We start from the raw sequence: 57,671 nt of genomic DNA on the forward strand, positions 1-57,671 counted from the left end.
ACAGAAGTTGGCCACTGTGGCCTAGCTCTACTTATGGCCCCTGTTAAAAATGGGGGGATTACCATTCCGACAAAGGAGCCATCCTCTTTATTCAGAACCGCGTAGCTATTCCATTCGGACCCAGCACCGTTGAGTTTTCCTATGCGTGCATCAAACTGCTCGGAGATCTGCTCTTCAGGCGGCACATCGAAACACCAATGCACTACCTCTGGATCACTCACAAGGGCCACAAAGTCGCTTCTATGAACCTCCGCCAGTGGAGTTAGACACAATCTTCTGGTTTCCATATTTCACCACTGCGGGTTTGGCACATGATGCCGCACTTACCCGCTCGTCGAATTCATTTCCTGAGTATGCGTTCTCTCTACAATCGCATCGATAGCACGATCATCTAGCCGGGCGTGTCGTACCTCTTCGAATATTTGAGCTCCTGAGCGCTCGTAGAAGCTCCTTCCCCGATCATTGTCTGTGGACACAATCCAGTCTATACGCCCACAGCCTGTCTCTTGAGCAAGGACACACAACTCAGAGAGAAGCGCCTCTCCCACACTGTTTCCCCGGAACTGGGGATAGACAAACAGGTCGTCGAGCCAAATCCCGGGCTTAGCGATGAACGTGGAGTAAATACTGTAGTACGTTGCGATTCCCACAGCCTCGCCCTGAACCATAGCCAGAAGTGCAGGAGCCTTAGGTTGCAGGGAGAAGAACGCTTCTTCGATGTCAGATTCCGTAGATTGAAGTGAACTCAAACACCCGTCAAATTCTGCCTTTCCTCGAACGAGGTCCAGCATCGCAGCGGCGTATTCTGCGTTTTAATTTGCATAACTTTCACGGACACTATGACGCTGCCTTGTTTTGTTACAAGGTTTTCCGTTTCTTTGCTAGAATTTTTAGTGCGCTAGAGTCCCGGTTGACGATTCGGTCGAGCGTTTGAATTAACTGACTGCGCGATACCGACACCCACTTATTTTGACCCATGGCGCCAATCATAGACATCATGCTTGCCGTGGCAATAACGATGGTATATTCATGCTCCACGTTAAAAGCCTCTAGTAGTATTAATACTGCTAGCGCAATTGAAGATAGTGCCATCAGGGCATCAACCGCAAATCGATCACGCTTTGCTTTTATCAGATTGTCAACATCCTTCTCTTCAATCATTGGTATTCTTCCTTCTATGGTTCGTTACACACATGGCGCCGCAACCCGACGGATCGCATCTTCGGGCTGAGAAAAACTCATTGCAATCGACCAGAAGGTCGCAGTACTAAGATCCCAGAACATCACCCAATATTTCCAGATATAGGATTTATTACCCTTCTGTCTAATCTCAGCCCATTTTTTCATGTATATCTCCTAAAGGGCTCATTCGTACGTCCCTTGGGAAGCGTGGTGTAAAGAAGCCTGTCCCGCGCGGCGCCCTGTTGGCGATTGCTACGATTTTTCGGGATTAAGCTTTGAGGTAAGAACATGGTCCTCCCAAACGCCGTTGATCTTGAGGTACTTCCTCGCGAGCCCCTCTTCGAAAAATCCCATGCGCCTCAAAAGGTTAGCAGATCTTGTGTTACGGGGCATGTAGTTGGCCATGACCCGGTTGAGCCCGAGCTCTTGGAATGCATGGCTATTGGCGGCAGCGCATACTCTTTTCATCATTCCGTAACCTTCGTGATCCTTCGATACCCCATATCCCATAAAACAGCCCTGTAGTGGGCCGTAAACGATGTTGGTCAAAGAGCAGTGAGCGACAACCTTTTCTTCAATCAGTCCAAGAAAATGAGCGGCTGTTTCATCTATATGCTGCTTCTCATAGTCAGACAATCTTTGCTTCAGTGACTCCAGGCTATAGTACCCAGTCTCTCGAGTGGGCTCCCATGGAATAAAATGCTCCCGATTTATAGAGTAGTATTCCGCAAGCTGTGCGGCATCCTCTTGTTTTGCTAAACGTATTTCCATAACTTAGCCCACTGCGTTGGTCACGCCCCGCATTGTTGGGTGCCGGTCTCGGGTTGCCTGGGAATATAGGGACGAATATTCTCTATCGCCCTTGAAACATACTCATCCTTCTCGCCAATAGGGGCGACATAACGCAATGCGGCGTCAGCGGCTTCTAAACTCGCCAACCTTGTTATGACCCAGGCAGCGAGATACTGCGACGCCAAGCAGCCCCCTGCCGTAGCGATGTTTCCCGAAGCGGAAAAGGGTTGATTTAACACGTCAACTCCAGCTTCCTGTACCCAGGGTTGAGTTGTGAGGTCAGTGCAGGCTGGTACTCCATCCAGAAGCCCAAGTTTGGCCAGGATAAACGTGCCCGAACACTGCGCGCCAATGAGCTGACGATCAGGATCAAAGTTCAGAGCGGACATGATGTGAGTGTCTTTGACAATCTCACGCGTGTTGACGCCGCTCCCAACAACGACTGCATCGGCGAAAGGTAAGTCCGCAAGGCTCGACTGGCCCTGTACAGTAACTCCGTTCATTGAAGTGACTGAAGTCTCTGGACAGCAGAGGGTAACGCGCCAGTCGGCCAGCTTTACTCGGTTTAGCACGGAAAGCGCCAATAACGAATCGACCTCGTTGAAGCCTTGAAAGGTGAGTATGGCAATGTGCAATTTTTTGACCTCAGATGTTCTAAATAGCAGTTTGCGCCGCTTATACAGGTCCTGGCTTTAATCAGGGTGCTGTGTTGGTCGCCGGTTTGACCCACGGTTTATGCCGAATGGGTGCGTCCCCAAGACGACAATACGAATAAACGCGTATACCATTGCAACGAAAAGGATGTGCGAGAAATCGAACCTGTAGGAGTCTTCCAGCCAAACGCTGCCCATTTCAACGGCAAAAAGCACCCAAAAAGGCAACGAAACGATAAGGATGAGTACCCTGATATTGGGTTTGACTTTGTCTGGCCGCTCCATGTTCATTAGCACCTAGTTGTAGAGTTCAGTAGACGATAAGGCCCGATTATCGGGGCCGTTATGACTTGTGTTCCAGCACTGCCTTGCGGTGTAGTGCCACGGCGAATGGTCTAAGCATCAGGCTCAGACCACACCGCATACTCATTGCCGGTTGGATCGGAGAAGTGGAACCGGCGGCCTCCCGGGAATGAGAAAATATCCTGAACGACCCTGCCTCCCGCTGATTTTACCGCTTCAACTGTCGCCTCCAGGTCTGAGCTGTAGAGCACCACCAGCACACTTCCGTTGTCGGTTGAAGCGACCTTGTCGGATTTGAAAAACCCGCCATCCAGCCCTGCGTTTACTATGGCGACATACTCGGGCCCATAGTCGACGAACGACCACCCGAAGGCGGCACTGAAAAATGCCTTGGTCGCTTCGATATCCCGGGAGGGTATTTCGACGTAATTGATCTTTCCTGTTTCTTTCATGGGAGTCCTCATGGCAACTCAAATTTCAGATTCCCCTCGGCACCGTCGGGACTGGGCATGGAGGGGCAGAGCCACATGGCTTCGTAGGTGACCACCAGCTCGCCGTCCGCTTGAGAGTTCACCTCGGCATTGAAAGTCTCGTCGCCCTTATCGGGGCACCGGTACCGCTCCAGTTGTTCGATGATTCTGGCGTTTATTTCCTCCGCTTTGCGGGGGTGCGCCTCGCTTTTGAATACCGGGTACCGATGATCGATTTCCCAGTGACCCAGGGGCGAGTCGCTGTCTGTGATGCGCTCCTGGTGCTCTTTATAGCGGTGGGTCAGGGTGTCGCTGGATGCCTCCTGGTCCGCCTGGCAGGACAGAGTCAGGCCGCAGGCGAGCGACAGCAGGGCGACTTTGATGGGCTCAGGTGTCGGCAAAACGTTGGTAAGCCTCTTCAAGTTTCTGGTCGTATTGGTTGCGGGCATAGCCGGGGCCATTGTAGTGGCGGGCAAAGGCTTCCCAGTCCTTGTTTTGTAGATAGCTTACCAGCTCTTTGCTTTTGATGAATGCGGCCAGGGCGAGCAATTGCCTGGCTTCCGATTCTCGCATGGCGTCGACAAAGTCTTCGACGGTATCGTAGCCCGCGTCCTTGTGATTGAACCCCATGATCTGGAAGGCGCCCCAGGAAGTTGACTTCATGGCGGCCGATTCATCCAGTGCGGCGGCTTCCCGGTAGCGCTCGTATTCTTCGACTCCGCCCTTGTAGTGCTTTTGGGTCCAGCGACGGTAGGACAGGGTGGGGTGTGACTGATCGTACTGCCCACCCGTGAAGCGTGAGAACCAGTGGCCTTCGAACAGGATCTTGGGTTCGTCATTGTCGAGAAACCCCTCGCCCCGGCTCTCCACCGTGGCGACGGACTTGAGTGTGGCGACATCAACGTCCAGTAGCTTCGCGGCCCGGGCATAGTCCGCATCGGTGATGCCCTGGGCAGGGCCGAATGTCTCAAAGTTCTGAAGCTCGGCCAGGGTTTTGCCGTTCGGGTCCACGCGGCCGTCGGGGTGGACGAAGCCGAGCGCCCGGCGTTGGAACTCCTCAATCGCACCGATGGTGGCCGGGCCGATGAGACCGTCCACGGCAAGCGGCGCCAGGGGTGTCAGGCGGTAGAGGTTGTGGTTCAACAGCGTCTGCACTGTGCGGACATCGTCTGGATGGTTTTTGCCGCCAGCGCCCACCGCGTGGGTGATGGTCAACGCCATGGGTCAGCTCCTTGAGGGTTTCCGTTCACCGCAATAGCGTTTATTTTTAGCATTTGGCGGGCGACATTGCAAAAGTCCGACGCCCGCGGGCCGGAAGTCTGGGTGATTTTTGGCGTCAGGACTTGTGCTGGAACGGAATTGTGTGCGATACAGTCGTTAACAATGATGTGAATGTGAATCGTTGACCAGCCGACGTTGAGGAGCTCCAAGTGAAAGCCTTTTTTCATCCCAGCCAGGACAAGCATGCCCCGCAATCCTATCTGACCCGCGGTCAGATGCGGGCCCCCCAGGAACTGCCCACCCGGACCCCGGAGCTGATCAAAGGTCTCGAAGCGCTGGGCGTCAAACCCGAGCAGGCCCGTGACCACGGGATGGACATGATCGGCCGGGTGCACGATCTGGGCTACCTGCGTTTTCTCGAATCGGCCCACCGGCGCTGGCCGGAGGATTGGGGCGAAGAGGTGATGTCCAATATTTTTGTGCGCTCGCCCAACGCCCTAAAGGGCATTCTGGCCGAATCCGCCCGCTACCAGGCCGACGGCAGCTGCCCCATCGGCCCCCATACCTGGGAGGCCGCCTACTGGTCCGCCCAGAGCGCCCTGTCAGCGGCGGACGAGCTGCTGGCCGGGGAGCAGCTGGCCTACGCCCTCTGCCGGCCACCGGGCCACCACGCCCGGGTTGATGCGGCGGGTGGCTTCTGCTACCTGAACAACGCTGCCATTGCCGCCGAAGCCTTGCGCACCAAATACGAGCGGGTCGCGATCCTGGACCCGGATATGCACCACGGCCAGGGCATACAGGAAATATTCTACGAGCGGGATGATGTGCTCTACATCTCCATTCACGGCGACCCCACCAACTTCTACCCGGTCGTGAGTGGCTATGAAGATGAGCGCGGTGATGGGCCCGGTTACGGCTACAACATCAATATGCCCATGCCCCACGGCTCGCCCGAGTCCGTGTTTTTTGAAAAGCTGGCGGACGCGGCCGACGCCATCCGACTGTTCGAGCCCGATGTGCTGATTCTCACCCTGGGCTTCGATGTCTACCACGAAGACCCGCAGGCCAAGGTCTCGGTCAGTACCGAGGGCTTCACGCACATGGGCGAAGGCATCAAGGCTATGGGGCTGCCGACCCTGGTTGTGCAGGAAGGGGGTTACCACCTGGAGTCATTGGCCACCAATGCCCGCCACTTTTTTGATGGCTTGCGCTGATACTGTTTTGATTGTTTGCGCTGATGCTCTTTTGATGGCTTTCGAATGATGAACTGTTCGGTACTTTGTTGCCGATGATTGATGAACAGGAGCGTCTTGATGGAGCTGTCGGCATTTGCCAGGTCTTTTCTTTTCAATGCAAAGAAACCCAGGTTTCGGGATTATCCGACCCTGGAGGAAAGTACGAAGGGACTGCCCGGGTTGGAAGCCAACCTGGAGCGGATAGGTGAGCACCAGAGGCGCTTGTGGGCCAATCAATCCAAAGCCGTTTTGTTGGTTATCCACGGGCCCGATACCAGCGGCAAAGACAGCCTGATTCGTACCCTGGCCACCTTTACCGACCCTGCCGGCTTCCACGCCTGGTCTTTCGGCCGGCCCAAAGGTGCGGAAACCCGGCATGACTTTCTCTGGCGGGTAGCGCCATTGTTACCGGGCTTTGGTGAAATGGTGGCGTTCAACCGAAGCCACCATGAAGCAGTCATCGCCGAAAGGGTTTGGCCAATACACGAGTATGAGAGCTACAACTGGGAGAACCGTTATAAGTCCATCCGACACTTTGAGAGCCACCTGGTCGAGGAGGGTACCCATCTGATCAAGGTATGGCTGAATCTGTCTGAGGATGAGCATCGTCAGCGCCTGATCAAACGCCTCGACAAACCCCGGAAGCGTTGGAAATTCGACAGATCTGATATAGACGGCTGGGAGAAAAGACACCAATACGAAGCCTTTGCCGAGCAGGCCCTGCTTGCCACCCACACCGAGGAAGCCCCCTGGTTTGTCGTGCCTGCGGATAACAAGCCCGCAACCAGACGCATAGTGTCGGCTCTGTTGGCCGAACAACTTCAAAGGCTGGCGCCGGACTACCCAAAAGAGGATGAAGAGGTGCTCGACGAATACCGCCGTCTGCTCGCCAGGAGTGGCGTGGAGTGACACCTTCTGTTTTATGTTTTCTCCGTTTTTATAGGCTACTTTCCTCACCAAGCAGCCACCGGGGCCAGGTCTTGACCTATGAATTCAAGTTTACAGACTTGACCCCGATCTCGCGGCAAGCCGCACCATGTTTCCACGCATCCTGATCTACTGCGGCATCATCAATCCGGCGCTTTTATGGAGTCTCATAGCCCCTGGCTGCGGAGGTACTCGTCATATGAGCCATGAAAATCGACCAGCCCGTCGGGTTTCATATCGATGATCCGGGTCGCCAGGGAGGAGACAAACTCCCGGTCGTGGCTGACGAAGATCAGGGTGCCGGGGTAGTTTTCCAGCGCCAGGTTGAGAGCCTCGATCGACTCCATGTCCAGGTGGTTCGTGGGCTCGTCCATCAGCAGCACATTGGGGTTGATCAGGCTCAGCTTGCCGAACAGCATGCGACCCCGCTCGCCCCCGGAGATGACCCGCACCGACTTTCTCACATCGTCGTTGGAAAACAGCATCCGGCCCAGGGCGCCGCGCACCAGCTGTTCATCGCCGGTGGTCCACTGCTGCATCCACTCGAACAGAGTCGCCTCATAGGCAAAGTCGTCGCTGTGGTCCTGGGCCACATAGCCCACCTCGGCCTGCTCGGCCCACTTGATGGTGCCCTGGTCGGGCTTCACATCCCCGTAGAGGCAGCGCAGCAGGGTGGTTTTACCCGCGCCATTGGGACCGATGATGGCAATGCGCTCACCCGCCTCCACATGCAGGCTCAACTCCTCGAACAATGGCTTGTCGAACGCCTTGCCCGTTTTTTCCAGTACCACCGCCTGGCGGTGCAGCTTCTTGTTCTGGGAGAAGCGGATGAATGGGCTCACCCGGCTGGAGGGCTGAACCTCTTCGAGTTTGATCTTGTCCAGTTGCTTGGCCCGTGAGGTGGCCTGCTTGGCTTTGGAGGCGTTGGCGGAGAAGCGGCTGACGAAGGCCTGCAGGTCGGCAATCTGGGTCTTTTTCTTGGCGTTCTCGTTATGCAGCCGTTCGCGCGCCGCCGTGGAGGCGGTCATATAGTCATCGTAGTTGCCCGGGTAGAGGCGCAACTCACCATAATCCAGGTCCGCCATGTGGGTGCAGACGCTGTTGAGAAAGTGCCGGTCGTGAGAAATGATGATGATGGTACTGTTGCGCTGGGTCAGGACCCCTTCCAGCCAGCGGATGGTGTTGATGTCCAGGTTGTTGGTAGGCTCATCCAGCAGCAATACGTCCGGGTCGGAAAACAGCGCCTGGGCCAGCAGTACCCGCAGCTTCCAGCCCGGGGCGATGGCGCTCATGGGGCCGGTGTGCTGCTCTTCCGGAATTTCCAGCCCCAGCAGCAGTTCGCCCGCCCGGGCCTCGGCGGTGTAGCCGTCCATTTCTGCGAACTGCACCTCCAGCTCGGCCACCTTCATGCCGTCGTCTTCACTCATTTCCGGCAGACTGTAAATGCGGTCGCGCTCGGCTTTGACCCTCCACAGCTCGGTGTGGCCCATGATTACCGTGTCCAGCACGCTGTACTCCTCAAAGGCAAACTGGTCCTGGCGCAGCATGCCCATCCGGACGTTGGGCTCCAGCATCACCTGTCCGCCCGAGGGTTCCAGATCGCCCCCCAGTATCTTCATGAAGGTGGATTTGCCGCAACCATTGGCCCCGATCAGGCCGTAGCGGTTGCCGTTGTTGAACTTGGCGGAAACGTTTTCAAACAGGGGCTTGGCCCCAAATTGCATGGTGATATTGGCGGTTGAGATCACAAATAGGGTCCAGCTGGGAAGTGGGCGCCGAGCCTGGGCGCGAAGGGAGCGCATTCTACCGGATATCCGCCCGCGCGCCTATGCCGCCGCGAAGCCCACAATGTGAAGTGATATGCAAAAAAATGCTCAGTTTGGGCGCTATGCTCTCGTTCTGTTATGATTTTTGTGCAATTTCATTTAGAGTATAAGCAGTGTCGGGTTCCTGGTTGTGCTAGCTGCAGTCGCCGACATATGTAATTTTTCATCCTTATGGAAGGAGTTTGACTATGATCGTGAAGAAACTAGCATCAATGAGTGGTATTGCCGTTCTGAGCCTGGGTCTGCTGGCTGGCTGTGCCACCAACAGCAGTGAAGTTGAGCAAGCGCAGACCGATGCCGAGCGCGCACTGCAGGTGGCTGAAGAAGCGAAGCAGATCGCCCAAGAAGCGTCTCGCAAAGCCGACAGCGCTCAGTCCAGTGCCGATTCGGCCAACCAGTGCTGCCAGGACAACAGGCAGAAGCTGGATCGTGCCATGGAGCGCATGCAAGAGAAGTAATCGCGCTCTGCATCCCCTCCGGCTCTCATTCCGGAGGGGATGCTGGTTTCCTGGAAATCACGTAGGGCATACCATCCGCCCGCTTGGCGACCTCGGTCACCCACTCCCAATCGACTGTTCCCTCCAGTTCGTCCCGGCGTTCCGTCAGTACATCGCTTATCCGCCGAATCAGCTCCCGTTCCCGATCAAACGCAGTTTCCTCTTCGCCGCCGTAGACACTCGGATGGACCTCCGCCATCAATGAGCCCCCGACCAGCGCCACCTTGATCGGTTGATCCACAATGACCACGGGCGTCTGCAGCGGAACCTGTTCCACCAGAGACTCGATATTTTCGGGGTAAAGCCGCACACACCCCTGGCTCACCCGCATTCCGATGCCGTCGGGGCGGTTGGTGCCGTGAATCAGATAGCCGGGAATGTCCAGCATCATGGCGTACTCGCCCAGCGGGTTGTCCGGCCCGGGCGGTATCGTGCGGGGGAGTTCTTTGCCCCGGGAGGCGTAGTCCGCCCGCACGTTCTCTGTCGGATACCAGGCCGGGTTGTGCATTTTCATGGTAATCCGGCTCTGGCCCGTAGGGGTCTGACGGTCGGCCCGGCCAATGCCCACGGGGTAGGTGGTGACCTGCGGCTCGCCGGTTTCGGGGGCGGTGTGAAAATAGTACAGGCGCATCTCGCCCCGGTTGAGCACGATGCCATCGCGCGGGGCATCGGGCAGCAGGAAGGAGGAGGGAATGGTGACCGGATTGCCCACACCGGGCAGCCAGATATCCAGATGGGGGTTGGCGCGGCGTATTTCCTCATAACCCACGCCCTGCGCGCGGGCGATATCCATCAGGGTGTCTTCTTCCCCGACTTCGACGATCCGCACCTCTCCCACCCATTGAGTGTCCGGGGTTGGCAGTGGGAGTGTCTCGGCGCTGAGACCGGAGGAGGCCAGCAGCCATAGCAGCGGGACTGTGGCGAGAGAGGCGAGTTTCAGGGAATACAAGGTTTCACGGCTCCGGATGACGGGACTACGGCGACATCATAACCAGCACGGCCCACTATTTCGAGTAAATACGCGTTTACTATCCATTTTTGCCATGTGATTTGCCAAAGCTATCACAGCCATTGTTATTGCAAACTTCTATAAGAGGGCGTTGTCTCATAGTATATGCGGCGTTGCTTATCACAAACCCTTCTTAACAGATCAGGAGCAGTTAATGTCTCGTTATATAGAATCCGAGTTGAAACCCTTTGAAGCCAAGGCCTACCACAACGGTGAATTCATCGATGTGAACGATCACAACGTGAAAGGCAAGTGGGCGGTGTTCTTCTTCTATCCCGCTGACTTCACCTTCGTGTGTCCCACCGAGCTGGGCGACCTGGCCGACAACTATGCCGAGTTCCAGAAGCTGGGCGTGGAGATCTACTCGGTGTCCACCGACACCCACTTTACTCACAAAGCCTGGCACGACTCGTCCGAGACCATCGGCAAGCTGCAGTTCCCGATGATCGCTGACCCCACGGGCAAGATCAGCCGCAACTTCAATGTCATGATCGAAGAAGACGGCGTCGCCGACCGCGGCACCTTTGTGATCAACCCGGAAGGCCGTATCCAGATCGTGGAAATCACCGCCGGCAGCATTGGCCGTGACGCCAGCGAACTGCTGCGCAAAATCAAGGCGGCCCAGTACATTGCCGCGCACCCCGGCGAAGTCTGCCCGGCCAAGTGGAAAGAAGGTGAAGAGACTCTGTCTCCCTCGCTGGATCTGGTGGGCAAGATCTAAGTTTCATGATGGTGTGCATCATTTCAGCCCGCCTTCGGGCGGGCCTTTTTTTACTTAAACGGTTAATACACAGGACACACTGATGTTGGATGCCAACCTCAAAAAGCAGCTGGACACCTACTTGCAGAATATCGTCAAGCCGATCGAGATTCGTGTGTCCGGTAATGACAGTGACAAGTCAAACGAATTGCAGAGTCTGGCCGAAGAAATTGCCGGGCTCTCGGACAGGATTGAACTCAGGTCCGGCGCCGGTGCGCGTCAGCCGGCCATGGCAATTGCCCCCACTGGCGAAGAGCCGCGGGTGAGCTTTGCCGGTATTCCCATGGGGCACGAGTTCACCTCGCTGGTTTTGGCCCTGTTGCAGGCTGGAGGGCATCCCTCCAAAGCCGATCCGGAGTTGCTGGAGCAGGTGCGTCAGCTTGAGGGAACCTTTCATTTTGAAACCTACATTTCCCTCTCCTGCCAGAACTGCCCGGACGTGGTGCAGGCGCTCAACCTGATGGCCCGCCTCAATCCCAACATCACCCACGAGATGATTGATGGTGCCCTGTTTCAGGAGGAAGTGGACGCGCGCCAGGTCATGGCTGTGCCGGCCGTCTACATGAACGGTGAGCACTTCGGTCAGGGCCGGATGAGTCTCCAGGAAATTGTGAACAAGCTCGATACGGGCGCAGCCGAGCGCAAAGCCGCGGCGTTGAGCGAGCGGGAGCCCTACGATGTACTGATTGTCGGTGGCGGCCCGGCGGGCGCGGCGGCCGCCATCTATGCCGCGCGCAAAGGCGTGCGCACCGGCATGGTGGCCGAGCGTTTTGGTGGCCAGGTGATGGACACCTTGGGAATCGAGAACTTCATCTCGGTACCCTACACTGAAGGCCCGAAGCTGTCGGCCGGTCTGGAACAGCACGTGAAAGAGTACGGGGTGGACATCATCACCGAGCAGCGGGTCGCGACTCTGCAGCGCAAGCGGATGATCGACCTGGAACTGCAAAGTGGCGCAACCCTGTCGAGCAAATCGGTGATTCTGGCCACCGGGGCCCGCTGGCGCGAGCTGGGTGTGCCGGGTGAGGACACCTATCGCACCAAGGGTGTGGCCTACTGCCCCCACTGCGACGGCCCCTTCTTCAAGGGCAAGGATGTTGCCGTGGTGGGCGGCGGTAACTCGGGTATCGAAGCGGCCATTGATCTGGCCGGTATCGTCCGGCACGTCACTGTGCTGGAGTTTGCCGATACCCTCAAAGCGGACGAGGTGCTGCAGCGCAAGGCCCAGTCGATGGACAACATCGACATCATTGCCAGTGCGCAGACCACGGAAATTCTGGGTGATGGCACCAAGGCCAATGGCCTGAAGTATACCGACCGCGCCAGTGGTGAGAGCAGACAGCTGGATGTGGCGGGCATTTTCATCCAGATTGGCCTGATTCCCAACACCGAATGGTTGCAGGGCAGTGATCTGGCGATGAACCGTTTTGGAGAAATCGAGATCGACGCACGCGGTGCCACCTCCATGCCGGGCGTATTCGCCGCGGGCGATGCCACCACTGTGCCCTACAAACAGATCGTGATTTCCATGGGCGCTGGGGCCACGGCGGCACTGAGTGCTTTCGATCACCTGATACGCAGCTCCATGTCGCTGGAGCCCGAGGAGGTCAAGGCGGACAGTGAGTCAGTGATGGAGGCCGAACCTGCGTAAGCGCTTTCGCAAGCAACGGTACCGGAAAACGGGGCAGCCTTATTGAGGTTGCCCCGTTTTTTTAGAGGGCGACGTCCACCCAGACCAGGCGGTGGTCGGAACTGCTCTCGCGGTCTTCCACCAGGTAGGCCAGCGGATGGTCCTTCGGGGGCCAGAAGATACCGCTGTCCAGAATAGTCAGGTTGCTTGAGGGCAGAACGTAGTCGGCGCGCTGGCCCCAGCTGGCGGTATGCGACGGTGCATGGCGATTGTCCGGGCGCTGCTTCGCACCTCCCAGACTCTTGGGCTCGACCGGGGTGACACGGGGATGCTGCAACAGGGCGTTGATCGCCTCCGGTCGACTGTTGCCCTCCACCGGTGAGGCGTTCAGGTCGCCGACCACGACGAATCGGGCCGAAGAGTCGAGACCGCCCCTGATCCCCCGGTCGTCGTAAAGGTAGTCAGCCTCGCCAGCAATGTAATCCACCCAGAGGCGGATTTCGTCGTGATTGCGCCGACCGTTGCGATCCTCGGGACCATCAAACACCGGTGGCGTGGGGTGGCTGGCGAGCAGGTGCAGCGTCTGTTTGCCCACCTCGATCGGCAGATCCCAGTGTGATTTGGACGATAGCCGGAACAGGCTCCAGACCTCGGGCGAGTAGTAGGGCGTGCCATCGGGCTCGGTGGGGATAAGCGCGGCGGGCATGTCCCGCCACTTGAACATTTGAAAGGTGCGAGCCCGCGGGATATTGATGGGGTAGCGGCTCAGCACCACCATGGCGTACTGGCCGGGAAAGTGACCATAGCCGTAAGTATCATCGGGGTGGCTGATGGTGCCATCGCCATCCACATCGACCGGCATCAGTTCGCCAGTGTTCACCGGCGCCAAGTAGACGTGGGGGTAATGAATGGTTTTCTGCCCGGACTGCGAGCGTCCCAGGTACTGTTGTTGAAACTGATCAATGCCCTGGCGCTGCGGCTGGATATAATCGAACTCGTTCAGCAACAGAATATCCGGCCGGACGCGCTGAATTATCTCTGCAATATTGCGAATCTGGGGGTGGTCACCGCTGGCGAGATGGCGCTTCAGTATGTCAGGACTCAGCGATAGTTCACTATCGGTATAGTTCTGCGCTTCCATGCTGACATTGAAGCTCGCGATGCGCAGACGCGGTGGCGGATCCCGCTCCGGTGTTGAGTCCCTGTCAGACATGGTACAGGCCATTCCCAGAAATACCGCTGCACCAAAAGGCGTCAGCCGGCGGATTAAGCACAAAAAGGTGGCAACCATGGTTTCCACTGTGGGCCATCTAAAAATCAGATAGTAGCGCTTTTCAATGCCGCTGTCATGGCCTCTCACCAGATGTCACAGAGTCGTCACATGGGCGTCATCCCGTTTTAGCATTTCCTCCCTATAGTCATTGCCCAGACACGTGTGCATCCCCGGGCTCATCACCGACCAAGGGGCTGTTCACGGCAATTCTGGTAATCAGGGGAATGATGCATGAAAAACGTTTTTACTCCAGGGGCCATCGGCCTGGCGATCGCGCTGGCCTCCGGCCTGGCGGCACCCACACTGGCCCAGGAAACCAGCTCGGCCATTCAGGGGATGGTCACCAACGCCAGCGGCAATCCGGTGGGCGATGCCACGATTGTGGTTACGCACCAGCCGACCAACAGCCGCGACCAGCTCACCACCAACGATGCCGGCCGATTCTCGGCGCGAGGCCTGCGGGTGGGCGGGCCCTACACGGTCACCATCACCTCCGACGAGGGGCAGCGCACGATCGAAGATGTGTACCTTTCGCTGGGCGATGACCAGTCTCTCAATGTTGTCCTTCGCTCTACCGCGACGGAAGACATTCTGGTCATGGGAAACATTCAGGAGCAGGATTTCGCCGCTGTGGGGCCGAGTTCCACTTTCGGTCTCGGGGATCTGCGCAACGCGCCGGCGATCAACCGCGATATCAAAGATGTGGTCAGGATTGACCCGCGCATCTATGTTGACGAGGGCTTCGCCGACTCTGTTCAGTGTGCCGGCGCGAACCCGCGATTCAACAGCCTGACGGTCGATGGCGTCCGGCTGAATGATAATTTTGGCCTAAATAGCAACGGTTACCCCACCGAGCGTATGCCTTTTTCCTACGACGCGATCGAGCAGGTGTCGGTCGAGCTGGCTCCCTTTGATGTGCAGTACGGCGGTTTCAGTGCCTGTAACATCAACGCGGTGACCAAGTCGGGCGAGAACGAGGTGAGCGGTTCCTTCTTCTTTGACTATACCGACGATTCAATGGGTGGCGACTCGCTTGAGGGCGATGATATCTCGATTGCCCCCTTTGACGAGCAGCGTTACGGCTTCTCCGCGGGTGCCCCGATCATCAAAGATAAACTGTTTATCTTTGCCGCCTATGAAAAGCTCGAGGGCGTCAGCACCTTTGATCGCGGACCGGCTGATTCCAGCGTAGCTACCCCGGTGGAGGGTGTATCCCAGGCGCAAGTCGATGAGATCGACCGCATTGCCCGCGAACTCTACGACTATGATCCGGGCGGTTTGCCTTCCAGCCTGCCGGTGGAGGATGAAAAGCTGTTGGTGAAGCTCGACTGGAATATCAACGAGGATCACCGGGCGGCTCTCACCTACAACTACAACGACGGCTTCAGTATCGCGCAATCCGATGGCGACTCCGACGAGCTGGAGTTTTCCAATCATTACTATGAGCGTGGGGCGGAGCTCAATAGTTACGTCGGTCAGCTTTACTCGGACTGGACCGATCGCCTGTCGACCGAAGTGAAACTCGGTTACCAGGAGCTCGACAACCGTCAGGAACCTCTGGGTGGCGTCGACTTCGGTGAAGTTCAGATCAGCACCGAAAATGATCCCAACAACGATGGCACTCCCTCACGCGCGACCGTCTACCTGGGGGCGGACGATTCCCGTCATGCCAACAAGCTCACCTATGAATCTCTGAACCTGAAGTTGGCGGCCACTTATGCGCTGGACAACCAGACCTTTCTGTTTGGCTACGAACGGGAAGAGTTTGACGTGTTCAACATGTTCATCCAGGAGTCTGAGGGTGAGTATCGCTTTGGTTCAATCGAGGACTTCGAAGCGGGCACACCCAATAGAATCACTTACGAAAATGCGTCCGGCACCAACGTCAAGTCTGATGCCGCCGCCGAGTTCGGGTATACCATCAACACCTGGTATCTGCAGGATGAGTTCTATGTGGGGGCGGCCGATGTCAAGGTGGTGGCCGGTCTTCGCTATGATCTTTACGAGAGTGACGATCTGCCCGCCTGGAACCGGGATATTCTCAACACCTACGGACTGGACAATCAACAGAACCTGGATGGTAAAGACCTGTTGCAGCCGCGCCTCGGTTTCAACTGGGACGTTAATTCCCGGATGGAAGTGCACGGCGGTGTCGGCCTTTACTCGGGCGGTAACCCCAACGTGTGGATTTCCAACAACTACTCCAATGACGGTGTGACCCAGGTCGAGGTTCAGGATCGCTCGGGCGAGTCGGTGTTCGATATGGACTACACCGGTGAAGGACGTCCTATTTACGATATTCCCCAGGATCTCTTCGACTCCGTGGCGGCCGGTGAAGGCAGCGCCGGGGGCGTCAACCTGCTGGATCCAGACTTTGAAATTCCGTCGGCCTGGAAGTATGCGATCGGCGGCAGCTACGATTTCGGCAACGACCTTCTGGTGTCGACCGACCTGCTGTACAGCAAAAATCAGGACTCCGCCATCGTTTCAGACATTTCACGCGTGCAGACCGATACCGCCGTTGATGGTCGTCCGATCTACGGCAGCGTCGATGGCCGCAGCCAGGACTTCATGCTCACCAACGTCAAAGGGGATGCCGGTGAGTCTCTTACTTTCTCTCTGGGCTTGAGTAAAACCTTTGACTTCGGTCTGGAGACCGCCTTTGGTTACGCCTACACCGACTCGGAAGACGTCAACCCCATGACCAGTTCGGTGGCGTACTCCAACTACACCAACCTGGCGACCGCCGACCCGGAAAACCCCGGTCCGGCTACCTCGAACTACAACATTCCCCACCGTTTCACCGCGAAGCTAGCCTATGAAAGCAACTTCTTTGGAGACTACGCAACCCGGGTCACGCTCTTCGGTTCCGCTAACGAAGGTCGTCCCTACAGCTACACGTTCAATAATGGTTTCCTGTTTGGCGACTCCACCGGGTGGGTTGAGCGGCATCTGCTCTATGTGCCCACCGGGGTTGATGACGCAAATGTCGTATTTGGTGATGAGTTCGATACCGATGCCTTCTTTGCTTTTGTAGATTCGGAAGGACTGAAGCGGGGCGAAATCAGCCAGCGTAACGACTTCAACAGTGACTGGTGGGCCAAGTTTGACCTAAAGCTGGAGCAGGAACTGCCGGGTTTCATGAGCAACCATCGCTCTTCGCTTTACATGGTGGTGGAGAACCTGGGTAACCTGCTCAACGACGAGTGGGGCGTGCAGTACGAGACCAGCTTCCCGCGCATGCAGACCGCCGTGGATGTCAGCATGGATGATCGGGGTCGCTATGTGTACGAGTCCTTCCGCGATCCCTCCGGTCCCACTCGTGTGGGCGGGCCCTCGCTGTGGGAGCTGCGTATAGGCTTCCGCTACGACTTCTGACCCGGGTTCGGCGTCAGGTCCGGTGAGCTTGTAGTGTTTGCCTGATTGCTAGTACACTTTGGAGCATGAAGAAAAGCTCCCTGATCCTTTTTTTAATGCTGGTGGCCGTCGCGAACCTCGTCTTCGCGGCGGACTGGCATGAACTGGTGACGGGAGACGAGGCGGCGTTGGAGCATTTGAGCAGCTCTGACGGTAACGTCGCTGCCGACCACCAAGATCATGATCATCCGCCCGGGGGCAGCTGCGTTCACAGCCACAGCTGCCATGCCCACGCCCATGTTTTTTTCGTTGAAACCGGTGGTTATGGCCTTCGCCTGCCCACCGGTCACCGCTGGCAGGCGGAACAACTGCCGTTACCCCCTCAGCATTTCATGGCACCTGATGTGCCCCCTCCCATCGCCTGATTTCACTTCCTGGAGAACAACTGTCGATCGCTTTTGCCCGGAGCCTTGCCCGGTGCGGATCGGCAAATTTCTACCACTGAAATATCAGGCAGGTAACACATGTTTCACTCTCTATTCACCCGTCCGTCCGGGCGGCATGGGGTATTGGGGCTCTGGGCTTTTCTGCTGGCCATGGCCGCCGCGCCCGCCGGAGCGGGTTCAGCCCCCCTATCGCTGAACGAAGCGTTGGCCCACACACTGGAACGCCATCCCGAGCTGGCGCAGTTTCCCTACCGTCGGCGCGCCGCAGAGGCCCGTGAGCTCCAGGCGGGTTTGATCCCCAATCCGGAACTGGCCGTTGAAGTGGAAAACATCGGCGGCAGCGGCCGCTTTGCCGGTACGGACTCGGCCGAAGCCTCGCTGGTGCTGAGCCAACTGATTGAGTTGGGCGGTAAGCGTGGACGGCGCGAACAGGTCGCCCGCTACCGCACCGATCTGGTGGACAGCGACTACCGGCAAGTCCGCTGGCAGGTGCTCGCGGAAACCGTACGCCGCTTTCTCAGCGTGGCCGAAGCCCAGCAAAACATCCAACTGGCGGAGCTGTCGCTGGAACTGTCGCGGGAAAGCCGCGAGACCATCCGGCAGCGTGTCCAGGCGGGAACGACAAGTGACGCCTCACTTCAACGCTCGGCCATTGCGGTCACACGGGCCGAGCTCGCCGTAGACTCGGCCCGGCAGCAACTGGCGTCCGCGCGCGTGGCGCTGGCCGCTCAGTGGGGAGAGAGCGAACCGGATTTTGAACGGGTCCGCGCCGAGCTCTATCAGCTCGTGGCTTTGCCGGAGTTCAACCGGGTTCGCCGTCACCTGGAAAATGCACCGGAACTGTCTCGCTATATCACCGAACGACGACTTCGCGAAGCGGAATTGCAACTGGCTCGAGCTCGGGGTCGGCAGGACGTTCGAGTCGGGTTGGGCGTCAAGCAGGTACAGGAAACTGACGACCACGCCTTTACCCTGAGCCTGTCCATGCCGCTCGGCGTCAGCGATCGCAACCAGGGCGAAGTCCGAGCCCGTCGGGCCGAATTCGAGCAACTGGCGCTGGAAGAGAAAGCCTCCCGGGTAAATTTAATGGCCCGAATCCAGGGGCTTTACCAGGAGATGGAAGTGTTTCGCGGCACCGCGCTTCGTTTGCGAGGTGAGGCACTGCCTTCGGCGCGCGCCGCGCTTGACAGTATTCGCAGGGGTTATCGGGAGGGCTTGTATACCTATCTTGATCTGGTGGATGCACGGAGGGAGCGTCTGGCGGTAGAGCGTGATGCCCTCAAGGCGGCCGTCAATTTCCACCAAACCCTGGTAACTCTGGAACAACTGACTGGCACGGGCCTGACAGGACAGTGGACTTTGACCCCCGATGGAATTGAGGGGGCCACCGAACCCTACGAACCGTCTGAACCAGAGCCCCGCCCCTACAATGAACAAGCAGGTGAATCATGAAGCCGTTATCGAATGTCCGGATTTTAATGATCAGTATGATGCTCGCCCTATCCGGCATAAGCATCAACCTACAAGCACAGGACGCCGAGCACCGAGCGCACGAGGAAGAAGCCCATGGCGGACATAACGCACATGACGAGCACGAAACGCAGAGCGCCTCTGTTGATGCCGAAACGTTAAAGGCGTTGGGTGGAGAAATCAGAATCGCCGGTCCCGGTACAGTCCGCCAGACGGTCTCCCTGCCCGGTGAAGTTCGCCTGAACAAGGAAACGGTTGCCCAGGTCAGCCCTCGCTACCCGGCCCAGGTTGTCGATGTCAGTGCCCGAATCGGTGATTCCGTGGACGCTGGCGATACCTTGGCCGTCGGTGAAAGCTCCCAAACGCTACAGCGATTCCCTCTAAAATCGCTCATACGTGGCACGGTCATCGACCGGTCCGCAACGCTGGGCGAGCAGATCCAACCTACAGACGCCGCTTTCGTCGTGGCGGACCTGTCAACGCTTTGGGTTGATATTGCGCTCTACCCACGGCAGATCGGGCACGTGCAGAAGGGGCAGCCGGTTCGAATCACCACAGCGTTCGGTCCCGACCCCGTCAATGCCAGGATCGACTACCTGGATCCCGTGGTCAGCGAGCAGGTGCGCACTGGCCTGGCCCGAATTTTTCTCGACAACGCTTCGGGCGAATGGAAGCCCGGAATGTTCATCGAGGCCGAGGTGACGCTGTCCGAGTCTCAAGGGGACGTGGTGGTTCCACTGACCGCCGTGATTGAGTATGAGGTTCGTCAGGTGGTCTTTGTGCGCGAGGAAGAGAGCTGGCATCCCCGGCCGGTCACCCTGGGTGCAAAGGACCGGGATCAGGTCATCATCCAGTCCGGACTCGAGGCGGGTGAACAATACGTCGCTAAAGGCGGTTTCACACTGAAAGCGGAGTTGCTCAAGCGCGGCTTCGAATCGGGCCACAACCACTAACAGTCGGAGGTTTTTATGCAAGCGATTATTCGAGCCGCGTTGCAAAACCGGCTGCTGGTGGTGATCGCACTGGCCACCGTGATTGGCGGCTATGCCGCCTATCGGAGCCTGCCGGTGGATGCCTACCCGGACATTTCACCCTCGCTGGTACAAGTATTTGTTGAAACCGAGGGGTTGGCCCCCGAGGAGGTTGAAAAATATGTGACCTACCCGCTGGAAAGCGCCATGAACGGTTTGCCGAAGCTGGACCACGTCCGGTCGGTGTCCAATTTCGGTCTGTCGGTAGTCAACATTTATTTCGAGGACGGCACCGACATCTATTTTGCGCGGCAACTGGTCAGTGAGCGCCTGCAGCAGGCGCGGGAGGCGATTCCCGACGGGTTTGGCGAGCCGGTCATGGGCCCGATTACTACCGGGCTTGGGCAGATTCTGTTCTACGTGTTGGAAGACACCAGCGGCGAGTATAGCCGCACCGAAATGCGTGAAATCCAGGACTGGATCGTCAAGTTCAACCTGCAGACGGTCAAGGGCGTGACCGAAGTGCTGTCCATCGGCGGCAACGTCAAACAGTTCCAGGTGCGCATTGATCCCAAGGCGCTGTTGCGCTATGACATTTCCCTGCCGCAGGTCAAACGTCGGATCGAGGCGAACAACGCCAACGCGGGTGCCCAGTTTATCATCCAGAACGACGAGCAATACATCGTTCGCTCCGTCGGTCTGGCAGAAAATCTGGATGACTTGCGCAACATCGTGGTCAAAAGTGTCGATGGTGTTCCGGTCTACCTGCATCAGCTCGGTGACCTGACTATTGGCGGTGAAATTCGTCGGGGGCTGACCACCAAGGATGGCAAAGGCGAAGCCGTGGTCGGCATGGTGCTCAAGCTGATTGGCGCCAACACCTCCAACGTGATCAGTGCCGTGAAGGACGAGCTGGCAACCATTAACGCCAATTTGCCGGAAGGCATTGAAGTCAGTCCGTATTACGATCAGGCACAGCTGGTTGAAGCCGCCGTCTCCACCGTTACCAATGCGTTGTTGCAGGGTATTGCGTTGGTTGCGATCGTGTTGCTCGCCTTTATGGGCGGTTGGCGCCCCAGCCTGGTGGTGGCCTTGTCGATTCCCTTCTCGGTGTGTCTGGCATTAATTGCCATGAAGTGGTTTGGGATTTCCGCCAACCTCATGTCTCTCGGTGGCCTGGCGATTGCCATTGGTATGATGGTGGACGGTGCCGTGGTCGTAGTGGAGAACATTGACCGGCTCTTGCGTGAATCCTCCCCAGATGAGTCGCGCCTGCACATTGTGGCGCGAGCCAGTCAAGCGGTAGCCCGACCGATATTGTTCGCCATCAGCATCATCATCGTGGTGTTTCTGCCCCTGTTCAGCTTGCAGGGCGTGGAAGGCGCGACCTTCCGCCCCCTGGCCTACACCGTGTCGCTGGCCATGGTGGGCTCCTTGATTTTCGCCTTGGTGGTGGCGCCGGTGGCGGCCTCACTGTTAATGCGTCGTCCGAAATCGGGCCAATCCTCCAGTGAGCCTGGCGGGTTGATTGGCTTTATCGCCCGTGGGTACCGACCACTCCTGAACGGTATTATTCAGCGCCGCTGGATTGGGGTGACTATCGCCGGTGCTGTTCTTGCGGTCGGGGTGGCTGTCGGTCCGCGTCTCGGCTCGGAGTTTGTGCCCCGATTCAACGAGGGGGACTTGCTGATTCGAGCCACCATGGCACCCTCCATCTCCCTGGATAAAGCCAAACAGTCCATGACGCTGTTTGAGCGCCAGCTTCTGGAACGCTTTCCCGAGGTGACTCAGGTAGTGACACGCATAGGGCGCGGTGAAGTGGGCGCGCACGCTGACCCGGTGAACAGCGCGGAAATTTTTGTCGGGCTCAAGCCCAAAGACCAGTGGCAGACGGCCGAGACGCTTGATGGCCTATACTCTGCCATGAGTGCCGAGTTCGAAGACTTTCCGGGCACCAAGTTCAACTTTACCCAGCCTATCGCCGCCGCCGTGGACGAACTGTTGACCGGCACCAAAGCCGAACTGGCCGCGAAGCTTTTTGGTGATGACCTCAGCGTTCTCGACCGCAAAGCCACGGAGATCGCCGAGGTCATGCGTCGTGTCGCTGGTGGGGAAGACGTGCAGAAGGACCAGGTGGGTGGTACGCCCCAGGTGCAAATCAAGTTGGACCGGGAGGCCATTGCCCGCTATAACCTGAATGTGTCGGAGGTGCAGGAAACCATCCGCATTGCCGTGGGCGGCGACAGTGCCGGTCAGGTGTTCGAAGGTATTCGCCGGTTCGATATCTACGTACGCCTGGAAGAGTCTTCAAGAGACCGAACCGACGTCATTCGGGACCTGAAGGTTCGCAACGAACAGGGCCAGCAGATTCCTCTCAGCGAACTGGCCAGCGTGGAAGAAGTGGTTGGTCCACGGCAAGTCACCCGGGAGAACAACCAACGCTTTATCACCGTTCAGGCCAATGTGCGTGGCCGGGATATTGGCTCCTATGTGGCCGAGGCGGACCGGGTCATTGCCGAGCAGGTGGACCTTCCTCCAGGCTATTTCCTGAAATGGGGCGGGCAATTCGAACTTCAGCAGCAGGCCAACAAACGCCTGATGGTGGTGGTTCCGATTACCTTGGCGCTGGTATTTTTCATGCTGTACGCGAACTTCGGTTCACTGCGCAATGCGCTGCTGATCATGCTCAATATTCCTCTGGCGCTGGTCGGCGGTATTGTGTCGCTGTGGCTGGCAGGGCTGAGCCTGTCGGTACCGGCTTCCGTGGGTTTCATCGCTCTGTTTGGCATTGCGCTGGAGAACGGCCTGGTGCTGGTCAGTTACCTGAACGAGTTGGTGCGCGATGGTGTACCCATGACAAAAGCCTGTGTTCAGGGCGCGATGGCGCGCTTGCGCCCGGTCATCATGACCGCCGTCACCACCGGCCTGGGCTTGACGCCGTTGTTGTTTGCCACCGGGACGGGCAGTGAAGTGCAGCGTCCACTGGCGGCGGTGGTCATTGGCGGACTGGTCACAGCGACCATACTGACCTTGTTGATACTGCCCGCGTTGTACCCCTGGTTTTCCGACCCGAAGAACACAGACCAATAGCGGCGACCACCGATAGAGCGTCAGGGACGCGCAAGCGGTCAGCGCAATGGCAAACAGATTGGGTGAGACAGAGCGTCTGAGAAACTGCATTAGGGTCGGCATAACGCTTTCATCTTAGGAGGGCAGGCCGTCAATTGACAATATAGAGCCCCGGCGAAGGCGTAAAATGGTGTTGGCGTGGGGTTGAATCCTTGGCCTCACTTCAACATAGTAATCTAAAGTGTTGTTAAGGCACTTGCGTGCCAGAGTGCGCTTCGCTATGGTTAACATCAATGTGTTTAAAACGCTACCGGTAGCCCTATGATCCACCGCTCGCTACTTACCCTGTTCACAGCCCTGTTGTTGGGGGCGACGCTTTCGGCTCCGATGGTGGTGGCGATGGGGCAGGACCATGGGGTTAAAGAGGGAGCGGCCAAGTCGTTTTCACTAACCCCCGGGGAGTGGTCGTCGCTTTCGGATCAACCCTCTGATACCGAGACGGATGAAGGGATGACGCCCCTCGTGCTGGTCTCGGTGTCGACGCTGCCGCACACGTCCGGGAAGGCGCTACCGCTTCAACCGGTGGTAGCCCGCCCCTCCGAACGTCCTCCTGCCCGCGCTTCTCCTGCTTGCCTCTAGGTTCGATTGCAATACAAAACCCGGGCAATGGCCCACCCTTCGAATATTGACGAGTGCCACATAGGGTCGCTCGTCCAAGAGGCAGTTACCATGAAACCACTCAATGTTTATCGGTTGGAGCCGGTTGATCATCTAGTCCAGCCACGAGAGTTTGCAGACCTGGATGAACAGTCTCCCGCGCTATCGCTGATGACTGATTATCGTATCCATAAGCCCTACACCATCGATGCCGATGTGGCCGCGGTTGGTGTTGCCAAGTTGATGGTCATGGAAGGCGCGAGCTGCAAGCTGGTGGTGAATAAGCGGCAGGAATTTGTCGGATTGTTGACGACGGAGCGCCTGTCAGAGCAACACATCCTGGTGGCTCAAACGCTTCAGGGGGTTGATCGGAGCGAGGTCTCGGCGTCAGACATGATGCTGCCCAGGAGCGCAGTCCCCGCACTGGATTACGAGGCGCTTAAATCAGCCACTATTGGCGATCTGGTTCAGGCATTGCGCGAATCAGGTGAAACTCACTGCCTGGTTCTGGATCGTGACCAGCACCATATCCGAGGTGTGATATCGGTGGATGATATCGCCGATCGGCTGCATCGGGACGTTCCCATTGCGCCCAAGCGGTCCATAGCCCAGGCACTGACGTCCTGATTGACTCTGCATTAATCACAACGGGGAGCTGGTCGCAGTCCAGCCTCCCCGCTTGCTGTTACTGACGCTGCATCTGCTTGCAGCGCCGCCAGGTGGCAAGCATCATCAACAACAGAATTGCCACACCGCCCACGGCCCAAGGGTTACCCTGATAGAGTTGGAACAACAGATAGCGAACCTGATGCCCACCGTCGGTAAAGGCGGTGATCAGCCCCAGCCCTTCGGCATCAAAACCGGAGGTCTGGTTGGCCAGCTCGGTATAGAGCGGAGCGAGGTGAGTGGAGATCAGCAGGAAGGTGATGATCACCGGAATGCCCGCGAGCACCGCGCGGATGACATTGCCCCGGAACATCAATACCGAGATCGACATCACCGAAATCAGGTTGGGCAGATCACCCAGCGGCAGTACCCGGTTGCCAGGTAATACCAGAGCAATCGCTACGGCGACCACCATCAGAATCAGACCGGTGACGATCACTGACTTGTGGCTCATCAGAAAGCCGGTATCCAGTGCGACCACCAGATTTTTCCGGGACGGAAAACGCCGCTCCACCTGGGCGCGCAGCGCATGTGTAATGGGCATCATGGCCTCACCGATCAGCCCGGCGCTTTTGGGCAGAAGGAACATCACCGCCGCGATATGCACCGCCAGCTCCAGCGTCTGCTTGGTGTCGTATCCGGCCGCCAGGGCCAGCATCAGGCCGATCAGAATGCCGATCACCATCGGTTCGCTGAAAAACGCCAGCCAGCTCATGGAGTGATCTTTGTCCTGGCCTTCCTCTTCGTCGGCGGCCGGCACGTCGTGGCTGATCGCGGCCTTCTCCGGGTTGTAGGACAACCGGTTGAAGCCGGGGATGCGATCAAACACCCAGTTGATGCAGGCGGTATAGGGCACAATGCCGTTGACCGAGACCGGCGAGGCGGACACGCCCTCAAGCCCCAGCTCCCGCTGCACATCCGGCGCGGTCCATTCGGTGAGCTTGAAGCAGTACACCGCCAACAATAGCGTGGCCGAGAGTCCCAACACCATGCTGCCGCTGGTGGCCATCACCAGGGCGCCGATCAGGGCGAAATGCCAGTAGTTCCACAGGTCGATGTAGACGGTGCGGGTCCAGCCCACGGCGAGCATGAAAATGTTCAGAAACAGAATCAGCGGAATGGACAGCGCCGCCAGGGGAGAGGACCAGGTAATGGCGGCCAGTGGGGGCCAGCCCACATCGAGCACGTTGTACTCCAGGCCCCGGATGACCATCAGCTGCTCGACCGCCGGCTTGATGTTGGCGACAAAGAAGTCGAAGGCAATGAACACCCCGGCGAAACCCACCGCCAGCTCGATGGTGCTCAACAGGGATTTCTTGAACGGCAGCCGCACCGCCAGCGCGATGATGAAAATAATCGCGGGCAGCATCACATAGGCTTTGAAACTGAAGAAAGCGTCGAGCAGCTGTTCGATCGTGTCCACGGTGGGGTCCTGTAGTGATTTTGGTGCCGTGAACTCTAGTCGGTGGGCATCTGAGAGTCAAATTGACTTTATAGGGTCCGGGCGGCTTAGGTTGACGTGTGAAGGTGGGCGGAGCCCACCCTACAGTTGATCTGGGGTGGTATTCGGTTGAGGTGTGAAGGTGGGCGGAGCCCACCCTACGCCGGTCGTTTACTCGGGCTGCAGGCCCAGGTGCTTGACGATGTTGGCCACCGGTTCGTACTGGTTCATGGTGTAGAAGTGCAGGCCCGGCGCGCCGTTGTCCAGCAGGGTTTCACACAGCTCGGTCACCAGCTCTTCGCCAAAGGCCTTGATGCTGGCGCTGTCGTCGCCGTAGGCTTCCAGGCGCTTGCGCAACCAGCGCGGAATCTCGGCGCCGCAGGCGTCGGAGAACCGGGTCAGGTTCTGGAAGTTGATGATGGGCATCACGCCCGGATAAATGGGCTGGGTGATGCCCGCCTTGTGGCACTGGTCCATGAAGTAGAAATAGGCATCCGGGTTGTAGAAGTATTGGGTAATACCGCTGTCGGCGCCCGCATCGAACTTGCCTTTCAGGTATCTGATGTCGTCGTCATAGCTTTTCGCCTGCGGATGAATTTCCGGATAGGCTGCCACGGCCAGGTGGAAGTGATCGCCGAAGTGCTTGCGGATGAAGGCCACCAGCTCATTGGCGTAAATCATTTCATAGCCGCCGCCCACGCCCGAGGGCATGTCGCCACGCAGCGCCACCATGCGGGTGATGCCCGCCTCCTTGTATTCGGCAATCAGCGCCTTGATGGTCTCTTCGTCGTCGCCGCCAAACGAGAGATGGGGCGCAACGGGCACACCTTCGTTGTGGAAGTGTTTGACCAGCCCTTTGGTGTTGTCCCGAGTGGAGCCGCCCGCGCCGTAGGTGACGGAGAAGTAGTCCGGTTCAAATTCAGACAGTTTCTGGCGCACGTTCAACAGTTTCTCCCGGCCCTTGGGTGTTTTGGGCGGGAAGAATTCAAAACTCAAATGTGGTTGATCGGTGTCGGTCATTTTGGGTGGTGCTCTTTGGTCTTTTGGGTAGGGTGGGCTCTGCCCACCGAACCGGTAGTCTTGAAGGTGGGCGGAGCCCACCCTACGAAGGCTCAATTAATACTTGTAACTTTCCGGCTTGAAGGGCCCTTCCTGCGGCACGTCGATGTACTCGGCCTGCTGCGCGGTCAGTTTGGTGATCACACCACCGAAACCTTCCACCATGTCTTTGGCCACTTCTTCGTCCAGCTTTTTGGGCAGTACCTTCACGTACAGGTGCTCTTTTTTCTGGTCCTTGGGCAGGTCGGAAAACTTGCGCTCGAACAGGTGCATCTGGGCCAGTACCTGGTTGGCGAAGGAGCCGTCCATGATGCGCGAGGGGTGGCCGGTGGCGTTGCCCAGGTTCACCAGGCGCCCTTCGGAGAGCAGGATCAGGTGATCGTTGCTGTCCTTGTCCCGGTAGATCTTGTGCACTTGAGGCTTGATCTTTTCCCAGTGCCAGTTCTTGCGCATGTAGGCGGTATCGATTTCGCTGTCGAAGTGGCCGATGTTGCAGACCACGGCGCTGCTTTTCAGGGCCTTGAGCATGGCCGAGTCGCATACGTTGACGTTACCGGTGGTGGTGACCACCAGATCGGTGGTGCTCAGCACCGCGTGGTTCACGTCTTCGTCCTTACCGGTGTTCTCGCCATTCTTGTAGGCCGAGACCACTTCAAAGCCGTCCATGCAGGCCTGCATGGCGCAGATGGGATCGACTTCGGTAATTTTCACGATCATGCCTTCCTGGCGCAGAGAGGCGGCAGAGCCTTTGCCCACGTCGCCGTAGCCGATCACCAGCGCTTTCTTGCCGGCCATCAGGTGGTCGGTGCCACGCTTGATGGCATCGTTCAGGCTGTGGCGGCAGCCGTATTTGTTGTCGTTCTTGCTTTTGGTGATGGCATCGTTCACGTTGATGGCCGGTACTTTCAGCTCGCCTTTTTTGAGCATGTCCAGCAGACGGTGAACACCGGTGGTGGTCTCTTCCGAAATGCCGTGAATCTTGTCCAGTTGTTCGGCATATTTTTCGTGCATGATTCCGGTCAGGTCACCGCCGTCGTCCAGAATCATATTGGAATCCCACACTTTTCCGTCCTTCAGAATGGTCTGCTCAATGCACCACCAGAACTCTTCTTCGGTCTGGCCCTTCCAGGCAAACACCGGGATGCCGGCAGCGGCAATGGCGGCGGCGGCGTGGTCCTGGGTGGAGAAAATGTTGCATGAGGCCCAGCGGACTTCCGCACCCAGTTCCACCAGGGTTTCAATCAGAACGGCGGTCTGAATGGTCATGTGAATACAGCCCATGATCTTCGCGCCCTGCAGGGGCTTCTCGTCGCGGTACTTGCGGCGCAGGGCCATCAGGGCGGGCATTTCGCCTTCGGCGATATCGATTTCGCGGCGCCCGTACTGGGCGGCCTTTTCAAATTCTTCGGCGGTTTTGGCGGCGACTCGGTAGTCGGTAAAGTTGGCGGCTATGTTCATGGTTTACTCCGGTTAAACATTAAAATCTGGTTTGGGTGCGAGTGTTGGGTTGGGTGATGGCGGATGCGCTTACAGCTTATCCGCCCTACGTATACCTCGGCGTTCATGTAGGGCGGATAAGCCTAAGGCGCATCCGCCACAACCCCACGCGACGCTTCTACAAATACTTCTTCAACTGCTCGGCCTTATCGGTTTTCTCCCAGGTAAAGTCGGGGAGCTCGCGTCCGAAGTGGCCGTAGGCGGCTGTTGCCCGGTAAATCGGGCGCTTGAGGTTCAGCATGTCGATCAGGCCTTTGGGGCGCAGATCGAAATGTTCGCGCACGATCCTGGCGATTTCATTGTCCGGCAACTTGCCGGTGCCGAAAGTGTTTACGGAGATGGACGTGGGTTCGGCCACACCGATGGCGTAAGAAATCTGGATTTCACAGCGCTTGGCCAGACCGGCGGCGACAATGTTCTTCGCCACATAGCGGCCCGCGTAGGCGGCCGACCGGTCGACCTTGGACGGGTCTTTGCCCGAGAAAGCGCCGCCGCCGTGACGGGCCATGCCGCCGTAGGTGTCGACGATGATTTTACGGCCGGTCAGGCCACAGTCCCCCACCGGGCCGCCGATGATGAACTGGCCGGTCGGGTTGATGTGGTAACGGGTATCGCCGTGCAGCCACTCTTGTGGCAGTACGTGTTCGAGAATTTCCTCGCGCACCGCCTCGTGAATGGCGCTCTGGCTGATGTCCGGATTGTGCTGGGTGGACAGCACCACCGCATCCACCGCCACCGGTCGGCCTGCGTCGTCGTAGCGCAGGGTCACCTGACTTTTGGCGTCTGGGCGCAACCAGGGCAGGGTGCCGTTTTTGCGCAGCTCGGCCTGGCGCTCCACCAGACGGTGGGCGAAGTAAATCGGGGCCGGCATCAACACATCGGTCTCATCGGTGGCGTAGCCGAACATCAGGCCCTGGTCACCCGCGCCCTGGTCCTTGGCCGAGACTTCGTTCTCGTCCACGCCCATGGCAATGTCCGAGGACTGCTTGCCGATGGCATTGAGTACGGCACAGGAGGCGCCGTCGAAGCCGACGTCGCTGGAGGTGTAACCAATATCGTTAATCACCTCGCGGATCAGATCCTCCAGATCGACGTAGGTGGAGGTGCGCACCTCGCCCGCGACGATCGCCATGCCGGTTTTCACCAGGGTTTCAACCGCGACCCGGGCGTTGGGGTCGTCGGTGAGAATCGCATCGAGGACCGCGTCGGAGATCTGGTCGGCCAGCTTATCGGGATGGCCTTCGGAAACGGACTCCGACGTAAACAACGAGTATTCAGCCATGCGTGGCTCCTTGTGTGGATGATGTCGTAGTGTGGAAAAACTGTCGTAATTGAACCTGGAAACCGTTGCGCAGCGCAAAGTAGACGCTCTGCCCCTCGGTAAGGCCGGCATCGGTGGCCCAGCGTGATAGATCGTCGGGCTCGAAGCCTTGCCAGAGATCACCGCAGGCTTCGCGCGCCCAGCTCTGCTCGTGTCGGCACAGATCTGTGATCAACAATGCGCCGCCGGGCGCAAGGGCCTCGCTCAAGTCGTGAAAAATGTCCGCGGGCGAGGGCGTATGATGCAGCACCATGTTCACCACGATGCAATCGGCCCGCACGCCTTCTTCGGCCAGACGGCGGGTATCGCCCAGAATGAACTCGATGTTCTCCAGCTTCTGGGTCTCGGTCAGTGCCCGGGCCCGCTCCAGCATGCTGGTGGCGTTGTCCAGGGCGATCACCCGCTCAAAGCGCGAGGCTAGGGCGCCCAGAAATTCCCCCTCGCCCGGTCCCACTTCCAGTGCGACCCGGCGGGAGCGCACCGGGGTGTTGGCGAGCAGCTGCTCGACCTGCTCTGAATACACCGGGTAGCTGGCGATCAGGTCCTGCTGGGCGCGGAATTTGTGCGCGTTCTCGGCAAAAAAGTGCCGCGAGGCCTGGGCCCGCTCCTGGCGAAGCTCGCGCAGGCCCTCGGCCAGTCTTGCGGGCAGCGGCTCGGCGTCCAATGTGGCAAAAAGCTGCTGCTGCAGGGCCGCCAGAGGATTGTCCGGCGGAAAATAGGCGCGCCGGTAAAAAATCGAATTGCCTTCCCGTCGCGGGGTCAGCAGGCCGGCATTGGTCAGCACCTTGAGGTGGTGGCTCATGCCGGACTGCTTGCTCTCCAGCAGCTGGCAAAGCTCCTGTACGCCGAACGAATCCCGCGCCATTACCCGCAGAATGTCCAGGCGCAAGGGGTCTCCGGCGGCCTTGAGCAGGGTCGGAAGCTGGTCCGGGATGGCGCTGGGAGCCTCGGGTTTGAGGGCGTGAGCATGATTCATGGGGTTGGAGTCTAACAGGGCTTTTAACCTATATCAAAATATTTTGATATAGGTTTTGGGGTCTGTGAAGCCGGGCGGCACACTGTGATATTGTCCAAATAACCATAACAAGCCTTTACGGGGAGCCCCGGGTAGGGGAAAATAGGGCGTTTTATAATGTCCTGCACTCCCCGATCAACGATAAATGACAAGGCCAGTTAAATTCTGCTGGTAAATGTCATACAATTGGCGGCCTTGATGTCGCGGATCCCGCTCGCAAGTCTCTAAGGCTGTGGTTCGGGCAACAGACGGCGGCGCTTGCTCAACAGTCAGATGTGAGGCGCTGCGCCGGTTTTAAGGCCATTTAGACAACGAACATTCAATCATCCAAGGAGCTTTCATTAGATGCCTACACGTATCGAACTAGCCAATGCCATTCGCGCCCTGAGTATGGACGCCGTTCAAAAGGCCGGTAGCGGCCACCCCGGCGCCCCCATGGGCATGGCCGACATTGCCGAAGTCCTCTACAACGACTTCATGAAGCACAACCCGCAGAACCCCGACTGGGTCGATCGCGACCGCTTCGTCATGTCCAATGGCCACGGCTCCATGCTGGTCTACTCTCTGCTGCACCTGACCGGCTACGATCTGCCCATGAAAGAGCTGAGCAATTTCCGCCAGCTGCACTCCAAAACGCCGGGTCACCCTGAGTTGGGTTATACCCCGGGCGTTGAAACCACCACAGGTCCGCTGGGGCAGGGTTTTGCCAACGGCGTGGGCATGGCGCTGGCCGAGAAGAACCTGGCCGCGCAATTCAACCGCGACGGTCACACCATCGTCGACCACTACACCTATGTGTTCATGGGTGATGGCTGCATGATGGAAGGCATTTCCCATGAAGCCGGTTCGCTGGCGGGCCACCTGGGTCTGGGCAAGCTGATTGCCTTCTACGACGACAACGGCATTTCCATCGACGGTGAAGTGAAAAACTGGTTCACCGACGATACCCCGAAGCGCTTTGAAGCCTATGGCTGGCACGTGATCCCCGATGTCGACGGTCATGACCCGGAAGCCGTGAAGGCCGCCATCGAAAAAGCGCAGGCGGAAACCGACAAGCCCACTCTGCTGTGCTGTAAAACCGTCATCGGCTTTGGCTCGCCCAACAAGAAAGGTACCAAGGGTATTCACGGCGCGCCTCTGGGCGATGAGGAAGTGGAGCTGGCACGCAAAGAGCTGGGCTGGACTCACGCCCCCTTTGAAATCCCCGGTGACATCTACGAAGGCTGGGACGCCAAAGAGAAGGGCAAGGCGGCTGAGAGCAGCTGGAGCGAGCGCTTTGACGCCTACAAAAAGGCGCATCCTGAACTGGCCGCTGAATTCGAGCGCCGCGTGATCAAGCGCGAACTGCCCAAAGAGTTTGCCGCCAAGGCCGAAGCCCTGATTCAGGAGTGCCAGGATGCGGGCGAAGAAATGCCCAGCCGCAAGGCCTCACTGAAATCCATCGAAGCCTTTGGTGAAGTGTTGCCGGAACTGCTCGGTGGTTCGGCCGACCTGGCGGGCTCCAACCTGACCATCTGGTCCGGCTCCAAGCCCATCACCAAAGAAGATCCCGCGGGCAACTACATTTACTACGGCGTGCGCGAGTTCGGCATGAGCGCCATCATGAACGGCATTGCCGCTCACGGCGGGTTCATCAATTACGGTGCCACCTTCCTGATGTTCATGGATTACGCGCGCAACGCCGTGCGCATGTCCGCACTGATGAAGCTGCCCAACATCTTCGTTTACACCCACGACTCCATCGGTCAGGGCGAAGATGGCCCGACGCACCAGCCGGTCGAGCACATGGCCACGCTGCGCGCCACGCCCAACATGAACCTCTGGCGCACCTGTGATGCGACCGAAACCGCCACGGCCTGGAAAACCGCCGTCGAGCGTCGCGATGGCCCCAGTGCTCTGGTATTCAGCCGTCAGGGGCTGAAAGCGGTCGATCGTACTCCCGAACAGGTGGCGGCGATCGCTCGCGGCGGGTATATCCTGCGCGATTGTGATGGCCAGCCGGAAGTGATCCTGATGGCGACCGGTTCGGAAGTGACCCCCACGCTGGACGCGGCCAAGCTGCTCGGCGACAAGGGACGCAAGGTTCGTGTGGTCTCCATGCCCAGCACCAGCACCTTCGATCAGCAGGGTGAGGACTATCGCGAGCAGGTACTGCCGCGTGCCGTCAAAGCCCGGGTTGCGGTGGAAGCGGCGCACGGCGACCACTGGCGCAAGTACGTGGGTCTGGACGGCGCCACCGTCACACTGGACATCTTCGGTGAGTCCGGCAAGGGCGGCGACCTGATGAAGCACTTCGGCTTCACCGGCGAGAACATTGCCGAGACCGCTGAAAAACTGTTGTAACACTCTGCCACTTCACAAGTGGCAATGACGTTGCACAAGTGGCCGGGTTTGCCGGCCACTTGAATGGAACAATCTGGAGCAAGACATGACCGTAAAAAGAATGCAAGACCAGGATCTGTCAGGCAAGCGCGTACTGATTCGCGAAGACCTGAACGTGCCGATCCGCGATGGCAAGATCACCAGCACCGTGCGCCTGGACGCGGCCGTCCCCGCCATCAGGCAGGCGGTGGAAATGGGCGCGAAAGTCATGGTGATGTCGCACCTGGGCCGTCCCGAAGAGGGCGAGTTCAATGAAGAAGACTCGCTGGCAACCGTGGCCAAAGCACTGTCCGAGCAGATGGGCAAAGAAGTTCCCCTGATCCGCGACTGGGTCGATGGCGTCGATATGGGCGAGCACGATGTGGTGTTGCTGGAAAACGTCCGTTTCAACAAGGGCGAGAAAGCCAACGACGACGAGCTGTCCAAAAAAATGGCCAAGCTGTGCGACGTGTTTGTCATGGATGCCTTTGGTACCGCGCACCGTGCGCAGGCCTCGACCCACGGTGTCGCCAAGTACGCGCCCATCGCCTGTGCCGGCCCGCTGCTGGCCAGAGAGCTGGATGCGTTGGGCAAGGTGCTGGACAATCCCGATCGCCCGCTGGTGTCCATTGTGGGCGGCGCCAAGGTGTCGTCCAAGTTGAGCGTACTGGATGCGTTGTCCAAGATCTCCGACACGCTGGTCGTGGGCGGCGGTATTTCCAATACCTTTGTCGCGGCCGCAGGTTACGAGGTGGGCAACTCTCTGCACGAGAAAGACCTGATTCCCGAAGCCCAGCGTCTGACCAACACCACCGAAGTGATCTACGCCACCGACGTGCGTACCACCACGGCCGGCTTTGATGACTGGGCCAACGACACGCCCACCAAAGTGAAAAAGGTGGATGAAGTGGCGGCGGATGAGGAAATCATCGATTACGGTCCCGAGACTGCAGCCAAAGTAGCCGAAATACTGAAAAACGCCAAAACCATTCTGTGGAATGGCCCCTGTGGCGTGTTTGAGTTTGACGCCTTTGCCAAGGGCACCAAAGTCGTAGCCGACGCCATTGCCGAGAGCGACGCCTTCTCGGTCGCCGGTGGCGGCGACACTCTGGCGGCCATCGACAAGTGGAACCTGGCCGACAAGATCTCCTACATCTCCACCGGTGGCGGTGCTTTCCTGGAATTTGTGGAAGGCAACACACTGCCCGCGGTCGATATTCTGGAGCAGCGCGCTAACGACTGATGCCGTTGTGAACCGCGAAACAAAAAAAGGGGCGACTGCCAAGCAGTCGCCCCTTTTTTTGTTTTACAGAACCTCCCTGTAATGAACTTCCCTGTCCGTCGAGCCGTCGCTCTTACTGAGCCGGTTGGGTCACCGCATTGGCATCCAGGTTTACCGCTGTTTGTGCCAGAGCTCGGCCGTTCAGCACGGCGCCGGTCTGCAACACGATTTTGGTTTTGCTCAGAATAATTCCCTTCACATCCGAGGTGGTCCCCAGAGTCACCTGACCGGCAACCTGCCAGAAAATGTTCTCCGGCAATGCACCGCCTTCGAGGGTGATGGTGACGTCATTGCTGACCGTCAGGTCCTGGGCAACCTGCAGGATCCAGACATCATTGTCGCTGCCCGACAGGGTGATATCCGAGGCGATCAGAAGGTTGGTGCCCCAGTTGTAGAGCCCCGGCTCGAGCGTCATGCCACTGATGTCGCCGGCACCCAGCTCGGTGTGATCCGGATTTGAACGGCCGGCCGCATCGATGTAAGCCGTTTCCATATTGCTGATGGCGGTGGTCAGGTTGGTGGGCGTGGGCTCTGTCATGCTGGCTGCGTAGAGGCTGCCGGTCACCAGGGCGGAGGTGGCAAACTCGGTGCTGGCATCGAGCGTTTCATCAAAACCGGTCATATAGGAGCGGGCCGCCGGGCTGATACCGAGGTCGCCCACAATGGCAGTGGTACCGGTGGTGGTGATTTCCGATTTTGCCAGAACGACGTAGTCACCGGCAGTGCCCAGAACAACAGGCGCCGGACCTTCGGCGGCGGTCGCGCCTGTGGTGAAGCTCCACACATAGTCAGCGGCCAGGGCGTTGGCAGGATTGGCCAGGTCTGTGACGTCGGTCATGAGGGTGGCGGTATACACACTGTCGCTTTCAAAGTTGTTTTCCGGATTGAATACGGCCGTGGTGGTACCAACGATGTTCACTTCGCCAGCAACGGCATTGCCGTCGGCATCGGCCACTACAAAGCTCTGGGTGGTGAGGGTGGTCGAATCCAGGTTTTCGCTGAAGGTGGCGGTTACGTTCCGGTTAAGGGGGACACCGGTAGCGCCATCAGTCGGGTCGGTACCGGTGACGCTGGGGGCCGTTTCGTCGGAGGCCGAGCTGGTGGTGAACTGCCAGACAAAATCGTTTTCCAGAGCGATGCCCTCAGCATCTTCAACACCGGTGGTGATCGTGGCTTCATAGACGGTTTCGGCACCCAGGTCGCCCTCTGGTGTGAAAGTCGCGGTATCGTTTGCCGCATCAAAGGTGACGACGCCGTTTACCGGTGCCTCGTTCATGCCTTCCACGGTGAAGCTGAAACTATCGAGGGTGTCAGCATCGATGGTCCGATTGAACGTAGCGGTAATGTTCCGGTTGGTTTCCACGCCGGTTGTGTCGTTGTCGGGGCTTGTAGCAATGATTTCCAGAGCGGCGGTTTCCGGATCGGGGTCCTGATCCTGGTCGGTGTCTCTGTCGTTATTGTCGTTGTTACTACCGCCGCAAGCGGCAATAGACGCCACCATCAGCAAAATGGCAAGACGCGCGAATGTCTTCGATTGATCGAAAAGTTTCATCATGTTCAACTTTTTGTGGGAGGTCGGCCCTTGTGGGCAAATCTCGATAAGGGAGCAATGCGGACCCGTTCCGGGTACGATCGTGCCGTTGCTCTAGTTCCGCGCTAAGGAGCAGGAGTGTTCTTGGGGAAGGAGATTTCCGTATGGTGATTGGATTGGCTGCCTGGGTACAGCTGAGTACCCTTATACTCCCTATCCTGGGGAATAGGTGAGTTATTTGCTCTAGCTGTCCCGGTAGACAGTGGACGGTACGGTTCCCGGATTAGCCGCGCAGGCTACCAGGACCTATAATCCCGGTATCGGACGGTTTCAGCCGCCCGGGCCGGTGAATCAAGTCAGAGGCATTACTACGAGGAGCGTGGAATGAACACGATCAGAGTCTTGGGTTACGGCGGGTTGGTGCCTTTTGTACTGCTGCCCGTGATGGGGATGACGCCGTTTATGGACTCGGGAAAGGCGCTGCTGCTGTTTCAGCTCTACAGCTGCCTGATTCTCGGGTTTATGGCCGGCGTGCTGTGGCCCGTGTTGTACCACCCGGCCCAGCCCTCGGTCAGGGCTGTCGTCGTGGTTGCCTTCCCGGTGGTCAGCTTCATCAGTTTTGCCCTGTTCCCCGCCCAGGTGCTGTTGATCCAGGGCGGGCTGTTTTTACTGTTGCGCCTGTATGAACTGATGGCGGGGGTGGAAAAGCTCTACCCCACTTATTATGCGATGCTGCGTTGGCAACTGACGGGTGTCGTTGTGGTCATGCACTTTCTGTACTTTGTTGTCAGCTGATTTCTTGAGGTCAGTTTCCTGAGAGGATCAGAAGAGGGTCAACCCTTTGGATACCGAAGAACACGTAGCGACACTGGAAGAGGTGATGGACCGCGTGGTCGACGCGGGCAAAGACCGGGAGGCGGTCACTGTCGATGACATTCTCAGTGCGGTTGGGGAGCGGTCGTTCGGGCCGCTGTTGCTTCTGGTAGGGCTCATTGTCCTGGCACCCATCATCGGCGATATTCCCGGCGTACCCACCCTCTGTGCTCTGATGGTGTTTGTGTTCGCGATTCAGTTGATGCTGCACAAGGAACACTTCTGGTTGCCCGGGTGGATGCTGCGACGCTCGGTTCGCACCCGGACATTGAACAGAGCGGTCGATCTGTCGCGTAAACCGGCGCGCTTTATCGATCGTCTGGTCAAGCCTCGCCTGACATTTCTGATACGGGGCTATATCCAAATCCGTTTTGTGGCGCTGGCCACACTGGCCGTAGCTCTGATGATGCCCGCCATGGAGTTCATCCCGTTCAGCGCGAATCTGGCGGGTGCGGTCCTGACGCTGTTCGGCCTGGCGCTGATCAGCCGGGATGGGGTCCTGGCACTGCTGGCATTCACACTGACCGGCGCAAGCGCGCTCGCCGTCGTCTACGGAATCTGGGGCTAACCCCAAAAAGGGGACGGAGGGAATATTTTTTGAACAACCCCAAAAAGGGGACGGAGGGAATATTTTTTGAACAATTTGATCAAAATTAAATCCCTCCGTCCCCTTTTTAGCGGTTTTGGGTTATCGACTGCTGAAGGTGTCCATCAGGGCCATCACCTCCCGGGCCTCAGTCATTGAACATGGATTGTCCCGCTCGCCGCGAAAGTAACGAACCACCTGCTCAATCATGGGTTGCTGGATATGGGGCGGGTTGGGTAGCTCGAAGGTCTGTTTGCCTTGAGCGTTGTACAGTGTCAGGCACTGCTTTCCGAAAAAGTTGATCGTCATCCGGCCGCTGGTTCCGATGATCTCACAGAGGTCGCGGCTTTCGGGTTCCGCTACGGCAAAGTGCCAGCGCCCCTGGAGGATTACTGTCGAATCAAACTCTGCCCAACCGGTGACGCAGTCATCCGCGGCATAGTGGCCGCCCTGATTGGTGCCAAACCCGCTGGCGCGTTTGACCGAGCCAAACCAGTGGCGCATCAAGTCCAGCTGATGTGGCGCCAGGTCGTGAAACAGCCCCCCTCCGGAAATGGTCGGATTCAGACGCCAGTTTTCTTCGGTCTGGGCGATAAGCTTGGAGTCTGCCGGCTGGAGCATGTCCAGTCGAACCAACAGGGGCCGGCCAATGGCACCCTCGTCCAGGAGACGCTTGAGCTGCATGAAGCTGGGCAGAAAGCGCCGGTAATGAGCCGCGCAGAGTTTTCCGCTCGAAGCGTTTTCGGCGGCGATCATGGTCTCGCATTCGGCGGCATTCAGCGCTACCGGCTTTTCCACATACACTGATTTGCCCGCTGCCAGGGCGGCCAGAGTATAGTGCTTGTGACTGTTGGGCGGAGTGGCTACGTAAATGGCATCAATCTGGGGATCGTTCAAGAGGGTGTCGGCATCGTCCGACCAGCGGGGCACGCCGTGGCGACGGGCAAAGTCTTCCGCTTTGGCGCCGTCGCGGCGCATCACAGCGCGTAACTCCGAGTTCGGCGCTTTCTGAAAACCGGGTCCGCTTTTCACCTCAGCGACATCGCCAACGCCGATGATGCCCCACCGAGTGGGCTGTGAATGGGATGGATTCGACATAAAAGCCTCTTCAATCAGTACCAAAAAGGGGACGACGCGAAAAATGGGGACGGAGGGATTTAATTTTGATCAAATTGTTCAAAAAATATTCCCTCCGTCCCCTTTTCAAGAGAAGGTGTTCATTATGACCAATACCGAGTGGCAGGAAAACGTTGAATCGTCTCTGGAGTGTCCGACGCTGGACGGGCGCCGGCAGATACAGCGGGTGACGCCCCGGTTGGCGGAGGTGGGCGGCATTCCGGTCAACCGGATTCTGCCCCGCCGGCAGCGGCGCACCATAGGGGCCTGGTGTTTTCTCGACCATGCCGGCCCCAGCCGGTTTCCCGAGGATGCGCCCGGCTTCCGGGTGGGGCCGCACCCGCACATCGGCCTGCAGACCTTCACCTGGATGATCGACGGGGAGGTGCTTCACCGCGACAGTCTGGGCAGTGAGCAGCTGGTCAAGCCCGGGCAGGTGAATCTGATGACGGCCGGTTACGGCATCGCCCACACGGAGGAGGCGGTGGGCGCCGAGCCGATACTGCACGCCGCGCAGCTCTGGATCGCGCTGCCGGAGGCGGATACAGAGACGCAGCCGCGCTTCGATCACTACCCGGACCTGCCCCGCTGGATGGAAGAGGGGGTGGAGGCGACCCTGCTGGTGGGCGAGTACGCCGATCGCACGGCCCCCACGCTGACCTTCTCGCCCCTGGTTGGAGTGGAATACCGGGCCTCGCGCGACAGCGAACTGACTCTGCCGTTGAAGCGCTCGTTCGAATACGGTCTGGTCGCCCTCGAAGGGGGCCTCACAGTGGACGGAGAGGCCTTCGGGCGCAATGAGCTAGCCTACATCGGCGGTCAGCGCGGCAGTGTCGAGGTCACCCTGAGCGCGGGCACCCGGCTGTTGTTGCTCGGCGGCGAGCCGCTGGGCGAGGAAATTCTGATGTGGTGGAATTTTGTCGGCCACAGCCGCGAAGAAATCAGCCGGGCTCAGGAGGAGTGGGAACAGGGTTCCGAGCGCTTTGGCCTGGTTCCCGGTTTTGAAGGCGATCCGCTTCAGGCGCCGCCGCTGCCCTGGAAGCGCTGAACCAAAAAGGGGACGGAGGCGTTATTTTTTGAGCAAATTGATCAAAATTAAATCCCTCCGTCCCCTTTTTGGGGGCCAGATTGATTTTTGTAGCCATTTGTGTATACTTCGCCGCCTCAATCGACGCGATTCCAGAGTTTCCCCTGAATGAAGATGCCCTCCTGCCCGGTTTTTTCTATTACGCCGCCATAGCGCGCAACGTAGGCAGACGTCCGGCATCGGCGTTGAACGCGTTCTGATCTGCTCATCAATACCGTATTTAGCCGCCGTAACGTCTCAGCACGGCTGCGCTGGCGCTTTTAGCGCCTTTGCATTGCGCTACCCCTGTGTCTCGCACTGTAATTTTCTCGCTCCGCTGTTCCTTTGCATCAAAGAATGGAAATGTCCCACATGTTATTACACTCCACCAAGAAAGACTGGCTCGGTAATATTCGAAACGATCTGCTGGCCGGTATCGTTGTGGCGCTGGCGCTGATTCCCGAAGCCATCGCCTTCTCCATTATCGCGGGGGTCGACCCCAAAGTGGGACTGTACGCCTCGTTCAGTATTGCCGTGATCATTTCCATCGTCGGCGGTCGCCCGGGCATGATCTCGGCTGCCACTGGTGCCATGGCGCTCCTGATGGTGACGCTGGTGAAAGAGCACGGGCTGCAATACCTGCTGGTCGCCACGCTCCTGACCGGGGTGCTTCAGGTCATTGCCGGCTACATAAAGTTGGGGAACCTGATGAGCTTTGTCTCGCGCTCGGTGGTGACGGGCTTTGTCAACGCGCTGGCGATCCTGATTTTCATGGCCCAGCTACCGGAGCTGACCGATGTGACCTGGCATGTGTACGCCATGACGTTGGCGGGGCTTGGCATCATCTACCTGCTGCCCTACGTGCCCTATGTGGGCAAGCTGCTGCCTTCACCGCTGGTGTGTATTCTGGTGTTGACCCTGGTATCCGTGTTTCTGGGGCTGGATATCCGCACCGTGGGTGACATGGGCGACCTGCCCGATACCCTGCCGTTCTTCCTCTGGCCGGATGTGCCGCTGAACCTCGAGACGCTAATGATCGTACTGCCCTACTCGATTTCACTGGCCATTGTCGGTCTGCTGGAATCGATGATGACCGCGACGATTGTCGATGACCTGACCGATACCCCCAGTGACAAGAACCGCGAGTGTAAAGGCCAGGGCATTGCCAATATCGGCTCCGGTCTGCTGGGTGGCATGGCCGGTTGTGCCATGATCGGACAGTCGATCATCAATGTGAAATCCGGTGGCCGGGGCCGTCTGTCGAGTATGGCCGCCGGCGTGTTCCTGCTGATCATGGTGGTATTCCTTGGCCCCTGGTTGTCGCTGATCCCCATGGCCGCTCTGGTGGCGGTGATGATCATGGTCTCGATCGGTACGTTCAGCTGGGGCTCGATTGTCGACCTGAAAAAGCACCCCCTGTCTACCAACGTGGTCATGGTGTCGACGGTTGTCGTAGTGGTGGCGACTCACAACCTGGCCTACGGCGTGTTTGTCGGCGTTCTGCTGGCGTCATTGTTCTTTGCCAACAAGGTCAGCCACTTCATGTATGTGGCTTCGGAAAAGGACGACGAAGGCACCACCCGCACCTATCGCGTGGTCGGGCAGGTGTTTTTCAATTCGGCCGACAAGTTTGCCGCGCACTTCGACTTCCGTGAAGTGGTCAGCAAAGTGGTGATAGACTTGAGCCGGGCGCACTTCTGGGATATTTCGGCCGTCGGTGCGCTCGACCGGGTGGTGGTCAAGTTCCGGCGCGAAGGCGCCGATGTGGAGCTGATTGGCCTGAACGAAGCGAGCGCCACGATCGTCGACCGTTTTGGTGTGCACGATAAGCCCGAAGAAATTGAAAAAGTCCTTGGAGGTCACTAATGAATAATCACAGAAGAACCATCCTGGCATGCATTGACGGCTCCTCCTACAGCGAGTCTGTTGTGGACTATGCCGCCTGGGCGTCGCGCACGGTTGAGAACCCCCTGAAACTGTTGCACAACATCGAGCGTCGCAACAGCCCCGAGCCCAATCTCAGCGGCAACATCGGACTGGGTGCTCGCGAGACCCTGCAGGAAGAGCTGACGGAAATGGAAGCCAAGCGCAGCAAGCTGCTGCTCGAGCAGGGCCAGATCATGCTGGAGAACGCCAGAAAGCGGGCCGAAGAGCAGGGCGTGTTTGAGGTGTCGGCGCTCCAGCAGCACGGCACGCTCAGTGATTCACTGATCAGCATGGAGGACGAAATCCGTGTTCTGGTGATGGGTGTTCGCGGTGAAGACCACGAGAGCAAGGACAGACAGATTGGCGCCCAGCTCGAATCGGTGATCCGCGCCATGCATCGACCGGTACTGATCGTCAACAACGAGTTTACCAAAGCACCGGAGCGTATCCTGCTGGCCTACGACGGCAGCGACGCGGCGCGCAAAGGCCTGGACATGGTGGCAACCAGCCCGCTGTATAAAGGCATGGAGTGTCACCTGGTGCATGTGAGCAAAGACGCGCACGCCGAGTCTTCGCTGCTCAAAGAGGCGGCACAGAAACTGGAAGCGGCCGGCCTGAACGTGGTGGTCGCCGGGCTGCAGGGCAGTGTGGAGACGGCACTGCTGGACTATCAGAGCGAAAAGAACATCGAGCTGACCGTCATGGGCGCCTTCGGCCACAGCCGCCTCAAAGAGTTGCTGTTTGGCAGCGTGACGGTAAAAATGCTGAGCCGGTCGAAAGTTCCTCTTCTATTATTGCGCTGATGGCAGATGTCTTGTGCGATTGTTTATCGGTTTGGAGCTGCCGCATCTCATCAAGGCCGAACTGGGATTGCTGCTACAGCGGCCTCCGCTGGCTGGTGCCCGCTGGCAGTCGCCGGAGCAGCTGCATCTGACGCTGCGGTTTATCGGTGGCGTACCGGACTCGCAAGTGCCGGATGTGCAGGCGGGTATCGCCAACCTGGCTTCGGCGCCTTTCACTTTGCAGTTGCAGAGCGCGGGCTGTTTTGGTCCGGCGTACCGGAGCCGGGTTCTGTGGGTGGGCGCCACTCCCGAGGCGCCCCTGGCGCATCTGCACACCCAGCTGAACCAGCGTCTGGCGGCTCTGGGTTATGAGCCGCCGGAGCAGGACTTCCGGCCCCACGTTACCCTCGCCCGCTTTGGCCGTTCCGGCGGCGATGTTGAGGCTTTCCTGAATCGCCACGCCCGCTATCGCTCGAGTGCGTTCCCCGTGGAATGGTTCAGCCTGTTTGCCAGCCTGCCCGAACCCGGTGGAGTGCGCTATGAGGTGCTGCAACGGTACCCGTTGAGGCCGGTCCTGTAGAGAGGTGCAACCTTTTTCGGATGGATCCGTAACTTGCGGAGACTCAATCCGAAAAAGGAGTGCGACCCATGACAGTCTCCAACTTGTTCCGATTCCTGATTTTCTGGTGTGCTTTGACCCTGGTCGCCTGTGGCGGCAGTAGTGGCGGTGGTGGCGGTTCCGGTGACAGCAACGGCAACGGCAACGGTTACGCTAACGGAAATGGCAACGGCAACGGCAATGGCACGGTGGAGGATCCGGCGCCGACGCCACTGCAGACTACAGTGACGCTCATTGGTGGGACCTATGCGGCCGATGGCAATGCTCGCGTGCTGTACGATGATAGCGGCACCTTCATGGAAGAAAACCGCGAACTGGATGGCATGACGCTCTACACCTTCGATATGGATAACCCGGGTGAGTCGGCCTGCAATAACGCCGACTGCGTGGAGGCCTGGCCGCCGCTGCTGACCACCGACGACTCGGTGGTGGAACCGCCCCTGTCCACTGTGGAGCGGGACGACGGCAGCACCCAGTGGGCACTGCGCGGAGAACCGCTGTATTTTTACGCCGGTGACATCGAGCCCGGCGATATCAATGGCGAGGGCGTCAATGATCTCTGGCGGGTGGCGGTCACCGAGCCGGCGCGGCTCAGCGATGCAATGAGCAATACCGATGAGGGGCGCTATTTTACCGCTACCGGTGAAGTTGCTGTGGGTGTGCCCGAAACCGACGGCGAGACCGATGTGTTTGTCGCCGAAAATCAGAACCGGCACGGCTACACCCTGTATACCTTTGCCATGGACGAGCCGGGGGAATCTGTCTGTAATGGTCAATGCCTGGCCAACTGGCCGCCGCTGTTGGCGGAGCAGAACGATGTGGCCGAGCCGCCCTTCAGTCTGATCGAGCGGGATATGGATACCGAAGGGGCCACGGCCATGCAGTGGGCCTATCAGGGCATGCCCCTCTACTTCTTTGCCGGCGATACCCAGACCGGGGATATCAATGGTGCCGCCATCGAGAACTGGGAGCTGGCGCGCCCGCTGCCCTGGCTGGTTCAGGACACCTCGCGGGGTCCCGCTTTCGCCGGCGCTGGACTGCTGCTGCAGGCCACGCCCGACGGTATGGCGGAGCAGACCGATGCGGTCGCCGCCCAGGGAATGTCCCTCTATACCTTCGATAATGACGAACCCGGCGTCTCCAATTGCGCCGACAGCTGCCTGGACGCCTGGCCGGCGCTGATTGCCCATAACGGTGCCGAAGCGGGCGCACCCTTCAGCCTGGTGGAACGCGGCTCCGGCGAACAGCAGTGGGCCCTGCACGGCATGCCACTGTACTTCTTCAGTGGGGACTCCGAGCCCGGTGATGTCAGTGGTGACGAAGTCAATGACCTCTGGCGCCTTGCCCGGATTCCGCCGGTGGCGGTCAACACCCATCCCGACGAAGGTGAGCTGTTTGTCGCCTGGGGGATGCTGGTGGACGCCAATGGCGACCCGGACAACGAGCGGCACGGGTTTACGCTCTATACCTTCTCCGAAGATACCGACGGCCAGTCCAATTGCACAGGCAGTTGCCTGGATGTCTGGCCCGCCTTCTATGCGTCAGCGGATGCCCGCGACTTCGGTGACTTCAGCGTGATCGAGCACCCGGAGGGCGGCTTCCAGTGGCGCTATCAGGACGAGCCCCTCTACTTCTACGCGGGCGACAGCGCACCGGGGGATGCCAACGGTGATATTACCGATGGCTTTGGTACCTGGTTCTTCGCCACGCCGTAACAGGGAGGGACGGTCATGAAGCGAGTGTCAATGTGTCTGCTGATCGCCGGCCTGTTGGCCGGCTGCGGCGCCGGGTCCGGGGAGGGGCTGGACGAGCAGGGGCTGCCGCAGAGTGGGAATGGTAACGGCAATGGCGGCAATGACACGCCGCCGGAGCCGGGTACCCTGGCCCAGTTGCAGGCGGATATCTTCAGTCCCATCTGCGCCCAGTGCCACACCGGTGGCGCGGCGCCCGAGGGCCTGCGTCTGGACTCGGAGCAGAGCAGTTACGATTCTCTGGTCAACCAGCCCTCCGGCCAGCAGCCCTCATTGCTGCGTGTGGCGCCGGGCGATCCGGAGGCGAGCTACCTGCTTCGCAAACTGGAAGGGGCGGACGGCATTGATGGCGGGCAGATGCCTCTGGGCATGAGCCCGCTCAGTGCCACCCGTATTGCCCAGGTGCGCGACTGGATTGAAAACGGCGCGCCCCGGGAGGGCGTGGGTGAATCGCCCACCAGTATCGCCCTGCAGAGCCACCTCTCGGAACCGGGCGTTGCGACGCTTCGCTTCAGCCGGCCGGTGTCTGCCGAGTCGCTTTCCGACGCGGTGCAGGTATATTTCCATAACGATGGTCAACGCGTTCTGGCATCACCGGAGCAGTATGCGCTGAGTCTGCAGGACGGACAGCAACTGCGGGTTCACTGGCACCGGCCGGACTACCCGGTCACAGCCGTGGAAGTCGTTGTGAACGACCCCGCCGTCGCGACCCTGCTGGATCAACAACATCGTGTGCTGGACGGTGACCGCGACCGAACCGAAGGAGGGCTGTTTCGCCATGAAATCTCATTCTAGCGTGATTCGTTTACTGTGCCTCGGGGTATTGTTGGCCGCGCCTCTGGTGTTGAAGGCGGAACCCTATCTGGCGGTGCGTACGGGGCAGCCCTGTGCCACCTGTCACGTCAATCCCAGTGGTGGCGGTCTGCGTTCCAGTTACGGGGCCTATTACGGTGCCCATGAGTTGCCCGCCCAGGCCGGCGCCATGGAGGCGTTCGATGGAGGCCAGGTCAATGACAGCCTGCGCCTGGGCACGGATCTGCGCTTCAGCGCCAGCCAGGTGGACTTCGACGGTGATGAAGCCGGCGATGCGCGCAGCTTTACGACCCAGACCGGTCAGTTGTATCTGGCGTTCCAGCCCAAGGATTCACCGGTCATGCTGTACCTGGATCAGCAACTGCTGCCCGGTGGCGGTCGCAACCGTGAAGCCTTTGTCATGATGCGCCTGGGCGACCACAGCGTGAAGGCGGGCAACCTGATGCTGCCCTTCGGGCTGCGGCTGGAAGACGACAGCGCCTTTGTGCGGCAGGCGTCCGGATTCGATTTCAATAACAGCGATCAGGGCGTCGAGCTGGGGCTCAACTTCGACCGACTTCGCGTTGATGTGGCGCTCAGCAATGGCAGCAACAGCCAGAGCAACGATGATCGGAATTTTCAATACCAGACCCGCGGTGAATACGTGACTCGTCACTGGCGCGCCGGTGGCAGCTATGTGTTGAATGATGCCGAAGTGGGGCAGCGCGAGCTGGTCAGCCTGTTCGGCGGTTTTGATCTCGGTGGCTATGGGGTGCTGCTGGAGTTCAGTCGCATCGAGGACGAGTCGGTCACCAACGTGCCGGGCATCGCCCAGGTGCAGGAAGTGAGCCTGGTGGAACTCAACCGGGAACTGGCCCAGGGCTACAACCTGAAGCTGACCGCCGAATGGCTGAACCCGGACACCGCCATCGACGAGAACGAGCGCACCCGTCATTCGCTTCTGCTGGAATACACTCCCTACGCCAGCGTGCAACTGCGCGGCGGAATCCGCGTCGGCGAGGATATTCCCCAGCGCGAGAGGGGGAACTTCACCCGGGGGTTTGTGCAGGTGCATTTTTATTATTAGAAGTTGTAGCGGTAATCGAGATAGGCCCGTCGCTGGTCGGGAAGGTAGGGAGATTCCCCCTGAAAATTGGCGCAACGCAGGGCGATTTCCTGGGGGCGGGCGGGTTTGAGTTGCACCTCAATATTCCACTCGCGGCCGTAGTCCCGACCGTCGGTCTGGGCGCTGAACCAGTGGTGGCGGACGGACACCTCCCAGGGGTGGGCGCGCCAGTTCAGGCGCAGGGAGCGGTCTTCCACCCCGTCATCGGGCGTGGCCGCGAACACGCCGGCAAACCCCTGAAAGAGATAGGAGGATCCGAGCGGCGTGGTAAAGCCCTCGCCCTGGTCCGAGCCCAGGACTTCATAACGCCCCAACCCTTCCAGTGACTGATAGCCGACGGCCAGTTCCGCCAGATGGTAGTGAGGCTGAGGGCGGCCGGGCCGCTCCTGCGCGGCCACCTCCAGCAGCAGCCGGTAGCGCAGTGGATGCGCCTGGTAGGAAAAACGGTAACGGGCGCCGAGGGTGTGGTTGGAGGTGCTCGGCTGGTCGCGGTTGTCCACGGCCAAGCCGTAAAGTACCAGTTGGGTGTAGTCCCACTCATTGAGTTCCAGCCGGGTTAGGTGGCTGTCGTGTCGATGCTCTCCCGCCAGACTGTAATCATCGGGATAGTAACCGGGCGGTTTACCGTCGGCCGGGTAGGACGGGTAGCCGCTCTCGGGCGGGTTCAGGTCGCGGCCCCGACCAAAGATGCGGTTCGCCCGGCCGATATAAAGATATTGCCAGCGGGAACTCATCAGCAGGGGTCGTTCGAGGGCCAGCGCGTCGAAGGTCTGATCCTGCTGCCAGAAGCTGTCGCTGCCCAGAAAGCGTTGATCGTCCCACTCCAGGCGCTGGCGCCCCAGGGTGACTTCGATTTCCGCGCCTCGATAGCGCAGGGCCAGTTGATTCAGTTCGGTACCGGGGACATCGGGGATCAGGGGTCTGCCGTTCAGGCGTCGACCGTCGCTGTGGTCGTCTTGCCAGGCACTGCTGACATGGTCGATCTCCACCAGGCTGGACCACTGCCGGTTCCAGCGGCTGGCCATGCGCGCGCGCAGCAGCAGGGAGGCCGCCCGCCCCGACTCTCCCGCGACCGTGGCATCCGCCAGGCGGGCCCGGGCGCTCACATCGGTCGAATGCTCGGCCGCACCGCAACCGAGGCTGAACAACAGCAGGCCGGTCAGGGTCGTTCGGCGCTTACCAGTCATCGGCATTCCCATCGTGCAGAATGGTGACCTGGGTCATCCGGTCCATTTCTTCGTAGAGAGGATCCGGCATGGGGTTTTCCCGGACGTCCATGTAATGCATGCCCGGCAGGTGGCAAATGTCGATATGCTCCATCTCGTTGTCGAACAGGTAGATCTTTTCCAGGGCCGGCAGGGCCTCGTAGTTGAACTGGCGCATGCGGTTGGAATTGGCCCGCAGTACCTTGAGCGCCTTCAGGTTTCGCAATGTCAGGGTCCCGAGCTGGTTGCGAAACAGATACAGCTCTTCCAGCCGGGGCAGTTCACTGATCGAGACCTGTTTGAGGCGGTTGCGGGCCAGGTTGAGATGCTTGAGGTTGGTCAGCCCGGACAGCTCGGCCCGTTCGATGCGGTTGTCGTAGAGCGACAGCTTTTCCAGAGCGGTGAAGGTGGACAGGTCGCCCAGCGTTTCTATGCCTTGACCGTGGCACTCGATGGTGGTGACTTCCCCGGGGGACGACCAGCCCTCCTCCGTCATCAGGGCTTCCACGCAGGCGCGCAGCGCCGGATCGGGTAAAGGCGGGCTTTCAGCGCGCAACAGCGGGCCGAAGGCGAGGCTCAACAACAGTATCGCGCAGCGTCGTCCGAACATGATCTCCACTCGTTGGTATCCGGTTCCTGTCAGAAGGGCGCCTGCGGCAGCAGAGGTGCCCTTTCATCAATAGATGTGCCCTTAAGTTTAGCTGGTTGTCAGGCGAACGCAGGCGCCCCGGGCCAGAGTCCGCTCACTGGGCTCGTCCAGTGGCGAGCCACCGGGCTCTTCTTCGGTCAGCAGCAGATACTCGGCGTCGACGATCAGTCGCCGGGCCGCCTGATCCAGTGCCAGAGTGCGCCGGTCGGGATCGTCGAAAACCGCCAGAGAGCGGGCCTGACCGTCGCGCCGGGACACGGCCCAGAGCTGCACGCTGCCCTCAGTGTCGGGGTAGGTTTCCCACTGGAGCCAGAGGGTTTCGCCCCCCGCAAGGGTCATGGCCGTGAGTCTGGGCTGTCCCTCGGAGTCGGCCAGAACCGCCACATAGTCGCTGTTGGGAGCCGCCGGCGGGCTGTCCGGTGGGTCGTCCGGTTGCCATAACAGCAGCGGCAGGGCGAGCATCAGGAGCAGCGCGGCCATGGCGCCCCAGTGCCAGCTCAATGTGTAGCGCTGTCGCCGGGCCGGTGGCCCGCTCACCCGTTGCTCGATACGCTCCCAGGTGTCGGGCGTGGGCGGGCGATCGGATCCGGAGGGTTGCAGAGCCATGAGTTGCTCCTCCCAGAAATGAACTTCCCGCGCCAGCTCCGGCGTTCGGGACAGGGCCCGCTCAAAGGCGGCGCGCTCGGCGCCCCGCAGGGTGCCCAGTGCGTATTCGAAAGCGCGCGCGTCCGGCGCTACTGTCCGATCCGGGCTTCCAGGCATCGCCGTAACCTCTCCGCGCCCCGGTGCAGCCAGGACTTGATGGTGTTGGTATTGGTGGTGAAACGCCGGGCCAGCTCTTCCCGGGACCAGCCTTCCAGGTAGGCCAGGGCCACGGCGTCCTGAATCCGCTGGCTGAGGTTGGCAAAGCACTCCGCCAGAAAGGCCTGAACCTCCCGTTGCTGTACCCCCTGCTCGGGGCCGTCGGAGCCCGACATCGAGTCCAGGGGGTCGAGGTCCGGTTCGGCTAGGGTCCGGTTGGCGGTGTGTTTCGTTTCCCGGCTCAGCAGGTCCAGCGCGCGATAGCGCACGATACTGGTCATCCAGGTCCTGGGACGGGCGATATCCGGGCGGTAGCGGTCGGCGTTCTGCCAGATCTGGACAAAGGCATCCTGCAGGGCCTCCTGACTGAGCGCGTCCGAGCCGACGATGCGGTAGGCCACGGCGTTCAGATAGCCCCCGAGGCGTCCGAACAGCTCCTTCAGGGCCCGCTGGTCACGGATGGCGCAGCGGCCGATCAGTGCCACCAGAATTTCGTCGTCAGAATCCATAATCCGTCCGGTTGTGAGGTGATTGGGTGCGCATTACCTCCGATACGGCATACGGTGACAAAAGTTGCAGCGCTCGCCCCGGAAAACCACTTTCTTCAGGTCCCAGTTTAGCAAAGCGGCAAAGTGGGGCGACGCGGGGGAGCGGCTTCAGGTTTGATGGGATCCACAGTCGGTCTGCCGGCGGTGGGTTCCAGAACCGATAATGGATAATAACAGCGAGGGCGGCGTGTCCCGGGTGAGAGTAGCAATCAGTATGTTGGCGTTGTGTCTGCTGGCGAGCGGCTGTCGGTCGCCGGATGAGCACGGCGCCGGTTCCGTCAGTGCCAGCGTTCATTCCCGCAGTTATCAGTGCGAGCGCAACAAGAGCGGAGCCGAGTTGACCAATGCCGGGGTGGTGCACGCCCAGGTCGCCTCCTGCAGCGGCGCCCTGCGTCCGCAGCCGCGCCAGCCCCAGTTGGCGGCGCCGGCGGCCCGGGAGCCCACCATGGCCCACCGCTGGTGGGGCAATGCGACCTTTTTCGGTGAACACGCCATTGATGATCCCGACGGGGTGGGTCATATCACGCCAGATCCGCTGATGGCGCGCATCACCGAGCGGGGCATGCGCCTGATGGGCATACCGGCCGGCCTTCAGGTTGAGGGTAAGGGGGTGACTTACCCGGTTCCCGAACCTCTGAAGGAGGTTTTCGACGGTATCGCCATTGCCAATGATCAGTTCGAGCGCCTGAATGCCTACGTGGGTGACCACAGTGATGGCAGTGTGTCCGTGGAATGGCGCAGTAGCCACCGACCGGTCATGTCCGCCACCTTTGTACAGGGCTCGCCCTACGTCTATCTCAGTGTGTTCCGCGGGGATCTGCTGTTGCGTACCCTGGAAGCCGATGGTGAGCGCAAGGGCATTTTCTACCGGGATGACAACAGCCTAGGGGTCTGGACCGATGTCGCCGGGCAGAAAAACCACTTCCTGCTGACCGGACACGGCGAGACCCGCTTCACCGGTGAGAGCGGCTCGGAGATCATCGCCGCCAGCCGGAACAGCCACTTTACCCTGACCTGGCTGCCCGAGACCGAGGGTGGCCCCCCGGCAAAGATGATCCGGGACTTTCTGGCCCACGCCCGCCAACCCGTGGACGAGGTCCGGGTGGATTATGAGGTGGACCCGCAGACCTACCAGGTCAAGGTGGTGCACCGCTACCGCTATCAGGGTGAAGCCGTTGAAACCCTGGCCGGGCTGCAACCGTTGCACTGGAAAAACAGTGAGCAAGCGCTTACGGACTATAAAACCCGCAGTGCCCGTGGGGTGGTACGTTTCGCGGTAACCGACGGCTTTGACTATTCGCTCCCCCATGTGGGGGTGCTGCCGGGGCTGCCGGCCGGGCTGGGCGAGTATGAACCCGAGCGCCTGCACGCGCTGATTCGTGACTTCCTCGCCCGGTCACCGCAGGAGTGGAACTCCGCCACCGATACCTATTTCGCCGGCAAAAATTACGGCAAAGTGGCCGAACTGGCGCTGATCGCCCGCGAAGAGGGGCTGAAGTCCGAGGCGGACCGGCTGCTGGACTGGCTCAAGTCCGAACTGGAGGACTGGTTTACCGCCGATCCGTCCAAAGAGTCCAGGTACTTTGTGTACGACGACCTGTGGAATACGGTGTTGGGGGTGGATGAATCCTTCGGCGCCCACCAGGCCCTCAATGATCACCACTTTCACTACGGTTATTTTGTGCGTGCGGCCGCCGAAATCTGCCGGGTCGACCCGGGCTGGTGCGCCGAGGACCGCTGGGGGCCGATGGTCGAACTGCTGATCCGGGACTATGCGGCCGGGCGCGATGATCCCCAGTTTCCCTACCTTCGCCACTTTGATCCGGCCTTCGGGTTTTCCTGGGCCTCCGGTTCCGCCAACTACCTGCTGGGCAATAACAACGAATCCACCTCGGAGGCGGCGACCGCCTATGGCGCCATGGTGCTCTATGGCCTGGTGACCGACCAGCCCGACCTGGTCGAGCGCGGTGTCTACCTGCAGGCCTCGACGGCCGCCACTTTCTGGGAATACTGGAACGATATAGATGGCTATCGCGGGCGTCCATCCGTGCACCACAATTTCCCCGAGGCCTATGACAAACTCACCACCTCCATCGTCTGGGGAGCGGGTCACGTCTTCACCACCTGGTTCAGCGACGCCCGCGCCCACATCCTCGGAATCCAGGGGTTGCCCCTGAGCCCTCTGGTGCTTCATCTCGGCTTGCACCCGGATTATCTGCAGGACTACGTCGCCCTGGGGCTGTCGGAGTCCGCCAACGGCAAGCCCTCGGGGCTCAAGGATGGACACTGGCGGGACGTCTGGTGGAATATCTGGGCCATGACCGACGCCGAGGCCGCACTCGAGGATCTGGCCGCGCATGGAACGGACTATGTGCCGGAAGAGGGCGAAACACGGGCGCATACGTATCACTGGGTCCACGCCTGGCGCGAATTGGGGCACCTGCGCTCCGGCCGAGGAGATTTGACCGCCGATTACCCGGCGGCACTGGCCTTTGAGTCCGACGCTCATACGCTTTATCTGGTCTACAATTTCAGTACCACTGAACGGACAGTGACTTTCTCTGACGGAGTCCGGCTCAGGGTGGACCCGGGAGCCTTCGAAATCCTGAAAATGCCGGCACACGGGGGCTGAGCCGGCGTCTCGCTTTAGAAATCGTAAAGTGAGACTGGCCACCTTGAGGTGTGTCATCAAAGTGGGACGACGCAAAGTGGCGGCATGAGGATAGTGTTGACTGAGCGGCCTACCCATCACGGCTGCATCGGTAGCACCTATAAAATTATAACGGTTTGAGGATTAGCATATGACCAACAACAGCAGTTTCAAGCGCAAGCTCATTGCCTCTATTGTCGCGTCCTCCGCGCTCACGGGCATGACCAGCGGCGCCCTCGCTCAGGAAGCTGAGGATGCGATGCTGGAGGAGATTGTCGTCACCGGCATTCGCGCCAGTCTGACCCGCTCCATGGATATCAAGCGGGACTCCCGCGGTATTGTGGATGCCATCTCCGCCGAAGACATCGGTAAGTTCCCGGACACCAACCTCGCTGAATCGCTTCAGCGTATTACGGGTGTCTCGATTAACCGTCGCGATGGTGAAGGCGCCAAAGTGACTGTTCGTGGCCTGGGCCCCGATTTCAACCTGGTGACCCTTAATGGTCGTCAGATGCCCGGCGCGACCATCAATGCCACCTCTGCCTCCGGTTCACGGTCCTTTGACTTTGCCAACCTGGCCTCGGAAGGTGTGACCGGCGTTGAAGTCTATAAGACGGCCCGCGCTGACGTACCTCCGGGTGGCATGGGTGCTACCATCAACATCCTGACACCGCGCCCGCTGGAGCTTGATTCCCGCGCCTCAGTCGGCATCAAGGGTGTTTACGATGACTCCTCAGTGGATAGCAGCCTGACACCGGAAATCTCGGGTATATTTACCGACACCTACGCCGACGGTAAATTCGGTGTGGCGGTCACTGGCAGCTACCAGGAGCGCCAGGGTGGTTCCGCTACCGCGCAAATCGGCACTGGCTGGCGCTCATTCCCGGGCACCGTGGTGCAGGACTGGAGTGGCGAGCCTGGCGTGACCAATGAGTGGGGCGGCATTGATTTCGCCAACGGCAACCACCGCAACCAGCCAGCGGCCGAAGACGTCTACTCTACGCCCCAGCAGATGGGCTATGCCTTTACCGAGTTTGAGCGCAAGCGGACCAACGGACAGCTGACTCTGCAATTTGCACCGAATGAGGACCTGACCACCACCCTGGACTACACCTACAGCAAGAACGAGATCGATTCCGAGTACAACGACGTGGGTGGTTGGTTCAACTTCGGTGGTCAGAGCACCATCTTCACTGACAATGAGTCGCCCGCGGTTCAGACGCCGCTGCTCTACTCGGAGAACATGGACGGTGGCGACCTGCCGTTTGGTGTGGGTGAGCAGTCCTCGCTCTACGAGAACAACTCCATCGGCTTCAATGCCGAGTGGAATCCCATCGAGCCGCTGACTCTGTCTATGGATGTGCATAGCTCTGAGGCAGAAGCCCGCCCCAACAACCCTTACGGCAACAGTGTCGGCATCGCGACTTCTGCCTATATTCGCGACCAGACCACGTTGAACGTCAAGGGCGATATGCCGGTTCTGATCCTGGACATCGTGGATGGCGCTGGCGGTAGTGCTCTGCGTACTGAAGACCTGCAGGTTTCCGGTAGTTTCTTCCGCAACAGCCAGATGAAACACGAGATCGACCAGATTCAGCTCGATGGTGAGTGGGAATTCAACGATGCCATGCGTCTGCAGTTCGGTATCGCCCGCACCGAGAGCGATTATCGTTCAGCCTTCTCTAACGTCCAGCGTGACAGCTGGGGCGGTTTGGGTGAAGCCGGTGATATGCCGGCGGACTTCTTTACCCGCGAGACCATCCTCGATCGCTTCGACAAAGAATACGCCGAGACGACAGCGGAAGAGATGGAGTTCCTGGGTGGCTCCAACACTGCGCCGTTGAATGAGCGGTTTGCGTTCAACTTCCAGGACGTGCGTGATTTCGCCGCGGCGAATTATGACGACGGCTCCGGCCCGGCGAGCTGCGCTGAAGGCGGTTCTTATTACTGTTCTGTCGCTCCTGATGAGTTCAATGAGATCTATGAAGACTCGGATAGCGCTTACGTTCAGTTCAACTGGGACACCTACGTGGCCGAGATGCCGCTTGGCGTGAATGCCGGTGTTCGCTATGAATCCACAGAAGTGAGCACTCCGGCCAGCACCCAGAGCTACGGCCCGATCGAGTGGGTTGCCGCCAACGAGTTCACCATGCCAAAAGTGGGTGGCGCAGAGCCTATCACTGATTCCGGTGAATACGACTTCACGCTCCCCTCTCTGGACCTGAGCCTGGAAGTGGTTGAGGACGTGATTGTGCGCGCTTCCTACGGCCAGAGCATTGCCCGTCCGAACTGGTTGGATCTGCGTGGTGGCACCAGCTACAGCCAGGGCGTCCGGGTGAACGGGGGCACGGCAAGCCGCGGCAACCCCGGCCTGAAACCGTTCAAGTCCGACAATTTCGATCTCTCGGCAGAATGGTACTATGGCGAAGCGAGCTATGTGTCTGTGGGCTACTTCCAGAAAGAGGTCGAGAACTTCCTGGGTTCCCGCGTAGTGCGTGAAGACGCACCGCTGGAAAACACGCCCCATCCGGCGATGGGCGAGCGCGCTCAAGCCGCAATCGACAGTGGCATTGAGCCGAATGATGTCGGGGGCATTCGCCAGTATATTTTCGACAACTTTGCCGATCCGGAAACCGCCTACATGAACGACAGCGGTAATATCGTGATTGTCGGTATTCCCGGTGAAGACCCCAATTCGCCGTTTGATGTCACTGAAACCGCCAACTCTGACGAGGTCGTCGATATTGACGGCTGGGAATTGGCCGTGCAGCACAACTTCTGGGATACTGGATTTGGTGTGATTGCCAACTACACTCTGGTAGAGGAAAGCACCGAGTTTGACAATCTGGTGCTGCGTGATCCGCAGTTCGCCATTACCGGTGCCAGTGACACCGCCAACCTGATTGCCTTCTATGAAAAAGACGGCTGGCAGGCGCGGATTGCCTACAACTGGCGTGACTCCTTCCTGGCCTCAACCGCGTCCGGAACGGGCAACAACCCGATCTACGTGGACGAATACAGCCAGGTGGATTTGAACGTCAGCTACGATGTGACCGATAATCTGTCCGTGTTCTTCGAGGGGCTGAATGTCACCGAAGAAAGCGGTCGTAACTACGGTCGTGCGAACGAGCAGGTTCTGGGCTTCTTCCAGGGCTACGCTCGCTACAACATCGGCGCTCGTTACAGCTTCTAAGCGAGAGTGGGTGAATTGGGTGGCAGTCTCTGGTATACGTAGAGACTGCCACCCGGTTGATGCAAGGAAAGCCGCCGCTGTTGGGCGGCTTTTCTGTCTCAGCTCATACGACCAGCTGAATCGTTTATTACTATAAACACAAAGAACGAGGTGCCTTTAGGTGAAAACCGTATTACTCAACAGTGAGCAGCACCGTGACCTGCGTGTGGACAATCACTTCCGCCGCGAATACGGTGATGCGGTCATGTGGGGCCAGACTTTCTCCCCGGAGTTTCGGGCCGTACAGGCGCACTATCCCATATTGTTTCAAAAAGATCCGAACAGCGGGCGCTTCTTCTCAGTTGCACTGTTTGGACTGGAGCAGGGTGAAAACCTGTTTCTCAAAGATGACCGGTGGGATGCCGGTTACATTCCCCTGATGATGCAGCGCGTGCCTTTCTCCATCGGCACCTATCCCGGCGATGACGGCGACGAGCCGCGCCGCATGATGCACATCGATGTGGACCATCCCAAAGTCAACACCGAAACGGGGCCCAGACTCTTTGAAGAGCACGGCGCCAATACCGATTACCTTGATCGCGTCTCCGGAATGCTGGAGGCGATCCACGTCTGGCATCAGCACGACCTGGCCTTTATCGACACACTGGTTGAACTGAAGCTGCTGGAACCGGTGACCATGGACATTACCCTGGAGGATGGCACGAGCGGCCAGTTGATGGGGTTTTATACCGTTCAGGAAGACCGCCTCAAAGCCCTGAGTGGCGAACAGATTGCCCGATTGCACGAGCTCGGCTTCCTGGAGCCCATCTATATGACGATGGCGTCCATGGGGAAAATGCCCACCCTGATTGAGCGTAAATCGCGGAACGATCATGAGCGCCAGCAATAGCGCCATCGACCAGATTGTCATTGTCGGTGGAGGCACAGCCGGCTGGTTGACGGCGGGCCTGCTCGCGGCGGACATGCGGCTGGACCCTCGCCCCAATAGGCGGATCACGCTGCTGGAGTCGCCGGATATTCCCACCGTGGGCGTCGGCGAGGGAACCTGGCCCTCGATGCTGGAGACCTTGCGGAGCATTGGTCTGTCCGAGACCGAATTCATTCGCGAGTGCGATGTCAGTTTCAAGCAGGGCTCGCGTTTCCAGAACTGGTGCCGTGGTGAGGGCGAGCGGTACGATCACCCGTTTACGCTTCCGGCCCAATATGGTCGGCTCAATCTGGCGGAGCATTGGTTGCAGGCGGGTGGTGATATACCCTTTGCTTATGCGGTCAGCCCGCAGTCGGCGGCTTGTGATCAGGGGCGGGCGCCCAAGCAGCTCGCCACCCCGGAATACGCCTTTAACCTGAACTACGGTTACCACCTGGATGCGGGCAAGTTTACCCGTCTGTTGCAACGCCACTGCGTGGAGCGCCTGGGCGTGGTTCATCACCTGGGCGAAGTGACCGGGGTCCAATCCCTGGACAATGGCGATATCAAGCACCTGCACCTGAAGTCCGGCGAGACGCTGGCCGGTGATCTGTTTATCGATTGCACCGGTATGGCGTCGCGCCTGCTCGGTCAGCACTATCAGGTGCCCTGGGTCAGTCAGCGCTCCGTACTGTTTAATGACTCGGCCCTGGCGGTTCAGGTGCCTTATTCCACGGAGCAGAGCCCGATTGCGTCACAAACCCTGAGCACCGCCCACGCGGAGGGCTGGATCTGGGATATTGCCCTGCCTACCCGACGCGGCGTCGGTGCGGTCTTCTCTTCTCATCATATTGATCAAGACAGCGTGCATGAGCGTTTGGCGGCCTATGTGCAGAACACCGATTCAGGCGCGAGGCTGAGTGACCTGTCACCGAGATTGATCCGTTTTGATCCGGGCCATCGTCAACGCTTCTGGCAGAACAACTGTGTGGCGATCGGCTTGTCGGCAGGATTCATTGAACCACTGGAAGCCACCGCCCTGGTGCTGGTGGAGCGCTCGGCCCAGTTCCTGGTACAGCAAATGCCGGAAAATCGGGAGGAAATGTCGGTGGTCTCCCGCCGTTTCAATCAGCGCTTCAGCCGCCACTGGGACAACATTA

General features: G+C 59.1%; 49 protein-coding genes (1 of these 49 running past the window's edge). 26 read left to right on the plus strand and 23 right to left on the minus strand.

The annotated features are described in order from the left end of the window. From AAE484_RS14400 to AAE484_RS14440, 9 genes are all read right to left on the minus strand, one after another. The coding region (locus AAE484_RS14400; RefSeq protein WP_341939114.1) for a GNAT family N-acetyltransferase at window positions 1-287 on the minus strand (287 nt) is incomplete at its 3' end. 36 nt (window positions 288-323) lie between these two features. Then, window positions 324-791 (minus strand): GNAT family N-acetyltransferase, encoded by a 468-nt coding sequence (locus AAE484_RS14405; protein WP_341939115.1) that lies wholly within the window; start codon window positions 789-791, stop codon window positions 324-326. Between the two features lie 67 nt (window positions 792-858). Continuing rightward, window positions 859-1,161: a hypothetical protein gene (locus AAE484_RS14410; protein ID WP_341939116.1), complete on the minus strand. Its 303-nt coding sequence runs from the start codon at window positions 1,159-1,161 to the stop codon at window positions 859-861. 24 nt (window positions 1,162-1,185) lie between these two features. Further along, the gene (locus tag AAE484_RS14415; RefSeq protein WP_341939117.1) at window positions 1,186-1,347 is read right to left on the minus strand and encodes a hypothetical protein; all 162 of its coding nucleotides are present in this window, start codon (window positions 1,345-1,347) and stop codon (window positions 1,186-1,188) included. 87 nt (window positions 1,348-1,434) lie between these two features. Further along, entirely contained in the window at window positions 1,435-1,953 is a 519-nt protein-coding gene (locus AAE484_RS14420; RefSeq protein ID WP_341939118.1) for a GNAT family N-acetyltransferase, read from the minus strand. Between the two features lie 20 nt (window positions 1,954-1,973). Continuing rightward, window positions 1,974-2,609, minus strand: a complete 636-nt coding sequence (locus AAE484_RS14425; protein WP_341939119.1) for a DJ-1/PfpI family protein — start codon at window positions 2,607-2,609, stop codon at window positions 1,974-1,976. Window positions 2,610-3,022: 413 nt separating this feature from the next. Next, a complete protein-coding gene (locus AAE484_RS14430; protein WP_341939121.1) occupies window positions 3,023-3,382 on the minus strand; it encodes a VOC family protein in 360 nt (119 codons plus the stop codon). Window positions 3,383-3,390: 8 nt separating this feature from the next. After that, on the minus strand, window positions 3,391-3,801 hold the full coding sequence (locus AAE484_RS14435) for a hypothetical protein (RefSeq protein WP_341939122.1): 411 nt from the start codon (window positions 3,799-3,801) through the stop codon (window positions 3,391-3,393). Then, window positions 3,788-4,621 carry an N-acetylmuramidase family protein gene (locus AAE484_RS14440; RefSeq protein WP_341939123.1) on the minus strand — a complete coding sequence of 278 codons (834 nt, stop codon included), beginning with the start codon at window positions 4,619-4,621 and terminating at the stop codon, window positions 3,788-3,790. Before AAE484_RS14440 ends, AAE484_RS14435 begins: the two co-directional genes overlap by 14 nt. Window positions 4,622-4,830: 209 nt before the next feature. Between AAE484_RS14440 and AAE484_RS14445 the strand changes: the two genes are divergently transcribed. Then, window positions 4,831-5,835, plus strand: a complete 1,005-nt coding sequence (locus AAE484_RS14445; RefSeq protein WP_341939124.1) for a histone deacetylase family protein — start codon at window positions 4,831-4,833, stop codon at window positions 5,833-5,835. 99 nt (window positions 5,836-5,934) lie between these two features. After that, window positions 5,935-6,765, plus strand: a complete 831-nt coding sequence (locus tag AAE484_RS14450; protein WP_341939125.1) for a hypothetical protein — start codon at window positions 5,935-5,937, stop codon at window positions 6,763-6,765. 185 nt (window positions 6,766-6,950) lie between these two features. Here AAE484_RS14450 and AAE484_RS14455 read toward each other — a convergent pair whose 3' ends face one another. Further along, window positions 6,951-8,531 (minus strand): ABC-F family ATPase, encoded by a 1,581-nt coding sequence (locus tag AAE484_RS14455; protein ID WP_341939126.1) that lies wholly within the window; start codon window positions 8,529-8,531, stop codon window positions 6,951-6,953. 266 nt (window positions 8,532-8,797) lie between these two features. Between AAE484_RS14455 and AAE484_RS14460 the strand changes: the two genes are divergently transcribed. Next, complete coding sequence (locus AAE484_RS14460) at window positions 8,798-9,067, plus strand: Lpp/OprI family alanine-zipper lipoprotein (RefSeq protein WP_341939127.1); 270 nt, start codon at window positions 8,798-8,800, stop codon at window positions 9,065-9,067. A 25-nt stretch (window positions 9,068-9,092) separates the two neighbouring features. On the opposite strand, the gene AAE484_RS14465 is transcribed toward AAE484_RS14460, so the two are convergent. After that, on the minus strand, window positions 9,093-10,055 hold the full coding sequence (locus AAE484_RS14465) for a L,D-transpeptidase family protein (protein WP_341939128.1): 963 nt from the start codon (window positions 10,053-10,055) through the stop codon (window positions 9,093-9,095). Between the two features lie 214 nt (window positions 10,056-10,269). Here AAE484_RS14465 and ahpC point away from each other — a divergent pair, with 214 nt between their 5' ends. Next, window positions 10,270-10,836 carry an alkyl hydroperoxide reductase subunit C gene (gene ahpC, locus AAE484_RS14470; protein WP_341939129.1) on the plus strand — a complete coding sequence of 189 codons (567 nt, stop codon included), beginning with the start codon at window positions 10,270-10,272 and terminating at the stop codon, window positions 10,834-10,836. An 82-nt stretch (window positions 10,837-10,918) separates the two neighbouring features. Beyond that, window positions 10,919-12,526 (plus strand): alkyl hydroperoxide reductase subunit F, encoded by a 1,608-nt coding sequence (gene ahpF / locus AAE484_RS14475; protein WP_341939130.1) that lies wholly within the window; start codon window positions 10,919-10,921, stop codon window positions 12,524-12,526. Between the two features lie 61 nt (window positions 12,527-12,587). Here the strand turns inward: ahpF and AAE484_RS14480 are convergent, their stop codons facing one another. Beyond that, window positions 12,588-13,718 (minus strand): endonuclease/exonuclease/phosphatase family protein, encoded by a 1,131-nt coding sequence (locus tag AAE484_RS14480; protein ID WP_341939131.1) that lies wholly within the window; start codon window positions 13,716-13,718, stop codon window positions 12,588-12,590. A gap of 291 nt (window positions 13,719-14,009) precedes the next feature. Here AAE484_RS14480 and AAE484_RS14485 point away from each other — a divergent pair, with 291 nt between their 5' ends. The 6 genes from AAE484_RS14485 to AAE484_RS14510 all read left to right on the plus strand — a co-directional run bounded on the left by AAE484_RS14485 (window position 14,010) and on the right by AAE484_RS14510 (window position 24,375). Next, the gene (locus AAE484_RS14485) at window positions 14,010-17,156 is read left to right on the plus strand and encodes a TonB-dependent receptor (RefSeq protein WP_341939132.1); all 3,147 of its coding nucleotides are present in this window, start codon (window positions 14,010-14,012) and stop codon (window positions 17,154-17,156) included. Window positions 17,157-17,221: 65 nt separating this feature from the next. Then, window positions 17,222-17,560 carry a hypothetical protein gene (locus AAE484_RS14490; protein ID WP_341939133.1) on the plus strand — a complete coding sequence of 113 codons (339 nt, stop codon included), beginning with the start codon at window positions 17,222-17,224 and terminating at the stop codon, window positions 17,558-17,560. Window positions 17,561-17,659: 99 nt separating this feature from the next. After that, entirely contained in the window at window positions 17,660-19,033 is a 1,374-nt protein-coding gene (locus AAE484_RS14495) for a TolC family protein (RefSeq protein WP_341939134.1), read from the plus strand. Further along, window positions 19,030-20,004, plus strand: a complete 975-nt coding sequence (locus tag AAE484_RS14500) for an efflux RND transporter periplasmic adaptor subunit (protein ID WP_341939135.1) — start codon at window positions 19,030-19,032, stop codon at window positions 20,002-20,004. The genes AAE484_RS14495 and AAE484_RS14500 overlap by 4 nt, the downstream gene beginning before the upstream one ends. Window positions 20,005-20,019: 15 nt before the next feature. Then, window positions 20,020-23,112, plus strand: a complete 3,093-nt coding sequence (locus AAE484_RS14505) for an efflux RND transporter permease subunit (RefSeq protein ID WP_341939136.1) — start codon at window positions 20,020-20,022, stop codon at window positions 23,110-23,112. Window positions 23,113-23,820: 708 nt separating this feature from the next. Then, window positions 23,821-24,375: a CBS domain-containing protein gene (locus AAE484_RS14510; protein WP_341939137.1), complete on the plus strand. Its 555-nt coding sequence runs from the start codon at window positions 23,821-23,823 to the stop codon at window positions 24,373-24,375. A 58-nt stretch (window positions 24,376-24,433) separates the two neighbouring features. Here AAE484_RS14510 and AAE484_RS14515 read toward each other — a convergent pair whose 3' ends face one another. The 5 genes from AAE484_RS14515 to AAE484_RS14535 form a co-directional block, all read right to left on the minus strand. After that, window positions 24,434-25,837, minus strand: a complete 1,404-nt coding sequence (locus AAE484_RS14515) for a PTS galactitol transporter subunit IIC (RefSeq protein WP_341939138.1) — start codon at window positions 25,835-25,837, stop codon at window positions 24,434-24,436. Between the two features lie 189 nt (window positions 25,838-26,026). After that, window positions 26,027-26,875 (minus strand): methylenetetrahydrofolate reductase [NAD(P)H], encoded by an 849-nt coding sequence (gene metF, locus AAE484_RS14520; RefSeq protein WP_341939139.1) that lies wholly within the window; start codon window positions 26,873-26,875, stop codon window positions 26,027-26,029. 96 nt (window positions 26,876-26,971) lie between these two features. Continuing rightward, complete coding sequence (gene ahcY, locus AAE484_RS14525; RefSeq protein ID WP_341939140.1) at window positions 26,972-28,372, minus strand: adenosylhomocysteinase; 1,401 nt, start codon at window positions 28,370-28,372, stop codon at window positions 26,972-26,974. A 157-nt stretch (window positions 28,373-28,529) separates the two neighbouring features. Beyond that, complete coding sequence (metK, locus tag AAE484_RS14530) at window positions 28,530-29,693, minus strand: methionine adenosyltransferase (RefSeq protein ID WP_341939141.1); 1,164 nt, start codon at window positions 29,691-29,693, stop codon at window positions 28,530-28,532. Beyond that, entirely contained in the window at window positions 29,686-30,708 is a 1,023-nt protein-coding gene (locus AAE484_RS14535; RefSeq protein ID WP_341939142.1) for a metalloregulator ArsR/SmtB family transcription factor, read from the minus strand. Before AAE484_RS14535 ends, metK begins: the two co-directional genes overlap by 8 nt. A 384-nt stretch (window positions 30,709-31,092) precedes the next feature. Here AAE484_RS14535 and tkt point away from each other — a divergent pair, with 384 nt between their 5' ends. Further along, window positions 31,093-33,090, plus strand: coding sequence for a transketolase (tkt, locus tag AAE484_RS14540; RefSeq protein WP_341939143.1), 1,998 nt, complete (start codon window positions 31,093-31,095; stop codon window positions 33,088-33,090). 85 nt (window positions 33,091-33,175) lie between these two features. Continuing rightward, the gene (locus tag AAE484_RS14545) at window positions 33,176-34,351 is read left to right on the plus strand and encodes a phosphoglycerate kinase (RefSeq protein ID WP_341939144.1); all 1,176 of its coding nucleotides are present in this window, start codon (window positions 33,176-33,178) and stop codon (window positions 34,349-34,351) included. Between the two features lie 112 nt (window positions 34,352-34,463). On the opposite strand, the gene AAE484_RS14550 is transcribed toward AAE484_RS14545, so the two are convergent. After that, entirely contained in the window at window positions 34,464-35,945 is a 1,482-nt protein-coding gene (locus AAE484_RS14550; protein WP_341939145.1) for an ice-binding family protein, read from the minus strand. A 360-nt stretch (window positions 35,946-36,305) separates the two neighbouring features. Between AAE484_RS14550 and AAE484_RS14555 the strand changes: the two genes are divergently transcribed. Beyond that, window positions 36,306-36,716: a DUF3429 family protein gene (locus tag AAE484_RS14555; RefSeq protein WP_341939146.1), complete on the plus strand. Its 411-nt coding sequence runs from the start codon at window positions 36,306-36,308 to the stop codon at window positions 36,714-36,716. A gap of 46 nt (window positions 36,717-36,762) precedes the next feature. Continuing rightward, window positions 36,763-37,362 carry an exopolysaccharide biosynthesis protein gene (locus AAE484_RS14560; RefSeq protein WP_341939147.1) on the plus strand — a complete coding sequence of 200 codons (600 nt, stop codon included), beginning with the start codon at window positions 36,763-36,765 and terminating at the stop codon, window positions 37,360-37,362. Window positions 37,363-37,482: 120 nt separating this feature from the next. On the opposite strand, the gene AAE484_RS14565 is transcribed toward AAE484_RS14560, so the two are convergent. Beyond that, window positions 37,483-38,478 carry a Gfo/Idh/MocA family protein gene (locus AAE484_RS14565; RefSeq protein ID WP_341939148.1) on the minus strand — a complete coding sequence of 332 codons (996 nt, stop codon included), beginning with the start codon at window positions 38,476-38,478 and terminating at the stop codon, window positions 37,483-37,485. A gap of 124 nt (window positions 38,479-38,602) precedes the next feature. On the opposite strand from AAE484_RS14565, the gene AAE484_RS14570 reads away from it, so the two are divergent. The 7 genes from AAE484_RS14570 to AAE484_RS14600 all read left to right on the plus strand — a co-directional run bounded on the left by AAE484_RS14570 (window position 38,603) and on the right by AAE484_RS14600 (window position 46,519). After that, window positions 38,603-39,544 (plus strand): pirin family protein, encoded by a 942-nt coding sequence (locus tag AAE484_RS14570; RefSeq protein WP_341939149.1) that lies wholly within the window; start codon window positions 38,603-38,605, stop codon window positions 39,542-39,544. A 390-nt stretch (window positions 39,545-39,934) separates the two neighbouring features. After that, complete coding sequence (locus AAE484_RS14575; RefSeq protein WP_341939150.1) at window positions 39,935-41,428, plus strand: SulP family inorganic anion transporter; 1,494 nt, start codon at window positions 39,935-39,937, stop codon at window positions 41,426-41,428. Then, window positions 41,428-42,291 (plus strand): universal stress protein, encoded by an 864-nt coding sequence (locus AAE484_RS14580; protein ID WP_341939151.1) that lies wholly within the window; start codon window positions 41,428-41,430, stop codon window positions 42,289-42,291. The genes AAE484_RS14575 and AAE484_RS14580 overlap by 1 nt, the downstream gene beginning before the upstream one ends. A gap of 13 nt (window positions 42,292-42,304) precedes the next feature. Beyond that, entirely contained in the window at window positions 42,305-42,850 is a 546-nt protein-coding gene (gene thpR, locus AAE484_RS14585) for an RNA 2',3'-cyclic phosphodiesterase (RefSeq protein ID WP_341939152.1), read from the plus strand. Window positions 42,851-42,918: 68 nt separating this feature from the next. Beyond that, window positions 42,919-44,604: a hypothetical protein gene (locus tag AAE484_RS14590; RefSeq protein WP_341939153.1), complete on the plus strand. Its 1,686-nt coding sequence runs from the start codon at window positions 42,919-42,921 to the stop codon at window positions 44,602-44,604. Between the two features lie 15 nt (window positions 44,605-44,619). Further along, complete coding sequence (locus AAE484_RS14595) at window positions 44,620-45,435, plus strand: hypothetical protein (RefSeq protein WP_341939154.1); 816 nt, start codon at window positions 44,620-44,622, stop codon at window positions 45,433-45,435. Further along, the gene (locus AAE484_RS14600; RefSeq protein WP_341939155.1) at window positions 45,419-46,519 is read left to right on the plus strand and encodes a hypothetical protein; all 1,101 of its coding nucleotides are present in this window, start codon (window positions 45,419-45,421) and stop codon (window positions 46,517-46,519) included. The genes AAE484_RS14595 and AAE484_RS14600 overlap by 17 nt, the downstream gene beginning before the upstream one ends. Here AAE484_RS14600 and AAE484_RS14605 read toward each other — a convergent pair. The 4 genes from AAE484_RS14605 to AAE484_RS14620 all read right to left on the minus strand — a co-directional run bounded on the left by AAE484_RS14605 (window position 46,516) and on the right by AAE484_RS14620 (window position 49,722). Then, window positions 46,516-47,745 carry a hypothetical protein gene (locus AAE484_RS14605; RefSeq protein ID WP_341939156.1) on the minus strand — a complete coding sequence of 410 codons (1,230 nt, stop codon included), beginning with the start codon at window positions 47,743-47,745 and terminating at the stop codon, window positions 46,516-46,518. The genes AAE484_RS14600 and AAE484_RS14605 overlap by 4 nt on opposite strands. Continuing rightward, window positions 47,735-48,373 carry a leucine-rich repeat domain-containing protein gene (locus tag AAE484_RS14610; protein WP_341939157.1) on the minus strand — a complete coding sequence of 213 codons (639 nt, stop codon included), beginning with the start codon at window positions 48,371-48,373 and terminating at the stop codon, window positions 47,735-47,737. Before AAE484_RS14610 ends, AAE484_RS14605 begins: the two co-directional genes overlap by 11 nt. A gap of 87 nt (window positions 48,374-48,460) precedes the next feature. Further along, window positions 48,461-49,174 carry an anti-sigma factor gene (locus AAE484_RS14615; RefSeq protein ID WP_341939158.1) on the minus strand — a complete coding sequence of 238 codons (714 nt, stop codon included), beginning with the start codon at window positions 49,172-49,174 and terminating at the stop codon, window positions 48,461-48,463. Then, window positions 49,147-49,722: an RNA polymerase sigma factor gene (locus tag AAE484_RS14620; protein WP_341939159.1), complete on the minus strand. Its 576-nt coding sequence runs from the start codon at window positions 49,720-49,722 to the stop codon at window positions 49,147-49,149. The genes AAE484_RS14615 and AAE484_RS14620 overlap by 28 nt, the downstream gene beginning before the upstream one ends. A 202-nt stretch (window positions 49,723-49,924) precedes the next feature. On the opposite strand from AAE484_RS14620, the gene AAE484_RS14625 reads away from it, so the two are divergent. The 4 genes from AAE484_RS14625 to AAE484_RS14640 form a co-directional block, all read left to right on the plus strand. Then, complete coding sequence (locus AAE484_RS14625; protein WP_341939160.1) at window positions 49,925-52,393, plus strand: glycosyl hydrolase; 2,469 nt, start codon at window positions 49,925-49,927, stop codon at window positions 52,391-52,393. Window positions 52,394-52,562: 169 nt separating this feature from the next. Beyond that, the gene (locus tag AAE484_RS14630) at window positions 52,563-55,604 is read left to right on the plus strand and encodes a TonB-dependent receptor (RefSeq protein WP_341939161.1); all 3,042 of its coding nucleotides are present in this window, start codon (window positions 52,563-52,565) and stop codon (window positions 55,602-55,604) included. Between the two features lie 160 nt (window positions 55,605-55,764). After that, window positions 55,765-56,493 (plus strand): SapC family protein, encoded by a 729-nt coding sequence (locus tag AAE484_RS14635; RefSeq protein ID WP_341939162.1) that lies wholly within the window; start codon window positions 55,765-55,767, stop codon window positions 56,491-56,493. Then, window positions 56,477-57,671, plus strand: partial view of a tryptophan halogenase family protein gene (locus AAE484_RS14640; RefSeq protein WP_341939163.1) — the 5' portion only. Its footprint extends 377 nt past the window's final position; 1,195 of the gene's 1,572 nt are visible here — the first part of the coding sequence; the start codon lies at window positions 56,477-56,479; the stop codon falls past the right edge of the window. Before AAE484_RS14635 ends, AAE484_RS14640 begins: the two co-directional genes overlap by 17 nt.

This window comes from Marinimicrobium sp. C2-29, from assembly GCF_038419845.1.
GTDB lineage: Bacteria > Pseudomonadota > Gammaproteobacteria > Pseudomonadales > Cellvibrionaceae > Marinimicrobium.

Excerpts from the sequence above, each read along its gene's own strand:
- AAE484_RS14555 (WP_341939146.1), top strand. The coding sequence starts at position 36,306 with ATGAACACGATCAGAGTCTTGGGTTACGGCGGGTTGGTGCCTTTTGTA.
- AAE484_RS14410 (WP_341939116.1), bottom strand. The coding sequence starts at position 1,161 with ATGATTGAAGAGAAGGATGTTGACAATCTGATAAAAGCAAAGCGTGAT.
- AAE484_RS14605 (WP_341939156.1), bottom strand. The coding sequence starts at position 47,745 with ATGACTGGTAAGCGCCGAACGACCCTGACCGGCCTGCTGTTGTTCAGC.
- AAE484_RS14600 (WP_341939155.1), top strand. The coding sequence starts at position 45,419 with ATGAAATCTCATTCTAGCGTGATTCGTTTACTGTGCCTCGGGGTATTG.
- AAE484_RS14440 (WP_341939123.1), bottom strand. The coding sequence starts at position 4,621 with ATGGCGTTGACCATCACCCACGCGGTGGGCGCTGGCGGCAAAAACCAT.
- metF (WP_341939139.1), bottom strand. The coding sequence starts at position 26,875 with ATGACCGACACCGATCAACCACATTTGAGTTTTGAATTCTTCCCGCCC.
- AAE484_RS14625 (WP_341939160.1), top strand. The coding sequence starts at position 49,925 with ATGGATAATAACAGCGAGGGCGGCGTGTCCCGGGTGAGAGTAGCAATC.
- AAE484_RS14510 (WP_341939137.1), top strand. The coding sequence starts at position 23,821 with ATGAAACCACTCAATGTTTATCGGTTGGAGCCGGTTGATCATCTAGTC.
- AAE484_RS14405 (WP_341939115.1), bottom strand. The coding sequence starts at position 791 with ATGCTGGACCTCGTTCGAGGAAAGGCAGAATTTGACGGGTGTTTGAGT.
- ahpF (WP_341939130.1), top strand. The coding sequence starts at position 10,919 with ATGTTGGATGCCAACCTCAAAAAGCAGCTGGACACCTACTTGCAGAAT.
- AAE484_RS14490 (WP_341939133.1), top strand. The coding sequence starts at position 17,222 with ATGAAGAAAAGCTCCCTGATCCTTTTTTTAATGCTGGTGGCCGTCGCG.
- AAE484_RS14595 (WP_341939154.1), top strand. The coding sequence starts at position 44,620 with ATGAAGCGAGTGTCAATGTGTCTGCTGATCGCCGGCCTGTTGGCCGGC.
- AAE484_RS14430 (WP_341939121.1), bottom strand. The coding sequence starts at position 3,382 with ATGAAAGAAACAGGAAAGATCAATTACGTCGAAATACCCTCCCGGGAT.
- tkt (WP_341939143.1), top strand. The coding sequence starts at position 31,093 with ATGCCTACACGTATCGAACTAGCCAATGCCATTCGCGCCCTGAGTATG.
- AAE484_RS14415 (WP_341939117.1), bottom strand. The coding sequence starts at position 1,347 with ATGAAAAAATGGGCTGAGATTAGACAGAAGGGTAATAAATCCTATATC.
- AAE484_RS14505 (WP_341939136.1), top strand. The coding sequence starts at position 20,020 with ATGCAAGCGATTATTCGAGCCGCGTTGCAAAACCGGCTGCTGGTGGTG.
- AAE484_RS14580 (WP_341939151.1), top strand. The coding sequence starts at position 41,428 with ATGAATAATCACAGAAGAACCATCCTGGCATGCATTGACGGCTCCTCC.
- AAE484_RS14630 (WP_341939161.1), top strand. The coding sequence starts at position 52,563 with ATGACCAACAACAGCAGTTTCAAGCGCAAGCTCATTGCCTCTATTGTC.
- AAE484_RS14590 (WP_341939153.1), top strand. The coding sequence starts at position 42,919 with ATGACAGTCTCCAACTTGTTCCGATTCCTGATTTTCTGGTGTGCTTTG.
- ahpC (WP_341939129.1), top strand. The coding sequence starts at position 10,270 with ATGTCTCGTTATATAGAATCCGAGTTGAAACCCTTTGAAGCCAAGGCC.
- ahcY (WP_341939140.1), bottom strand. The coding sequence starts at position 28,372 with ATGAACATAGCCGCCAACTTTACCGACTACCGAGTCGCCGCCAAAACC.
- AAE484_RS14550 (WP_341939145.1), bottom strand. The coding sequence starts at position 35,945 with ATGATGAAACTTTTCGATCAATCGAAGACATTCGCGCGTCTTGCCATT.
- AAE484_RS14575 (WP_341939150.1), top strand. The coding sequence starts at position 39,935 with ATGTTATTACACTCCACCAAGAAAGACTGGCTCGGTAATATTCGAAAC.
- AAE484_RS14535 (WP_341939142.1), bottom strand. The coding sequence starts at position 30,708 with ATGAATCATGCTCACGCCCTCAAACCCGAGGCTCCCAGCGCCATCCCG.
- AAE484_RS14620 (WP_341939159.1), bottom strand. The coding sequence starts at position 49,722 with ATGGATTCTGACGACGAAATTCTGGTGGCACTGATCGGCCGCTGCGCC.
- AAE484_RS14500 (WP_341939135.1), top strand. The coding sequence starts at position 19,030 with ATGAAGCCGTTATCGAATGTCCGGATTTTAATGATCAGTATGATGCTC.
- AAE484_RS14495 (WP_341939134.1), top strand. The coding sequence starts at position 17,660 with ATGTTTCACTCTCTATTCACCCGTCCGTCCGGGCGGCATGGGGTATTG.
- AAE484_RS14450 (WP_341939125.1), top strand. The coding sequence starts at position 5,935 with ATGGAGCTGTCGGCATTTGCCAGGTCTTTTCTTTTCAATGCAAAGAAA.
- AAE484_RS14545 (WP_341939144.1), top strand. The coding sequence starts at position 33,176 with ATGACCGTAAAAAGAATGCAAGACCAGGATCTGTCAGGCAAGCGCGTA.
- metK (WP_341939141.1), bottom strand. The coding sequence starts at position 29,693 with ATGGCTGAATACTCGTTGTTTACGTCGGAGTCCGTTTCCGAAGGCCAT.
- AAE484_RS14615 (WP_341939158.1), bottom strand. The coding sequence starts at position 49,174 with ATGCCTGGAAGCCCGGATCGGACAGTAGCGCCGGACGCGCGCGCTTTC.
- AAE484_RS14610 (WP_341939157.1), bottom strand. The coding sequence starts at position 48,373 with ATGTTCGGACGACGCTGCGCGATACTGTTGTTGAGCCTCGCCTTCGGC.
- AAE484_RS14570 (WP_341939149.1), top strand. The coding sequence starts at position 38,603 with ATGACCAATACCGAGTGGCAGGAAAACGTTGAATCGTCTCTGGAGTGT.
- AAE484_RS14420 (WP_341939118.1), bottom strand. The coding sequence starts at position 1,953 with ATGGAAATACGTTTAGCAAAACAAGAGGATGCCGCACAGCTTGCGGAA.
- AAE484_RS14565 (WP_341939148.1), bottom strand. The coding sequence starts at position 38,478 with ATGTCGAATCCATCCCATTCACAGCCCACTCGGTGGGGCATCATCGGC.
- AAE484_RS14480 (WP_341939131.1), bottom strand. The coding sequence starts at position 13,718 with ATGTCTGACAGGGACTCAACACCGGAGCGGGATCCGCCACCGCGTCTG.
- AAE484_RS14460 (WP_341939127.1), top strand. The coding sequence starts at position 8,798 with ATGATCGTGAAGAAACTAGCATCAATGAGTGGTATTGCCGTTCTGAGC.
- AAE484_RS14485 (WP_341939132.1), top strand. The coding sequence starts at position 14,010 with ATGAAAAACGTTTTTACTCCAGGGGCCATCGGCCTGGCGATCGCGCTG.